The organism is Cryobacterium sp. TMT2-42-4 (genome assembly GCF_004402645.1).
Lineage (GTDB): Bacteria > Actinomycetota > Actinomycetes > Actinomycetales > Microbacteriaceae > Cryobacterium > Cryobacterium sandaracinum.
Genome location: NZ_SOFT01000006.1, coordinates 1 through 57,317, shown reverse-complemented (window position 1 = coordinate 57,317; position 57,317 = coordinate 1). Strand labels below are relative to the sequence as shown.

At 67.6% G+C, this 57,317-nt stretch carries 48 protein-coding genes, 1 tRNA gene, 1 other RNA gene and 1 pseudogene; 18 read left to right on the top strand and 33 right to left on the bottom strand.

Translation table 11 applies throughout. The features are described from left to right. Positions 1 to 246 precede the first annotated feature (246 nt). From E3O18_RS01120 to ffs, 4 genes are all read right to left on the bottom strand, one after another. Entirely contained in the window at positions 247 to 1,461 is a 1,215-nt protein-coding gene (locus tag E3O18_RS01120) for an acetate kinase (RefSeq protein WP_134394925.1), read from the bottom strand. Beyond that, a complete protein-coding gene (gene pta, locus E3O18_RS01115; RefSeq protein WP_134394924.1) occupies positions 1,458 to 3,719 on the bottom strand; it encodes a phosphate acetyltransferase in 2,262 nt (753 codons plus the stop codon). Before pta ends, E3O18_RS01120 begins: the two co-directional genes overlap by 4 nt. A gap of 3 nt (positions 3,720 to 3,722) precedes the next feature. Continuing rightward, complete coding sequence (locus tag E3O18_RS01110) at positions 3,723 to 6,191, bottom strand: phosphoketolase family protein (protein WP_134394923.1); 2,469 nt, start codon at positions 6,189 to 6,191, stop codon at positions 3,723 to 3,725. Between the two features lie 143 nt (positions 6,192 to 6,334). Then, positions 6,335 to 6,431: signal recognition particle sRNA small type (gene ffs, locus E3O18_RS01105), an RNA gene on the bottom strand. Positions 6,432 to 6,582: 151 nt separating this feature from the next. Between ffs and E3O18_RS01100 the strand changes: the two genes are divergently transcribed. Then, positions 6,583 to 6,670 (top strand) — tRNA-Ser (locus E3O18_RS01100). A gap of 474 nt (positions 6,671 to 7,144) precedes the next feature. On the opposite strand, the gene E3O18_RS01095 is transcribed toward E3O18_RS01100, so the two are convergent. From E3O18_RS01095 to E3O18_RS01085, 3 genes are all read right to left on the bottom strand, one after another. Further along, positions 7,145 to 7,387, bottom strand: coding sequence for a ferrous iron transport protein A (locus E3O18_RS01095; RefSeq protein WP_134398493.1), 243 nt, complete (start codon positions 7,385 to 7,387; stop codon positions 7,145 to 7,147). Positions 7,388 to 7,488: 101 nt separating this feature from the next. After that, complete coding sequence (locus tag E3O18_RS01090; RefSeq protein ID WP_241976463.1) at positions 7,489 to 8,187, bottom strand: TrkA family potassium uptake protein; 699 nt, start codon at positions 8,185 to 8,187, stop codon at positions 7,489 to 7,491. After that, positions 8,180 to 9,547 carry a potassium transporter TrkG gene (locus tag E3O18_RS01085; protein WP_347232323.1) on the bottom strand — a complete coding sequence of 456 codons (1,368 nt, stop codon included), beginning with the start codon at positions 9,545 to 9,547 and terminating at the stop codon, positions 8,180 to 8,182. The genes E3O18_RS01090 and E3O18_RS01085 overlap by 8 nt, the downstream gene beginning before the upstream one ends. Before the next feature lie 154 nt (positions 9,548 to 9,701). On the opposite strand from E3O18_RS01085, the gene E3O18_RS01080 reads away from it, so the two are divergent. Together E3O18_RS01080 and E3O18_RS01075 are read left to right on the top strand one after the other, a co-directional pair. Then, positions 9,702 to 10,235 carry a hypothetical protein gene (locus E3O18_RS01080; protein WP_134398491.1) on the top strand — a complete coding sequence of 178 codons (534 nt, stop codon included), beginning with the start codon at positions 9,702 to 9,704 and terminating at the stop codon, positions 10,233 to 10,235. A 160-nt stretch (positions 10,236 to 10,395) separates the two neighbouring features. Next, positions 10,396 to 10,578, top strand: a complete 183-nt coding sequence (locus tag E3O18_RS01075; RefSeq protein WP_134394920.1) for a hypothetical protein — start codon at positions 10,396 to 10,398, stop codon at positions 10,576 to 10,578. 155 nt (positions 10,579 to 10,733) lie between these two features. Here E3O18_RS01075 and E3O18_RS01070 read toward each other — a convergent pair whose 3' ends face one another. From E3O18_RS01070 to E3O18_RS01000, 15 genes and pseudogenes are all read right to left on the bottom strand, one after another. Then, positions 10,734 to 11,537, bottom strand: a complete 804-nt coding sequence (locus tag E3O18_RS01070; protein ID WP_134398489.1) for a GNAT family N-acetyltransferase — start codon at positions 11,535 to 11,537, stop codon at positions 10,734 to 10,736. Between the two features lie 180 nt (positions 11,538 to 11,717). After that, a complete protein-coding gene (locus E3O18_RS01065) occupies positions 11,718 to 13,091 on the bottom strand; it encodes an FAD-binding oxidoreductase (protein WP_134417266.1) in 1,374 nt (457 codons plus the stop codon). A gap of 229 nt (positions 13,092 to 13,320) precedes the next feature. Further along, positions 13,321 to 14,598, bottom strand: coding sequence for a saccharopine dehydrogenase C-terminal domain-containing protein (locus E3O18_RS01060; RefSeq protein ID WP_134398487.1), 1,278 nt, complete (start codon positions 14,596 to 14,598; stop codon positions 13,321 to 13,323). A 259-nt stretch (positions 14,599 to 14,857) separates the two neighbouring features. Next, positions 14,858 to 15,571 carry a phosphatase PAP2 family protein gene (locus tag E3O18_RS01055; RefSeq protein WP_198410546.1) on the bottom strand — a complete coding sequence of 238 codons (714 nt, stop codon included), beginning with the start codon at positions 15,569 to 15,571 and terminating at the stop codon, positions 14,858 to 14,860. Between the two features lie 259 nt (positions 15,572 to 15,830). Further along, on the bottom strand, positions 15,831 to 17,108 hold the full coding sequence (locus E3O18_RS01050; protein WP_241973434.1) for a multidrug effflux MFS transporter: 1,278 nt from the start codon (positions 17,106 to 17,108) through the stop codon (positions 15,831 to 15,833). 236 nt (positions 17,109 to 17,344) lie between these two features. Next, the gene (locus E3O18_RS01045; RefSeq protein WP_134394916.1) at positions 17,345 to 18,517 is read right to left on the bottom strand and encodes an ROK family transcriptional regulator; all 1,173 of its coding nucleotides are present in this window, start codon (positions 18,515 to 18,517) and stop codon (positions 17,345 to 17,347) included. A 66-nt stretch (positions 18,518 to 18,583) separates the two neighbouring features. Then, complete coding sequence (locus E3O18_RS01040; protein ID WP_198410547.1) at positions 18,584 to 19,228, bottom strand: sugar O-acetyltransferase; 645 nt, start codon at positions 19,226 to 19,228, stop codon at positions 18,584 to 18,586. A 70-nt stretch (positions 19,229 to 19,298) separates the two neighbouring features. Then, positions 19,299 to 20,396 (bottom strand): Gfo/Idh/MocA family oxidoreductase, encoded by a 1,098-nt coding sequence (locus tag E3O18_RS01035; protein WP_134417264.1) that lies wholly within the window; start codon positions 20,394 to 20,396, stop codon positions 19,299 to 19,301. After that, a pseudogene (locus tag E3O18_RS01030) lies at positions 20,381 to 21,051 on the bottom strand (ThuA domain-containing protein). Before E3O18_RS01030 ends, E3O18_RS01035 begins: the two are co-directional and overlap by 16 nt. Before the next feature lie 63 nt (positions 21,052 to 21,114). After that, the gene (locus E3O18_RS01025; RefSeq protein ID WP_241976464.1) at positions 21,115 to 22,167 is read right to left on the bottom strand and encodes an NAD-dependent epimerase/dehydratase family protein; all 1,053 of its coding nucleotides are present in this window, start codon (positions 22,165 to 22,167) and stop codon (positions 21,115 to 21,117) included. Positions 22,168 to 22,169: 2 nt separating this feature from the next. After that, positions 22,170 to 23,675, bottom strand: coding sequence for an alpha-N-arabinofuranosidase (locus tag E3O18_RS01020; RefSeq protein ID WP_134417262.1), 1,506 nt, complete (start codon positions 23,673 to 23,675; stop codon positions 22,170 to 22,172). 72 nt (positions 23,676 to 23,747) lie between these two features. Continuing rightward, positions 23,748 to 26,168 carry a glycoside hydrolase family 3 N-terminal domain-containing protein gene (locus E3O18_RS01015; protein WP_134394934.1) on the bottom strand — a complete coding sequence of 807 codons (2,421 nt, stop codon included), beginning with the start codon at positions 26,166 to 26,168 and terminating at the stop codon, positions 23,748 to 23,750. 108 nt (positions 26,169 to 26,276) lie between these two features. Then, a complete protein-coding gene (locus tag E3O18_RS01010; protein ID WP_198410550.1) occupies positions 26,277 to 27,164 on the bottom strand; it encodes a carbohydrate ABC transporter permease in 888 nt (295 codons plus the stop codon). After that, positions 27,164 to 28,192, bottom strand: coding sequence for a sugar ABC transporter permease (locus E3O18_RS01005; protein ID WP_134394911.1), 1,029 nt, complete (start codon positions 28,190 to 28,192; stop codon positions 27,164 to 27,166). Before E3O18_RS01005 ends, E3O18_RS01010 begins: the two co-directional genes overlap by 1 nt. A gap of 9 nt (positions 28,193 to 28,201) precedes the next feature. Next, positions 28,202 to 29,494 carry an extracellular solute-binding protein gene (locus tag E3O18_RS01000; protein ID WP_134394910.1) on the bottom strand — a complete coding sequence of 431 codons (1,293 nt, stop codon included), beginning with the start codon at positions 29,492 to 29,494 and terminating at the stop codon, positions 28,202 to 28,204. 198 nt (positions 29,495 to 29,692) lie between these two features. Here E3O18_RS01000 and E3O18_RS00995 point away from each other — a divergent pair, with 198 nt between their 5' ends. Together E3O18_RS00995 and E3O18_RS00990 are read left to right on the top strand one after the other, a co-directional pair. Then, the gene (locus E3O18_RS00995; RefSeq protein WP_134394909.1) at positions 29,693 to 30,688 is read left to right on the top strand and encodes a LacI family DNA-binding transcriptional regulator; all 996 of its coding nucleotides are present in this window, start codon (positions 29,693 to 29,695) and stop codon (positions 30,686 to 30,688) included. A gap of 68 nt (positions 30,689 to 30,756) precedes the next feature. Beyond that, the gene (locus tag E3O18_RS00990) at positions 30,757 to 32,031 is read left to right on the top strand and encodes an endo-1,4-beta-xylanase (RefSeq protein ID WP_134394908.1); all 1,275 of its coding nucleotides are present in this window, start codon (positions 30,757 to 30,759) and stop codon (positions 32,029 to 32,031) included. 28 nt (positions 32,032 to 32,059) lie between these two features. Here the strand turns inward: E3O18_RS00990 and E3O18_RS00985 are convergent, their stop codons facing one another. The 4 genes from E3O18_RS00985 to E3O18_RS00970 form a co-directional block, all read right to left on the bottom strand. Further along, positions 32,060 to 33,277, bottom strand: coding sequence for an ROK family transcriptional regulator (locus E3O18_RS00985; RefSeq protein ID WP_241976465.1), 1,218 nt, complete (start codon positions 33,275 to 33,277; stop codon positions 32,060 to 32,062). 59 nt (positions 33,278 to 33,336) lie between these two features. Further along, positions 33,337 to 34,524 carry a multiple monosaccharide ABC transporter permease gene (gene mmsB / locus E3O18_RS00980; protein WP_134394907.1) on the bottom strand — a complete coding sequence of 396 codons (1,188 nt, stop codon included), beginning with the start codon at positions 34,522 to 34,524 and terminating at the stop codon, positions 33,337 to 33,339. A gap of 5 nt (positions 34,525 to 34,529) precedes the next feature. Next, positions 34,530 to 36,038 carry a multiple monosaccharide ABC transporter ATP-binding protein gene (mmsA, locus tag E3O18_RS00975; protein ID WP_104169414.1) on the bottom strand — a complete coding sequence of 503 codons (1,509 nt, stop codon included), beginning with the start codon at positions 36,036 to 36,038 and terminating at the stop codon, positions 34,530 to 34,532. 127 nt (positions 36,039 to 36,165) lie between these two features. After that, on the bottom strand, positions 36,166 to 37,284 hold the full coding sequence (locus tag E3O18_RS00970; protein ID WP_134394906.1) for a sugar-binding protein: 1,119 nt from the start codon (positions 37,282 to 37,284) through the stop codon (positions 36,166 to 36,168). 491 nt (positions 37,285 to 37,775) lie between these two features. Here E3O18_RS00970 and xylA point away from each other — a divergent pair, with 491 nt between their 5' ends. The 4 genes from xylA to E3O18_RS00950 all read left to right on the top strand — a co-directional run bounded on the left by xylA (position 37,776) and on the right by E3O18_RS00950 (position 42,147). Beyond that, the gene (gene xylA / locus E3O18_RS00965; RefSeq protein WP_104169416.1) at positions 37,776 to 38,981 is read left to right on the top strand and encodes a xylose isomerase; all 1,206 of its coding nucleotides are present in this window, start codon (positions 37,776 to 37,778) and stop codon (positions 38,979 to 38,981) included. Between the two features lie 285 nt (positions 38,982 to 39,266). Then, the gene (gene xylB, locus E3O18_RS00960; RefSeq protein WP_134417260.1) at positions 39,267 to 40,691 is read left to right on the top strand and encodes a xylulokinase; all 1,425 of its coding nucleotides are present in this window, start codon (positions 39,267 to 39,269) and stop codon (positions 40,689 to 40,691) included. A 187-nt stretch (positions 40,692 to 40,878) separates the two neighbouring features. Beyond that, on the top strand, positions 40,879 to 41,700 hold the full coding sequence (locus tag E3O18_RS00955; RefSeq protein ID WP_166784864.1) for a thioredoxin domain-containing protein: 822 nt from the start codon (positions 40,879 to 40,881) through the stop codon (positions 41,698 to 41,700). A gap of 120 nt (positions 41,701 to 41,820) precedes the next feature. Beyond that, positions 41,821 to 42,147 (top strand): CHY zinc finger protein, encoded by a 327-nt coding sequence (locus E3O18_RS00950; protein ID WP_134394902.1) that lies wholly within the window; start codon positions 41,821 to 41,823, stop codon positions 42,145 to 42,147. 418 nt (positions 42,148 to 42,565) lie between these two features. On the opposite strand, the gene E3O18_RS16260 is transcribed toward E3O18_RS00950, so the two are convergent. Both E3O18_RS16260 and E3O18_RS00935 read right to left on the bottom strand, forming a co-directional pair. Beyond that, positions 42,566 to 43,417, bottom strand: a complete 852-nt coding sequence (locus E3O18_RS16260) for a M23 family metallopeptidase (RefSeq protein WP_198410548.1) — start codon at positions 43,415 to 43,417, stop codon at positions 42,566 to 42,568. Between the two features lie 417 nt (positions 43,418 to 43,834). Next, positions 43,835 to 44,215 (bottom strand): metalloregulator ArsR/SmtB family transcription factor, encoded by a 381-nt coding sequence (locus tag E3O18_RS00935; protein WP_241976467.1) that lies wholly within the window; start codon positions 44,213 to 44,215, stop codon positions 43,835 to 43,837. A gap of 180 nt (positions 44,216 to 44,395) precedes the next feature. Here E3O18_RS00935 and arsB point away from each other — a divergent pair, with 180 nt between their 5' ends. From arsB to E3O18_RS00920, 3 genes are read left to right on the top strand one after another with little or no spacing between them, the layout of a single operon-like run. After that, positions 44,396 to 45,625, top strand: coding sequence for an ACR3 family arsenite efflux transporter (arsB, locus tag E3O18_RS00930; RefSeq protein WP_134417256.1), 1,230 nt, complete (start codon positions 44,396 to 44,398; stop codon positions 45,623 to 45,625). A gap of 55 nt (positions 45,626 to 45,680) precedes the next feature. Continuing rightward, on the top strand, positions 45,681 to 46,091 hold the full coding sequence (locus tag E3O18_RS00925) for an arsenate reductase ArsC (protein ID WP_134394900.1): 411 nt from the start codon (positions 45,681 to 45,683) through the stop codon (positions 46,089 to 46,091). A gap of 12 nt (positions 46,092 to 46,103) precedes the next feature. Continuing rightward, positions 46,104 to 46,778, top strand: a complete 675-nt coding sequence (locus tag E3O18_RS00920) for an arsenate reductase ArsC (RefSeq protein WP_134394899.1) — start codon at positions 46,104 to 46,106, stop codon at positions 46,776 to 46,778. A gap of 73 nt (positions 46,779 to 46,851) precedes the next feature. Here E3O18_RS00920 and E3O18_RS00915 read toward each other — a convergent pair whose 3' ends face one another. Further along, positions 46,852 to 48,978 (bottom strand): hypothetical protein, encoded by a 2,127-nt coding sequence (locus tag E3O18_RS00915; RefSeq protein WP_134394898.1) that lies wholly within the window; start codon positions 48,976 to 48,978, stop codon positions 46,852 to 46,854. Positions 48,979 to 49,086: 108 nt separating this feature from the next. Then, positions 49,087 to 49,497 carry an Hsp20/alpha crystallin family protein gene (locus E3O18_RS00910; RefSeq protein ID WP_134394897.1) on the bottom strand — a complete coding sequence of 137 codons (411 nt, stop codon included), beginning with the start codon at positions 49,495 to 49,497 and terminating at the stop codon, positions 49,087 to 49,089. Between the two features lie 147 nt (positions 49,498 to 49,644). On the opposite strand from E3O18_RS00910, the gene E3O18_RS00905 reads away from it, so the two are divergent. Further along, entirely contained in the window at positions 49,645 to 50,004 is a 360-nt protein-coding gene (locus tag E3O18_RS00905) for a TIGR02611 family protein (protein WP_134394896.1), read from the top strand. Here the strand turns inward: E3O18_RS00905 and E3O18_RS00900 are convergent. Then, on the bottom strand, positions 50,001 to 50,693 hold the full coding sequence (locus tag E3O18_RS00900) for a ScbR family autoregulator-binding transcription factor (protein ID WP_134417254.1): 693 nt from the start codon (positions 50,691 to 50,693) through the stop codon (positions 50,001 to 50,003). The genes E3O18_RS00905 and E3O18_RS00900 overlap by 4 nt on opposite strands. Before the next feature lie 210 nt (positions 50,694 to 50,903). On the opposite strand from E3O18_RS00900, the gene E3O18_RS00895 reads away from it, so the two are divergent. Then, entirely contained in the window at positions 50,904 to 51,131 is a 228-nt protein-coding gene (locus E3O18_RS00895) for a PLDc N-terminal domain-containing protein (protein ID WP_134394894.1), read from the top strand. A 28-nt stretch (positions 51,132 to 51,159) separates the two neighbouring features. Here E3O18_RS00895 and E3O18_RS00890 read toward each other — a convergent pair whose 3' ends face one another. After that, positions 51,160 to 51,630, bottom strand: coding sequence for a universal stress protein (locus E3O18_RS00890; RefSeq protein ID WP_134394893.1), 471 nt, complete (start codon positions 51,628 to 51,630; stop codon positions 51,160 to 51,162). 103 nt (positions 51,631 to 51,733) lie between these two features. Here E3O18_RS00890 and E3O18_RS00885 point away from each other — a divergent pair, with 103 nt between their 5' ends. The 4 genes from E3O18_RS00885 to E3O18_RS00870 all read left to right on the top strand — a co-directional run bounded on the left by E3O18_RS00885 (position 51,734) and on the right by E3O18_RS00870 (position 56,167). Beyond that, a complete protein-coding gene (locus tag E3O18_RS00885) occupies positions 51,734 to 52,624 on the top strand; it encodes a hypothetical protein (protein WP_134394892.1) in 891 nt (296 codons plus the stop codon). 349 nt (positions 52,625 to 52,973) lie between these two features. Continuing rightward, entirely contained in the window at positions 52,974 to 53,816 is an 843-nt protein-coding gene (locus tag E3O18_RS00880) for a hypothetical protein (RefSeq protein ID WP_134417252.1), read from the top strand. Between the two features lie 165 nt (positions 53,817 to 53,981). Continuing rightward, a complete protein-coding gene (locus tag E3O18_RS00875; protein WP_166784522.1) occupies positions 53,982 to 55,499 on the top strand; it encodes an ATP-binding protein in 1,518 nt (505 codons plus the stop codon). Continuing rightward, the gene (locus E3O18_RS00870) at positions 55,493 to 56,167 is read left to right on the top strand and encodes a response regulator transcription factor (RefSeq protein WP_134394889.1); all 675 of its coding nucleotides are present in this window, start codon (positions 55,493 to 55,495) and stop codon (positions 56,165 to 56,167) included. Before E3O18_RS00875 ends, E3O18_RS00870 begins: the two co-directional genes overlap by 7 nt. A 112-nt stretch (positions 56,168 to 56,279) precedes the next feature. Here E3O18_RS00870 and E3O18_RS15985 read toward each other — a convergent pair. Further along, on the bottom strand, positions 56,280 to 57,317 hold a 1,038-nt coding region (locus E3O18_RS15985), incomplete at its 5' end, for a PxKF domain-containing protein (protein ID WP_194086015.1).

The following is a 57,317-nucleotide window of genomic DNA, read 5'->3' as shown; positions in this document are numbered from 1 at the left end:
CCCATGACGAACGTAACCTCGGAGAAAATCGCGACACGCCGCATCCGCAACCCACGGATGCCGCGTGTCGCCAAAAACTCCGAAGTCACGCAACCCCGCACCCCGCACCGCGCACCCCGCACCCCGAGCGCCCCAATCCCCCACACGCCAATCGGCCGCCCCCGAAACCCGGAAACAGCCGATCAACGAAAGCATCAACCCAAGCATCAACGAGACACAGGAGCCGAAACCCCTGCCAGCGAACCCCTACACCGACGGATGCGTGCGCTTGATCGTCCCCAGCGTCTGCCGGGCGATCTCCAGCTCCTCGTTCGTCGGGATGACGAGCACGGTTACCCGGGAGTTGTCCGTGGAGATCACGCGCGGCGCGCGGGACTTGGCTTCGTTACGCACGGGGTCGATTTCGATCCCCATGCCCTCGAGTCCGGCCAGGGCGCCCGCGCGCACGATCGGTGAGTTCTCGCCGACCCCCGCGGTGAAGACGATGACGTCCACGGTTCCGAGCTGCGCGTAGTAGTTGCCGACATAGCCTTTGATGCGGTGGAAGTACACGTCGAGGGCAGCCTGGGCGACCGGGTCGCCCGCGACCGCGGCATCCTCCACGTCGCGCATGTCGCCGTTGCCGGCCAGGGCCAGCATGCCGCCGCGGCGGTTGAGCAGGTCGTCGAGCTCGGCGGTGGTCATCCCGGCCCGGCGGCGCAGGTGGAAGATCACGGCCGGGTCGATGTCGCCCGAGCGGGTGCCCATCACGAGCCCCTGCAGCGGGGTCATACCCATGGAGGTGTCGATCGATTCTCCGCCGTCGACGGCACACACGGATGCCCCGTTGCCCAGGTGCAGCACGATCGTCTTGAGCTCGGCCAGGGGTCGGTCGAGATAGGCCGCCACGGCCTCCGAGACGAACTTGTGCGAGGTGCCGTGGAAGCCGTACTTGCGCACGCGGTACCGCGTCGCGATGTCTTTGTCGATCGCGTAGGTGTACGCGGCCGGCGGCAGCGTCTGGTGGAACGCGGTGTCGAACACGGCGACGTGGGGCACGTTCGGGAAGCTGGCGCGGGCGGCACGGATGCCCTGCACGTTGGCCGGGTTGTGCAGCGGAGCGATCTCGGAGAGGTCCTCGATGTTCAGCTCGACCAGGTGGGTGATCTCGGTCGGCTCGAAGAACCGGTTGCCGCCCTGCACCACGCGGTGGCCGACGGCGATCAGGTTCGCCTCGGACAGCTTCGGACCGTGCTCGGCGAAGGCCTCGATCATCACGGCGAAGCCGGCGGTGTGGTCCATGATCGGCAGGTCGCGCTCGGTGCGGCCGTCCTTCGACGTGCCCGCGGTGTGCCGTGAGTGCCCGATCGGCTCGCCGATGCGCTCGACCAGGCCGCTGGCGAGCTCGGTTTCGGTGTCCATGTCGATCAGTTGGTACTTGAACGAGGACGATCCGGAGTTGACGACCAGGATGGCGGTCATGCGGACACCGCCACTGCGGCCGAAGCGGAAGATGCCGCACCGGAAGCCGAAGCTGCCGGGGCGCCGGACTCGGACGCTGCGAGCGTCGCGGCCTGGATCGCGGTGATGGCTACGGTGTTGACGATGTCCTGCACTAGTGCTCCTCGAGAAAGGTCATTGATGGGTTTGCGCAGGCCCTGGAGGACGGGGCCGATGGCCACTGCTCCGGCGCTCCGCTGCACGGCCTTGTACGTGTTGTTGCCCGTATTCAGGTCGGGGAAGATGAAGACGGTGGCACGGCCGGCAACAGCCGAACCGGGCATCTTCGTGGCGGCGACGGCGGCATCCGCTGCCGCGTCGTACTGGATGGGACCCTCGATCAGGAGGTCGGGGCGACGCTCCCGCACGAGGGCGGTGGCGGCCCGCACCTTGTCCACGTCGGCACCCTGACCGGACTCGCCGGTCGAGTAGCTCAGCATGGCGATGCGCGGCTCGATACCGAACTCGACGGCCGTTTCCGACGCCGAGATGGCGATGTCGGCGAGCTGCTCCGCGGTGGGGTCGGGGTTCACCGCGCAGTCGCCGTAGACGAGCACCTTGTCGGCCAGCGCCATCAGGAACACGCTGGACACGACCGAGACTCCCGGACGCGTCTTGATGATCTGCAGGCTCGGCCGGATGGTGTGCGCCGTGGTGTGCGTCGCCCCGGACACCATGCCGTCCGCCAGCCCGAGCTGCACCATCATGGTGCCGAAGTAGGAGACGTCGGTGACGAGTTCCATGGCCTGCTCGACCGTGACGCCCTTGTGGGCGCGCAGCTTCGCGTACGCCTCCGCGAACTTGCGCCGCAGCACGTCGTCGAAGGGGCTCAGAACCTGCGCCTTGGAGATGTCCAGGCCGAGGCCGATGGCACGCGAGCGCACCTCGAACTCCTCACCGAGAATCGTGATGTCGGCCACATCGCGGGCCAGCAGGGTCGCGGCGGCGCGCAGCACGCGGTCGTCGTCCCCTTCGGGCAGCACGATGCGCTTCTGGTTGGTGCGTGCGCGTTCGAGCAGCATGTACTCGAACATCAGCGGCGTCACCACGTCGGCGCGGCTCACCTTGAGCCGGTCGAGCAGCACGGATGCCTCCACGTGGCCTTCGAAGAGCGCCAGCGCCGTGTCGCGTTTGCGTTGCGAGTCGGCGGCCATCCGTCCGGGCGTGTGCGTGATGCGCAGCGCGGCGTCATAGGAGTTCAGCTCGGTGCTGATGATCGGAACCGAGGCGTCGAGCCCCTCGACGAGCCGCCCGATCTCTTCGGGCAGGGCGAAGCCGCCGACCAGCACGATGCCGGCGATCGACGGGAACGTCGCGGACGAGTTCGCCATCAGAACGGCCAGCAGCACCTGCGGGCGGTCGCTGGGAACCACAACCACGGCGCCTTCGAACAGGCGCGGCAGCACGTTGACCATCGACATGGCCGCCACGACCACGCCGAGCGCCTCCCGGGACAGCAACGCGGGGTCACCCTTGACGAGCGTGCCGTCGGTGGCCTTGAGGATGCTCTTCATGCTCGGAGCCACGAGGAACGAGTCTTCGGGCAACGCCCAGACCGGCACCGCGTTGCGCCCGTTGCCGGGCAACGCGACGGCGTCGATGACGCTCCGCACGGCGTCGATGAGCTCATCGAGCCGAGTCGGATCGGCGCGGTTGACGATCACGCCGAGCAGTGAGACGTGCTCGTCGCGCAGTTCGGCCAGGGTCACGTCGGTCAACTGGCGGATGTCCTCGGCCGTGCGCGGGTCGCTCTGCCCGAGCTGCCGGTCACCCTGGCTGAGCGTGTCGCGCTGGCCGGGACCGACCCGCCCGCCGAGGACCAGCAGCACCGGCACCCCCAGGTTGGCGGCGATGCGCAGGTTGAAGGCGAGCTCGGTGGGACTGCCGACATCCGTGTAATCGGAGCCGATCACGACCACCGCGTCACACTGGGCCTCGACGGCCTTGAAGCGCTGCACGATGCGGCCAAGGGCCGCGTCGGGGTCGAGGTGCACCTCGTCGTAAGTGACGCCGACGCAGTCGTCATAGGTCAGCGGGGGCTGCACGGTGAGCGCAGACGCACTGGACAGGTGCGAGAGCAGCAGCTCGAGCACGTAGTCGGGGTGGTGCGCCGAGCGGGCCACGGGCCGGAACACGCCGACGCGCTGCACCGAACGGAGCAGGGTGTCGAGCACGCCCAGGGCGATGGTGGATTTGCCGGTGTTTCCCTCGGCAGAGGTGATGTAGATACTGTCAGCCACGATTTATACGTTGTCTCCGCCGGTGGAGACACCGGCATTGTCGGGGGTCACGCCGACGCCATCGGCGTCCCAGACCCATTCGGTGACGGCGGGGATGTCTTCCCCGTGGTCGCGGGTGTAATTGCGGGCCCGGAGGCGGGCATCCTGCATCTCCTGGCGAAGCAGGGCGGCGCGGGCGCCGAGTCCGGGAACCCGGTCGATGACGTCCATCACCAGGTGGTACCGGTCGAGGTCGTTGAGCATGACCATGTCGAACGGTGTGGTGGTGGTGCCGTTCTCCTTGTAGCCGCGGGCGTGCAGGTTGCCATGCCCGTTGCGCTTGTAGGTCAGGCGATGGATCAGCCACGGATACCCGTGGTAGGCGAACACGATCGGCTTGTCGGCCGTGAAAATGGCGTCGAACTCGTTGTCGCTGAGGCCGTGCGGGTGGTCCGCCTCGGACTGCAGGCGCATCAGGTCAACGACGTTCACGACGCGCACCGACAGGTCGGGCAGCCATTCCCGGAGGATGGCGGCCGCGGCCAGTACTTCGAGGGTGGGCACCTCGCCGGCGGCGGCCAGCACGACGTCGGGTGAGGTGCCGAACGTCTCGGTTCCGGCCCAGTCGAAGATGCCCAGACCCCGCTTGCAGTGCGCGACGGCCTGGTCCATGGTGAGCCAGTTCGGCGCGGGCTGCTTGCCGGCGACGACCACGTTGACGTAGTCCACGCTGCGCAGGCAGTGGCTGTAGGTGGCGAGCAGCGTGTTGGCGTCGAACGGCAGGTAGACGCGCACGACATCCGCACTCTTGTTCACGACGTGGTCGATGAACCCGGGGTCCTGATGCGAGAACCCGTTGTGATCCTGGCGCCAGACGTGCGAGCTGAGCAGGTAGTTCAGGCTCGAGATGGAGCGGCGCCACGGGATCTCGCGGGTGACCTTGAGCCACTTCGCGTGCTGGTTGAACATCGAGTCGACGATGTGAATGAAGGCCTCGTAGCAGTTGAACAGGCCGTGACGGCCGGTGAGCAGGTAGCCCTCCAGCCAGCCCTGGCACTGGTGTTCGCTGAGCATCTCCATCACGCGGCCGGCGCGGGCGAGGTTCGTGTCACCCTCGTGGAATTCAGCGTTCCACTGCTTGTCGGTGGCCGCGTAGACGGCCGGGGCGAGGCGGTTGGAGGCCGTCTCGTCGGGCCCGAAGATGCGGAAATTGTCGGGGTTGTCACGGATGACGTCGGCCAGCCAGGTGCCGAGAACCTTGGTCGCCTCATCGGTGGTGGCGCCCGGGGAGGGGACATCCACCGCGTACTCCCGGAAGTCGGGCAGCTTCAGTGCCCGGCGCAGCAGCCCGCCGTTGGCGACCGGGTTCGCGCTCATTCGCAGGTCGCCCGCGGGGGCCAGCGACGAAACCTCTGCCACGGGGGCGCCGCTCGCATCGAAGAGTTCGCCCGGCCGGTAGGAGGACAACCACTCTTCGAGCAGTCGGGTGTGCGCCTCGGTGTCGCGGGCGTTGCTCAGCGGCACCTGGTGCGAACGCCAGGAGTCGACGACCTGCACCCCGTCGATGACGGGCGGGCAGGTCCAGCCCTTGGGCGTGCGCAGGATGATCATCGGCCAGCGCGGCCGCTCGGTGTCGCCGGCGAGGGCGCGCGCCTTGATCGCGGCGATCTCGTTGAGCACCTCGTCGAGGGTGAGCGCCATGCGCTGGTGCACGAGGAGGGGATCCTCGCCGTCGAAGCCACCGGCGACGATGTAGGGCTTGTGGCCGTAGCCGCGCATCAGGTCGAGGAGCTCCTCTTCCGGGATGCGGGCGAGCACGGTGGGGTTGGCGATCTTGTACCCGTTGAGGTGCAGGATCGGCAGCACGACGCCATCCTGAAGCGGATCGATGAACTTGTTCGAGTGCCAGCTGGTGGCCAGCGGGCCGGTCTCGGCCTCGCCGTCGCCGACGACCGCGGCGACCAGCAGGTCGGGGTTGTCGAACGCGGCGCCGTAGGCGTGGCTGAGCGCGTAACCAAGCTCGCCGCCCTCGTGGATCGAACCGGGCGTCTCGGGCGACGCGTGACTCGGAATGCCGCCGGGGAACGAGAACTGGCGGAACAGGGCCTTGACGCCCTGCTCGCTCTGGTCGACGCCGGAGTAGATCTCGGAGTACGTGCCGTCGAGGTAGGCGTTGGCCACCATCCCGGGGCCGCCGTGGCCGGGGCCGGTGACGTAGAGGGTGCTGATCGACCGTTCCTGGATGGCCCGGTTCAGGTGTGCGTAAAGGAAATTGAGTCCCGGGGTGGTTCCCCAATGGCCGAGCAGACGAGGCTTAATGTGGTCCCGCGTGAGCGGCTCACGCAATAGCGGGTTGTCGAGCAGGTAGATCTGCCCTACCGACAGGTAGTTGGCGGCCCGCCACCAGGCATCGACGCTGGCGAGCGCTTCAGCGCTGAGCGGATGCGGTGACCGGTCTGGCCAGAGAAAGGGTTTACCGAATGTTTCAGCCATGGTGCCTCCAGGCACTATCGGGGCGGGGGCGTTAACTGCGCCATCTCATCTTACGAGATGAGGCGAAATCGTTATCATTGCTAACGGCCTGCGGCTGTGGCGGGGCTGGGCTGGGCTGGGCTGTTTCTCCGGTGCGCGGGCATGAAAAAGACTCCTCGCGCACCCACCAGAGCCCGGTTACCCTTGCTACGTTTCCGTCCTGGGGGAGTTGGCCGAGATGGCGCCACACGAGGAGCCGACCCTCAGTTTAGACGCAAAGCCGACGAGGCCGAAAACGGGCCGATTCTGGGTCGATTCCGAGCCTGTACCGGGCGGCCGGGGTGAGTGTGCACGGAGGCCGCCGGAAACAGGTAAGATTCTCTAGGTCGTTCCTTGAGGGAACGTTCGGCCAGGAGAATTCGCCTAGTGGCCTATGGCGCACGCTTGGAAAGCGTGTTGGGTGAGAGCCCTCGGGGGTTCGAATCCCCCATTCTCCGCCAAATCGTACTGCAGCACGTGCGCGGGTACCAGTCTCGACGCCCTCGACAATCAACTCTCGGGGGTGCGAATCTTCCGCCCCCGCAGTGCTGCTTCCCTGCTCGGATGGGGCTAACTCAGGAGATTCAAGCCGCACGCGGACATCCACCGCCTGATGCCGGGGCAGAAACCGCAACTGGCCGAGGTTCTCCTGAGTTAGCCACCGACCCGCGTGCACAGCTCCCGCACATTCTGCCGGATGTGGCCAATAGAGGCCTGGAACAGCCCCCCGCCGAGAATTGGCAGGAGTTATGCACGACGCGAGGCTCCGACTGCGCCCGGCATGGGGCCAATTCAGGAGATCCGGGCGGACCGCTCTGCCGTGGCCGCAGACCAGTGCGGAGCAGCCTGCGGCCGCTCACGGATCTCCTGAGTTGGCCACGGGAGTGTCGGGGCAGGTCCGGCGAGCACCGGCGACCACCGGCGAGCATCGGGGACTAGTCGGCGAGCGGATGCCGCGGCGCACGCGGCGCGGGCGGCGGCGGCACCGGCTTCGCGGCCACGACATCGGCGAGCGCGAGGGCGACCAGACCGCGTTTGGTCTCAACCATGCACCCGGTGTCGGAGACGGACCTCAAGTAACCCACGGCATCGGTGACCCCGCCCTCGATGCGGGTGCGCACCACGATTCGGGTTCCGAGGGTGGTACTGGAGACGAATTGGGCGGCGGCGAGGCTCATCCGGCTGAGCCTACTCTTCGAGCCCGAGCCGAGCCCAGCCGCACCCAACCCAGCCCCGCCGCACCCAGCTCCTCGCCGACCGGGAAGGCCGACGGCATCCGCTACCTGAGGCGGCTGAAGGACTCCACCTTGCGCACGTCGCCGGCGATCAAAATGACGTCGTCGGCCTCCAACGTCGTGTCAAGCGTCGTGTAGCTCCAGCCCTTGCCGGGGCGGTTGAATGCCGTGACCGTGACCCCGTGGATGGTGCGCACGCTCGATTTGCCGAGCGGCACGCCGACGATCTCCTGCGGCGGGTTCGTCTTCACGAGGGCGAAGTTCTCGTCGATCTCGATGTAGTCCTGCATCACCCCGCGCACGAGGTGGGCCACCCGTTTGCCCATGTCCTTCTCGGGGTAGATGACGTGCTTGACGCCGATCTGGCGCAGGATTTCACCGTGTGGGTCGCTGACCGCCTTGGCCCAGATATTCGGGATGCCCAGCTTGAGCAACAGGCTCGCGGTGAGGATGTTCGCCTGGATATCGCTGCCGATCGAGACGACCGCGCTGCTGAAGTCCGGCACCGAGAGCTGGCGGAGGGTCTCCTCCTTGGTCGAGTCGGCGCGCACGACGTGGGTGAGCAGGCCGTTGTGCGCCTGCACGATCTCCTCGTCTCCGTCGATGCCGAGCACCTCGCTGCCGCTGGCCATCAGCTCGAGTGCAAGGGCGCTGCCGAAACGGCCCAGACCGATCACGACGATCGCATCCGCTTCGGCCATGCGTGCGGGCTGCTGGTGCCCGAACAGGGAAAACTTAGCCAATGATGGGCCTCTCTTTCGGTAATTCGTACCCGGTGGGGCGGTCCCGCAGGGCGAGCGCCGAGGCGAACCCGATGGGGCCCAGCCGACCGATGAACATGAGCAGCATCAGGATGGTCTGACCGGCCGGGGGCAGACCCGCGGTGATCCCGGTGGAGAGCCCCACCGTACCGAACGCGGAGATCACTTCGAACAGAAGCGCATCGAGGCCGATATCGGTGATCAGCATCAGGGCGACCGTGGAGACCGTGATCACCGCAACCGCCAGGAGCACGATGGTGATCGCCTGACGGTGCACGGCCCGGGAGAGGCGCTTGCCGAAGACGTTCACGGCCACCTCGCCGCGGATTTCGGTCAGCAGGATGAAGAACAGCACAGCGAAGGTGGTGATCTTGATGCCGCCGGCGGTGCCGGCCGGGCCTCCGCCGATCAGCATGAGCACGTCCATGCCGAGCAGGCTCGCGGAATCCATCGCCCCGATGTCGAGGCTGTTGAACCCGGCCGTGCGCGTCTGCACCGACTGGAAGAAGCCCACCAGGAGCTTGCTCGGCCAGTCCAGCGGTCCGAGCGTGCCCGGGTTGTTCCACTCCACGCCGGTGATGAAGACGGTGCCCGCGACCAGAAGTGTGATCGTTCCGGCCAGCACGATGCGGGTGTTCATCGACCACTTCAGCGGGTTCCGGAGGTGCTTGCGCAGCTGCATGATCACCGGGAAGCCCAGGCCGCCGAGGATCACGGCGGCGGCGATGGGCAGGCAGATGAACGGGTCCGTCGCATAGGAGATGAGGTTATCGCTGAACAGGGCGAAGCCCGCGTTGTTGAACGAGGACACGGAGTGGAACACGCCGAGCCAGATGGCCCGGCCCGGCGCTTCGCCGTATCCGATCCAAAACCGCAGGCTCAGCAACACCGCCACGATGCACTCCACGATCAGGGAGATGCGCACGACGCCGAGAACCAGCCCGCGGACATCCTCGAGCCCGAAACTCTTGACCTCGGCGGCCGCCGTCATGCGGGACCGAAGGGACATCTTGCGGATCACGGCGAGCCCGATGACCGAGGCGAACGTCATGATCCCGAAGCCGCCGACCTGGATCAGGGCCAAGATGATGACCTGGCCGAACGGCGACCAGAACAATGCGGTATCGACAACGGTCAGCCCGGTCACGCAAACGGCCGACGTGGCCGTGAAAGCCGCGATCAGGAACGGGGTGCCGCCGGGGCCGGGCGTCGCGATCGGGATCATCAGCAGGACCGTGCCGACCAGGATGGCGGCGGCGAATCCGGCGACCACGACCTGCGCCGGATGCAGTCGGGCGCGCGGACCGCGCGGACCGCTTCTACGGAGAGACAAGGATGGCACCCGCTCACTATACGGTTCGCGGGCATCCGTCGCCTGTTCCGGTTTCGACACGGCACCCCCCCTATCGGTGACTGCCGCACTCACGCAAAATCCGAGATAATCTGTGTACACCGGCGAGGGGGAACCAAGGGTGAGATTCAACGGGGGTGTGCGCATGCACACGCACGCATTGCGGCCGCACGGCCGGTTGCTGGTGCAGTCGGGGCTTTCCGTCCTGGCCCTTGTCGCACCCATCTCCGCCGTGCTCTTCTGGCTCAGCATCCCTAACGGCACCTGGCGTCCGGTTGCCATCGCCCAGGTTGTACTCCTGAGCATCTGCGCACTTGCCTATCTCGCCTACACTCGCACCATCATCCGTGTCGATTCCGAGGGCATCTCGGAACGCGGCTTCATGGGCCTGGTCAAGGACTTCTCGGCGGACGAGATCGGCAACGTCGTGCTGCTCGACCTCTACCGGAGCGGGGCGCTCGACACGCAGCCGCAGCTCTTCGTCACCGGCACCGACGGCCGACTGCTGGTGCGCATGCGCGGGCAGTACTACTCGCGCGGAGCCATGGACACGGTGGTCGATCAGCTCGGCGTACCCGTGGTGCGGGTGCCCGAACCGATGACCCTGCAGGATCTGAACCGGGTGCGCCCCGAACTGCTCTACTGGTTCGAGCGACGCTTCACCCGGCACGGGGAGTAGCGCGGCATCCGTTCTTCGCCGCTCCGCGAATCAGACCACGTGATCGATTACACCTCCGAGGATTTCACAGCCAAGGGGCGGCAGAACGAGGTGACTTTCGATCTCCGGCAATCGCTCCCTGTTTGACTGCCGCCGCGCGTCCACCCCACGCGGAACGCTGGTGCTGTCCTCCGCTGCCGGCGGTCGTCTCCTCGGCCCGATCGGGCACATCCTCGCCGCATCGGCCCTGGGAATCTTTTCGCGGCAGAGCCTCCGCCCGCTCGTGCCGTCGGCCAGCGCCACCGATCTCGATGTGATGCGCGAGCTCATCGACCCGGACACGGTCGCGCCCGGATCGAGATGACCTACCCGCTGAGCCGGACCGCCGCCGCCCTGCCCCACTTCGACGAGGAACGCACCCGAGGCAAAAACCGCCGTCTCGATCTGGGACGGGGTGGCGGCTGGCGCGGAGTGGCGGCGCGCGCAGGGCGCGCAGCGCGCACCGCGGGCGGGCGAGGCTCAGTCAGGGGCCGGTCGGCGGTCGGGGACATCCGGTGTGAAGATGTAATCGTTGTTCTCAGTGAGCTCGGGGCGCATCCCGCGAGACAGGTTGTTCTGAAACAGTGCCCGGGACTCGTCCCGGCGCCGGACGGCCTCGGCCGGGTCGTCGGCGCGCAGCCGCTCGAAGTCCACGTCAAGAGGCAGCGAGTCGCTGCCCGTCCAGACTGGGGGGAGTTCGCCGGCCAGTGCCCGGAGGGTGCGCGGAGAATCGAGGCGCCAGCGCACCTCGAACCGGTCACTCCGGTCGCTGCCGGTGATGACGTCGTCGAGCCGGCCGTAGAAATCCGGCAGGAAGCGCACCACCTCGGCGCCCAGCTTGACCAGGTTGAAGTGCGCGTTGCGGCGGATCAGCGGGTCGAAAGTCCAGCGCATGTCTGCGATGCCGTGCTGCAGGCAGAGTGCCCGCTGGAAGAGTTTGAGCGCGTAGCCGACCCCACTGCCGCGCTGCCACGGCACGACCGCTGCCATGTGCGAGTGCAGGTGGATGCCGTCGGTCCAGCCGAGGAAGCCGAGCGTCGCGCCGACCGGTTTGCCGGCCTTGGTTGCCATCATCACGGTGTTGCCGGCGAAGTCGAGCGCCAGGAGCATCGACCTGTCGGGGCTGTGGCCCACGCCCCAAGTGCGCTCGAACAGGCCGATCACCGCGGCGAGGTCGCGGGGTTCAGCCTGCCGCACGGTCACCCCGGCAGCCGCGGCGGCTGAATCCGCGGCGGCCTCCGCCTGCCGCACGGCGTGCTGCGAAACCCCCGGCTCAACGCTCATGCGTCGAGTAGATCACACCAGGCCCGGTCCCCGGCAGCCGGCCACCGTGGCAATTCGTCGGAGATTTTGCCCGAAAGCCAGATTTTCGGCCCCAAACCGGCTGTTATCGGCAAAACCTCCGTCGAATTCGTTCACGCACCGGGCACACACCGGAGCAGCCGCGCGGCACGAGCGCCCCCGCTAGTGTCCTCGACCCGAGACCACGTCGGCGACGGACGCGATCGGCGACGTCGTCCGCCGCCGGGTCAGCTCGGCGTGGTCGGCCAGCGAGTAGGCGCGGTAGAGCGCGTGCACGGCGAGCCAGCGCAGCGGCTCCGGCTCCCAGTTACGCACCCGGTGGTTCACCCATGGCAGCCGGGTGAGGCCGGTGTCGTTGCCGAGGATCAGGTCGGTCAGCGTGCGCCCGGCCAGGTTCGTCGTGGCCACCCCGGTGCCCACATAGCCACCGGCCCAGGCCAGCCCGGTCGCCGGGTCCAGCCCCACGGTCGCCGCCCAGTCGCGCGGCACGCCGAGCACCCCCGACCAGGCGTGGTCGATCTGCGCGCCAGCCGTCGCCGGGAAGAACCGGGTCAGGATGCCTCGCAGCGCCTCCACCGTGCTCGCCGGGGTCCGCCCGTCGGAATCCGTCTGCGACCCGAACCGGTACGGCACGCCCCTACCGCCGATCGCGATGCGGTCGTCAATGGTGCGCTGCGCGTACATATAGGCGTGCGCCATGTCACCGAGGGTCTCCCGGCCTGCCCAGCCGATGCTCTGCCAGACGTCCGAGCTGAGCGGCGCGGTCGCGATCAGCGACGAGTTCATCGGCAGCCACGCCCGGTGCAGTCCCTTCAGGCCCGCCGTGAACCCCTCCGTCGCACGCACCACGAACTCCGCCTGCACGGCGCCGCGGTCGGTGATCGCCCGGTGCGGCGTGATCTCGCTGACCCGGGTATTCTCGAAGATTTCCACGCCGAGGCCCTCCACCACCCGGGCAAGCCCGGCCGCGAGTTTGGCGGGGTTGATGCGCGCGCAGTGCGGGTGCCACATCGCCCCGGTGGCGCCGGCCACGTCGATACGGGCGCGCGCAGCCGCCGGGGAGAGGAGTTCGACATCCGTCATGTCCCAGGCCTGCTCTGACCGAGCGGATGCCTCCAGCCTTCGTTGCTGCGGCTGGTCGTAGGCCACGGTGAACTCACCGCCCTTGACGATGTCGGCGTCGACGCCCTCGGCCTCGGCGACCCGGATCACCTCGTCCACGGTCTCGTTCATGCCGGTCTGGAACCGGGCCGCCGCGCCCCGGCCGTGCGACTTCACGTACTGCTGACGGCCGCCGGTGACCGAGTTGGTCAGCCAGCCCCCGTTCCGCCCTGACGCTCCGTAGCCGGCGAAGCGCTGCTCCACGATGACGATCCGAAGCGCCGGGGCCGCCTTCTTCAGGTAATAGGCCGTCCACAGCCCGGTATAGCCGGCACCCACGATGCACACATCGGCCGTCGTCGGCCCGGGCAGTGGGTCGCGGTTGGCCGGCCGGCCGAGCTGGTTCCACCAGAAGGAGACATCACCATTGATCATTCCCGCACCGCTTTCGTTCCGACGGATGTTTCGCGCTCAGTCACAGCATCATCTCGCATCCGGCTCGGTCGGGCGGTGATCCCGATCCCGCCCTGCCGGGATTCGCGTCGCGCGGGTGGTGCGCCGTTGCGCGGATGGCACGCCACGCGCGTAGCGGCGCACCACCCGCGCCGCGGCCGCAGCTATGCGCTCGGGCATCCGCCTGGCACGTCGCAGGGTCGAGTGCGCGTCAGGACGCCAGCCGGTCCTCCATCCCCCAGGGCTGGCCGTAACCGCCCTCGGATTCGGGCGCGCTCATCAGGTCGAGGAACGCCTTCGCATCGAAGGCCTCCGGGCCGAGCACGCCGATGCCGGCCCAGGTGCCCGCGGCCAGCAGTTCCAGGGCGATCACCGGGTTCAGGGCGGTCTGCCAGACCACGCACTGGGTGTCGTATTCGCGCATCGTCCACTCGTTGTCTGCGACGTGGTAGAGGTAGACCTCGCGCGGCAGGCCGCCCGGCCCCGTGCCGGTGACCCACACGCCCGCGCAGGTTTTGCCGGTCATCCGCGGGCCGATCGTAGCCGGGTCAGTCAGGCAGGCGGCCACCACATCGCGTGGGGCGACCAGCGCCGGGCCGGAGGCGCTGCGCACCCGCACCGGGTCGACCCGGTCGAGGCCGAGCAGGTGCAGGGTCTTCAACACGCCGATGAATTCCTCGCCGAGGCCGTACTTGAAGGTGACCCGATTCGCGTCGAGCCAGCGCGGCATCAGCACCACCTCCTCGTGCTCCACGTTCACGCATTCGACCCGGCCGATGCCCTCCGGAAAGTCGAACATCTCCGGTTCACTGAACGGCTCGGTGGTGAACCAGCCGCGGTCCTTCTCGAAGATCAGCGGCGGGTTCAGGCACTCCTCGATCGTGGTCCAGATGCTGAACGAGGGCGCGAAGATCTCGTTTCCGACGTCGTCGTGCACGACCAGGTTGGCACCGTCGCGCGTGCCGAGCTCCTCGATCTGCCGGAACAGGTGGTCCGAGGCGTAGCGGGCGAAGACATCCGAGAGTCCCGGCTCGACGCCCATGCCCACCAGGGCGAGGCGGCCGGCGGTCTCCCAGTCGGCGGCCTGCGCGAACTGGTCGTCGCCAAGCATGACCCCGGTCTGGCGGTAGGGGTCCGTGGGGTGCGGTTCGGACAGGCTCACGGCCATGTCGAGGTAGTCGCAGCCGGCGGCGAGCGCCCCGGCGAACACCGTGGGCACGAACTTCGGCTCGACCGCGTTCATCACGTGGGTGGCGCCGTGCCTGAGCGCGACGCCGGCGACCATGTCCGGGTCGCCGGCGTCGATCTGCTCGGCGGAGAACCGGGCTGCCACCGCGTGCCCGTGCTTCAGGCCGATTGCGACGATGGTGCGTTCCGCCCGGGCCCGGTCGTAGTCGCACACGATGACGTGCTCGAAGAACGTGCGCCTGGCGATGATCTTCGCGAACGCGTCGCCGACGCCGCCCGCCCCGACAAGGAGGATTCTCATGCGTCGACGCTACCCCGGGGCATCCGTCGCCGTCAGCCCCGCGCGTCGCCCTTCACCGATTCGACAGAGATTTCGAGGAAAACGCGCGTTTCGGGCTGATGTGGGGCTGTCGTGAGGAAAATCTCCGTCGAATTCGTTAGGGGCGACGGATGCCTCGGCACCGTTTCCGATGCGACTGCCGACACGCCCGTGCGCCCTGCCCGAACCAATTCGACGGAGATTTTGCCCAAAACGCGCGATTTTGCCCCGACTTAGGGCTCTACGCGGAATTTCTCCGTCGAATTCGCAAGGGCGACGGATGCTGCGCCGCCAGTTCGCGCTCCCCCTGGAGCTTCGCGGCGACCGGGGCCCACAGCAGCACGGCGACGGACGCACCGAGCAGCAGCCCGCCGATCGTATCCGTGAGCCAGTGTGCACCCAGATAGGTGCGGCTGACCATCATTAGAACCGTGTAGAGGGCGCCGGCCAGCCAAACCCAGACGCGCGGAAAGAGGATGCCGAGACAGACCGCCATGGTCGCCGCATTGGCGACATGGCCGGACGGAAAGGATCCGAAATCTGACATGACCAGCATGTCTTCCGGCCTCGCCCGACCGAACAGTGATTTGAGTACCTGCACCAGTCCCGAGCTCACGATCGTGGCAACCACGAAGAAGCCGGCCGCCCACGGCCGTTTGAGCAGCAGCAGCGCCACCAGAATCAGCACCGGGATCACGATCACGCCGGCGATTCCGGCACCGAGGTAGTTCATCGTGAGCGAGAGATACTCCCACGCGGGCGCCCGGTGCTCGAGGATCTCGTCCATCCACTCGGCGTCGATCTTCAGCGGGCGGCCGTTGCCGCGCAGCACGATCAGGGCGCCGAGCCCCACGGCCAGCAACAGCGCCGCGGACCCGCTGACCAGAGGCCACCGGCGGGCGATGCGCCGGGTGGCGGGGGTGGCTGCGGTCTCGGGGGCGCGCTCGCTCATCATTTGACCATGCTAGATCGGTGCGAGCGTGCGACTGTTCGGCCTGGCCATTTGCCGCGCATCTCCGGGGGCTTACTCAGGAGATCTGCGAAGCCGGTGGCGACGGATGCCGGAATCACGCGGCATCCGTCGTCACCTCGGCCTCGCCATCGGAAATCTCCTGAGTTAGCCACCGGCGGCAACTGACGCCTAAGGACTGGCCACTGGCCACTGGCCACTGACCGGAGGCTGACGGATGCCGCCACCCGGCGCCCATCCGGCCTCAGTACCCCAGCGCGGGCACTGACCGGGGGCGCACGATGAGCCACAAGGCGAAGATCGACACGATGGCGGTGACGCCCATCACGGCGCCCATCGGAACCGCTGTCCCGACGCCGAGCACGCCGACGACCGGGGAGATCAGTCCGGCGACGCCGAAGTTCGCGGCGCCGAGCAGCGACGCGGCGGTTCCGGCCTCATGCGCGTGCGCGTTCAGGGCGATGACCTGCACGCTGGGGAGGGTGAAACCGCAAGCCGCGATGAAGAACCACAGCGGCACCAGGGTGCCCCAGAGTCCCGCGCCGGCGAGGTCGAGCAGCACGATGGCCGCGGCCGTGATCAGGAGCACCACGGTGGACACCGAGATGATCCACTGCGGGCCGATGTTGAAGCGGTGCATGAGTCGGGAGCTGAGCTGCACACCCATCACGATGCCGAGCGAGTTGACGGCGAAGAGCACGCCGTACTGCTGCGGGCTGAAATCGTAGACCTGCTGGAACAGGAACGACGACGCCGAAAGGTAGGAGAACAGACCCGTGAAGGTCATCGCCCCGATAATCGCGACGCCGACGAAGATCCGGTCGCTGAGCACCGCACGGTAGCGCTGACCGAGGGAACTGTGCCCCTTGGTGTGGCGCTCGGCATCCGGCAGCGTCTCGACGATCCAGAACGCGACGGCCAGGATCACGACCGCACCGTAGGCGGCGAGCACCCAGAAGATGCCGCGCCAGCTCATCACCAGCAGCAGCTGCGAGCCGATGACCGGGGCCAGCACGGGGGCCAGGCCGCTGATCAGCGCAAGGCGGGAAAGCATCTTCACGAGCGGCTTGCCGCCGAACAGGTCGCGCACCATCGCCAGGGCGACGACCGCGCCGGCCGCGGCGCCGAAGCCCTGCAGCAGACGGAAGACCCCGAGCCAGACGATGTCCTGCGAGAGGGCGGCGCCGACACTCGCCAGAATGTGGAAGCCGGTCGCGAGCATCAGCGGCAGGCGGCGCCCGACCTTGTCACTCCACGGGCCGACCACAAGCTGGCCGAACCCGAACCCGATCATGGTGCCGGTGAGGGTCAGCTGGATGGCGGCCGCCGAGACACCGAACTCACCCTCCAGGGTGGGGAACGCGGGCAGGTACAGGTCGATCGTGAACGGGCCGAGAGCGGTGAGCGCACCGAGCACGAGGATGTAGACCAGGCGCTGGCCGCGGGAGAGAGCGTCGCCGGGATGCTTCGCGGCCGACCTCAGGTCGGCGGCGGTGATGACGGTGATGGCGGCGGTAGTCACGTGGTGTTGATCCTCGTATCGATGGGGCCGGCCCGATGGGGCGCAGGCGTGCTGGTCTGAAAAGGTGTTCGAGGCACCGCATCACGGGCGTCAGTACCAGCAGCGGAATACGGAACCGCTCTTGGAGACAAGGCAGCCACGCCGGCGCCTATTCCCCCATGCGGGGAACACCGCGGAAGTTGCAGATATCGGCCCGATCGTGCACCGGGCGCCCGCCGCTTCGGCGCCCTCGGCGTTCAGCCCACGGCGGGCAATCCGCTCGGGTCGTCGAGCAGCTGCTCGAAGGCAAGCTCGGCAGCGCCGATCATCAGCAGGTTCGAGCCGAGTTCGGCCGCGCTGACCCGCACGAGGTCGAAGGAGGAGCTCAGGGTCATCGAGGCCACGGCCAGCCTCAGGCGCTCCGGGTCGACCGAGAACAGGGCCGCCAGGAATCCGCCGAGCACGACCAGCTGCGGGTTCAGGATGTTGATCGCCCCGGCCAGGGCCACCGCCAGGAAGTCGACCTGACGGTTGACCTCGGCCCGCACGGCGGGCGCGTCGGAGGCGAGCAGTGCCTGCTCGAGTTCGTCGGCATCCGCGCCGGCCAGGCCGAGGGGTTCGAGGAGTTCCTCGCGGGTGACCTCGGCTTCGAGGGTTCCGGCGATCCCGGCCGTGTCCGTTCGGGCGCTGTCGCTGACCCGGATGTGGCCGAACTCCCCCGCGTAGCCGGCGATGCCGTCCACCACGGTGCCGCCGATGATCATGCCGCCGCCGATGCCGCTGGCGCCGCCGTTGAGGTAGATCAGGTCGGTGAAGCCCTTCCCCGCACCGAAATGGTGCTCGGCCATCGCGCCGAGGATCGCATCGTTGGCGGCGGCCACGGGATAGCCCGTGGCCTGCTCGAGCATGTCCTTGAACGGCTCGTCCACCCAGCCGAGGTGGGGGGCCTGGCGCACCAGGCCGTCGGGGGCGCGCACGAGTCCCGGAACAGCGACGCCGATTCCGACCACGCGGAAGCGGGTCTCGAGTTCGCCTCGCATCCCCTCGATCACGGCGGCGGAGATGTTCACGGCCTCGCTGGCGGTCGGCGGCCGTTCGGTCGGGTAACGGATGCGGCGGTGCACGGTGCCGTCGAGCCCGACGATCCCGATCGTGACGGCGTCGATCTCGGGGTTCACCGCGAGGGCGACCACCCGTTCGGCGCAGAAGACGACCGGACTGGGCCGGCCCACCTGGTTGGTGGATTCCGGGTCGCGCTCCCCGACGAGCCCGAGCGACTCGAGTTCGGCGACGAGAGCGGCGATGGTCGACCGGTTCAGGCCGGTCCGACGCGTCAGCGCCGCGCGCGGCGTCGGTCCGTCCCTGTGCACCAGGCGGAGGACGACCGACAGGTTGTGCCGTCGCACGTCGTCGTTGTTGGTTCCCTGCATCAGTGCCTTCCCATCAGGTAATCAATCCAAGGCTACCGCCGCCCGGCTGTGCCCGTTCCGGACGTGCTACAGCGACGGGCCGGTCGGTGACGACTGGCCCTCGGCCGCGGTCTCACCCTCGTCGAGCGTGCGGACGACGCGAGCCGGGTTGCCGACGGCGATCACTCCCGGCGGCACATCGCGGGTGACGACGGAGCCGGCGCCGATCACGCTGCCGGCACCGATCGTGACGCCGGGGCAGACCACGACGTTGCCGCCGAGCCACACATCGTCGCCGATGTTGATCGGCGACACCCTCTCGTAGCCGGCCCGTCGCTCGTCGATGTCGAGGGCGTGGACCGGTGTGTACAGTCGAACGCTCGGGCCGATCAGGACGTTCCGCCCGATCGTGATCTCCCCGCCGCCGAGGGCCAGGAGGTCGGCATTGATGAAGGTGTGGGCACCCACGTGCAGCCTTGAACCGTAGTCCAGGTACAGGGGCGGCCGGAAGTCCAGGCCCTCTCCGGCCGTGCCGAGCATGCCGACGAACAGCTCCTGGGCTGCGTCCCGGTCCTCATCGAAGAGAGCGGTGATGCGCCGGCAGGTGCGTTGGGTGGCGATCGTCATCTCGGCGAGCTCTGGGCCGGAGCGGTATCGGTACCAGTCCCCGGCGACCATCTTGTCGTACTCCGTGGGCTCGGGATCCGGCAACGGGCTATTTGTTTGAAGCATAAACATAATCCTATTCCCTAGTCGGCCTGTGACCCTGCAGCACTGCGACCGGCCCTGCGGGACCTTCCTGCTACCAGCGGCTCGGCAGGGCGCCCTCGGGCACGATGGCCGGCCGTTCCACGGTGCTGGTCAGTTCCATGACAGAGCGATCATGGGCGGCGCGCAGGATGGCGTCCATGATCTCCAACACGTGGAAGGCCAATTCTGCGGAGGCCCGGTGCGGGCGATCGGTTTCAATGGCCCTCGCCATGTCGGCCAGGCCGTAGCCGCGCCCGGCATCCGCATACCCGGCCTCGGGCTCCACCTCGCGCCAACGACGGTCGTCACTCGTGTAGAGCTCAGTCGCATCGCTGAAACGGTTCGGGTCAGGCACCGCGATCGTTCCGAGAGTGCCGTAGATCTCGATGCGCGGCAACCGGGCCGCCCACACATCGAAGCTCATCATGACCGTCGAGGTGACGCCCGATGCATGCTCCAGCAAAGCGGAAACGTGTGTGTCGATCTCGACCCTGAGGCTCGTTCCCTCGAGCGGCCCGGTCGCCACCGTGCGCTCCCGCCCCGAGCGTCCGACGCTGCCCGATACGCGCACGACCGGTCCGAGCAGCGTGACGAGGGCGCTCAGGGAGTACGGGCCCATGTCGAACAGCGGCCCGCCACCCTCCGAATAGTAGAACTGCGGGGCAGGGTGCCAGAGTTCGTGCCCCGGCGCCGTCCAGAAAGCGGATGCCGCCACCGGCGTTCCGATGCGGCCGTCATCGAGCAGCGCACGGGCAGTCTGCACCCCCGTACCCAGCACAGTGTCCGGAGCGGACCCCACCCGCAGACCGCGTTCGACGGCCAACCTGAGAACAGGTGTCGCCTCGTCCGGATTCAATGCGAGGGGCTTCTCCCCGTAAACGTGTTTACCGGCTGCCAGCGCGCGCAGCGCCACCTCGGCGTGGGCTGCCGGAATGGTGAGATTCAGCACCGCGTCCACGTCGGGCGAGGCGATCAGCTCGTCGACGGTCAGTGCCGGCACACCCTGCTCCGCCGCCACGGCGGCCGCGCGAGAAGCATCCAGATCGGCGACCGCCACGAGCTTGAGTCCGGGGAGCTTGGGAAACTCGGCGAAATACTGCTCGCTGATCTTTCCGACGCCGACTACTCCTATTCTCAACGGGCTGCCCATAGCAGCCCCCTTTCGATCATGGTGCGCACGCTGGCGTTCTGCAGAATGTCGACCCGATGCCCGGGGGTGGACACGAAGATGCGCCCCTGTCCCCACTGCCGGGTCCAGATGGCCGGCGAGGTGACCGGGCGGTGCCACGGGTCCCAGGGGCGAACAGCCTGCGTGGTCGTGGCCAGCACATCGTTGTAGTCGTCGTGGAGCACCCAGTACTGCTCGCTGACCAGATCGAAATCGTCGATGCCCCGGGTGATCGGGTGATCCGCGGCGGCGGGAAGCATGTCGATGCGGTGGGGAACGTAGTTGTCAGATTGTTCCCCGGTGTGGTCGGTGGATTCCTTGCCGGGGTGAGCCGCGAATTGACCACCGATGAGTTGCAGGTAGTCAACGTTGGTGCGGTACGAATCGGCGATGCCGCCGTGCCAGCCGCCGACCCCGCGCCGCTTTCGATGGCCGCCTTCAGCCCCGTGAATTCGTCCTTTTCGATCGAGGCCATGGTGTTGGCCTGCAGGACGAGATCGATCAGGGCCATGTACTCGGAATCGGCATACGGCGCCGGTGAGCCTTCGATGCGCACCGTGAAACCGTTCTCCTCCAGAAACGGAATGAACAGATTCGTCGTCTCGATGGGCTGGTGGCCGTCCCATCCGCCACGCACGACGAGTGCGTGACGGGGCGGATGCCTAAGGTGGTGCGGTGGTCATGAATAACCCTTCGAAACTCAAATAGGGACGTGAATGTCAGGCGCGAGCCGTTCGAAGATCGTCCGCGCTTCGTGATACCCCAGCGCCATGCGGTCGATCACGGCTTCGGCAGTCGGATCCCCTGCCGCTTCAGCCGGATGCCCGCTTCGCCAGCGCGCCATCTCCACGACCGTTTCGACGAACGTCCGGCTGGGCGCATATCCCGGAACATACCGGCGAATCTTGGAAGTATCGAAGATCGCACTGTGGCCCAGGTCTCCGACGAACAATTCGGACCAGCCCCAATCGGGTGCAGCAACGGGGAAGAACTCCGACGGAACATGGACGAGTTTCGCCGGCACGCCCAGCGAGGCACCGACGAGCGAGTAGATCTGATCCCAGGTGTAGACGTCATCTGACGTGATGTGGAACGCCTCGCCGATCGCCCGCTGATTCCCGAGCAGCCCCACCAGGCCCTGCGCCAGGTCGGCCGCGTGGGTCAGAGTCCACAACGACGTGCCATCACCGTGGACGACGATTTCGGCTCCACGCTCGATTCGATCGAAGACCGTCCAACCGCCGGCGAGAGGTGGGTTCGCCTCGTCGTAGGTGTGAGACGGTCGCACGATGGTGACCGGGAACCCGTCATCCACATGCGCACGCATCAGGGTGTCCTCGGCGGCGATCTTCTCCCGCGCGTACCGCAGAAAGCCATTCTGACGCAGGTTCGATTCCACGATCGGAACCTGAAGGATCGGCTTGCGATACATCGACGCGGTGCTGATGTGGACGTAGTGGCGGGTGCGATCGCGGAATATCTCGATCGCCTGTGCCGCGTCGGCGGCGTTGAAACAGAGAAAATTGACGACAACGTCGAACCGCAAGTCGCCGAGCGCCGCAGTGACGGAATCACGATCCGTGATGTCACCGGTCAACCAGGTGACCGAGCCGGGCAGCTGTCGCCCCCTGGCGTTGTGTCCACGGTTGAGCACGAACACCTGCATACCCTGGGCGACAGACAAATGAACGGACGACGAGCTGATCGTGCCGGTACCACCGATGTACAGAACTTTTCGCGGCGTGGCAGTCATCGTCATCGCAGGGCAATCGCTGACCAGGAGACCGGAGGCAGCGTCACGGTGATCACGCCGTCGGTGAGCACGGCGTGGGTGAGCGACTTCAATGCCACCCGCGTCTGATCTGCCAGCGTGTTCTGCGCGTAGACATCGGAATCGTGCACGCTGACAGCCTCGTCGATGACGGATGCGCCCAGATCGGCCACTTCGATGGTCACGTCCAACGACTCGGTTTGGCTGCGGTTCACCAGAAACACCGCAGACACTCGGCTCTCCGGGTCGTGGGTCGCCACCGAATCCACCAGAGGCGCGGCGCCGTAGACGGCCGTCTCATAGGTGCCGACGTCGATTCGCGGTCGCAACACCTCGCCGCGAGCTAGCCGCGATGTCACCGAGAACGGGAAGAATGTCGTCTGACGCCAGGACGCCCCACCCGGCTCCGTCATGATGGGCGCGATCACATTCACCAGCTGGGCCAGTGACGCCGACCCCACCCGGTCGTGATTCTTCAACAGGGTGATCAGCAGATTGCCCAGCACCACGGCATCCGCCACCGAATAGGTGTCCTCCAGCTGACGCGGTGCCACGCACCACTGCTCATTGACCTCCTCTGACGCCCGGTGCTCGTCGAGGTACCAGATGTTCCACTCGTCGAACGAGATCTTGATCGTCTTCTTGCTGTGCAATTTGTTCTTCACGTGATCGGCCGTCGAGACGACGGTGTCGATGAAGTACTGCATGTCCAGCGACGACGCGAGATACGATCCCAAATCCCCTTTGCGCTCCTGGTAGTACGCGTGGGCGGATATGTAGTCGACGTGCTCATAGCTGTGCTCGAGGACGGTGCGCTCCCAATCGCCGAACGTCGGCATCGACGAACCCGAGGACCCGCAGACGACCAGCTCCAGATTCTTGTCGGCGGCCTTCAACGCCTGCGCCGTTCGAGCGGCCAGCTTGCCGTAATCATCGGCCGACATGTAGCCGGTCTGCCACGGACCATCCATCTCATTGCCCAGGCACCACATCCGAATGTCGTGAGGTGCGGCCGTGCCGTTGGCAATGCGTTGGTCGCTGAGCGCCGTGCCAGACGGGTGATTGGCATACTCCAGCAGATCGAGAGCGTTTTCGATGCCCCGCGTGCCGAGATTCACCGCCATCATCAATTCGGAGCCCGTCAGATCACACCACCGCGCGAACTCGTCCAGGCCGACCTGATTGGTCTCGAGTGAATGCCACGCCAGGTCGCGGCGCACCGGGCGTTGCTCCTTGGGACCGACCCCGTCTTCCCAGCGATAACCGGAGACAAAATTGCCGCCGGGATAGCGGATGGTCGACGAGCCCAATTCCCTGACCAGGTCGACGACATCCAGCCGAAAACCGTCCTCGTCGGCCGTCGCGTGTCCCGGCTCGTAGATGCCGTCGTAGACACACCGACCCAGATGTTCCACGAAGGAGCCGAAGATACGACGGTTGACGGGGGCAACGACCGCCGTGCGGTCGATGGCAATGCACGCGTTTGTCACTGGTGCGTATTCCTTTGGTTCTTGATGTGCAGGGAAGCGGGAGGGAGGCTGTTCGGCTCAGGTGTGGCGCGTTCAGGCGGACACCTGTTCCCGGACCAGCGCGTCCTGTCGAACGGCCACCGTGCGGAGATCCGCCGCGGTGATTTCATGGACGTCGCCGGTGATCGAAACGATTGCGCGGGCGGTCGACACACCGGGTATCCGTCTCACCGGTATGAGCTTCTCGCTGACGATGGCACTGATGGCGGCCTCCTCGGCAGGCACGCCGCCTGAGACGGCCACGTGGGAGGCGAACCACACCTCGACGTTGCCGGGCTCGACGATCTTGACCATGCGTCGGTCGCTGAAGGCGAATCGGCTCGCCGGCACCGAGAAGGTCAGTCGGCGGGACTCGCCCGCATCGAGTTCGACCCGGGAATAGCCGAGCAGTTGCGCCACCGGCCGGGCTACCGTGCCGTGCACGTCGTGGCCGTAGAGCTGCACGATGTCGGTTCCGCGAACGGCGCCCGTGTTGGTCACCGTCACCGTGGCGGTGAAGCCGCCAGTGGCAGGCGCGGCGGGATCGACTACGTAGTCGGAGTAGTCGAAGGAGGTGTAGGACAGACCGAACCCGAAGGGGAACACCGGTGTCGAATCGGTGGCGGTGACGTCGGACGGCCCGCCGAGAACCGGGTGCAGGTACGAATACGGCTGTGCACCGGCCGACCGCGGCATGGAGACGGGAAGGCGTCCTGATGGATTGACCCGGCCCGTGAGGATGTCGGCAATCGCGAGGCCGCCGCCCTCTCCGGGAAAGAATGCCAGGAGTACGGCAGCCGGGGCTGCGCTCCCGCCCTCGACGGCCCAACCGATCGCGTACGGCCGCCCGGTCAACAGCACCATGATGACGGGCGTTCCGGTCGCGATCACGGCCTTGACGAGTCGGCGTTGCAGACCTGGCAGCTCAAGAGATTCGGAGTCATTGCCCTCGCCGACGGTGCCGCGACCGAAGAGGCCCGCTTGGTCGCCCACGACGACAATAGCCAGTTCACTCGCCGACGCAGCGTCCACGGCGGCGGCGAAGCCGGACTCGTCGTCGCCTTCGACGGCGCACCCCTCGGCGTACACGAACGCCGGCATGGCGAGACCGGCCGTGTGGAAGGCACCGGGGAGCGACTCGAGTACCGTCGGGATCTCGAAGCCGAGCGGGAGATCGGGATAGCCGGCGAGAACATGGTTCGCGAAGGAGTAGCACCCCTGAAGCGCCGTGGCACGGTGAGCGTTGGGGCCGATGACCGCCACCGTCGAGAGCGGCCGCGCCCTTCGCTCCAGCGGCAGCACCCCGTCATTCGACAACAGCACGATGGATTCCTCGGCCAGTCGGCGGGCCAGCTCCCGGTGGCGCGGCGAGTCGAGGTCGATGTCCGTCGGCGGCTCATCCTCGTAGGCGTCCTCGTCGAGAAGCCCCAGCTCCTCCTTCTGCGCGAGAGCGCGCAAGACCGCACGGTCGACATAGGCCTCGTCGAACAGACCGGCGCGGATGCGGTCGGCCAGGGGCTGCAGGTAGGCGTCGCCGGTGGGCAGTTCGATGTCGATGCCCGCTTCCAGCGCGAGCGCCGCCGCCTCGCCCCGGTCGGCCGCGACGGCGTGCATGACTTCGAGGAACGCCACAGCGAAGTAGTCGGCGACGACGACACCGTCGAAGCCGAGTTTCTGCCGCAGGACACCGGTCAGGTAGTCGGCGTTGGCGGCCATCGGGATTCCGTCGATGTCGGTGTATGAGTTCATCACTGACTTCGCACCGCCGTCGAGGATCGCCATCTCGAACGGTGGCAGGAAGACATCGGCGATCTCCCTCGGACCCGCGTGCACCGGTGCGTGGTTGCGTCCGGCGCGCGACGCGGAGTATCCGAGAAAGTGTTTCAGCGTCGCGTGCACCCCTGCGCCCTGGAGCCCGCGCACGTAGGCCGTGCCGACGGTGGCGACCAGATAGGGGTCCTCGCCGATGCACTCATCCACCCGGCCCCAGCGCGGGTCCCGGATGACGTCGAGCACCGGGGCGAGCCCCTGGTGGATGCCCAGCTGCTTCATCGAGTCGCCGATGACGCCGGCCATCTCCTCGACCAGCGCCGGGTCGAAGGAGGCTCCCCACGCGAGCGGAGTCGGGAACGCGGCCGCCTTCCAGGCGGCGAGTCCGGTCAGGCACTCTTCGTGCACGAGCGCGGGGATTCCGAGGCGCGTCTCCCGCTTGAGGCGGCGCTGCTCGCCCCACAGCCACGCGGCGCGTTCCGCCGGATCCACCGGCCGCGTGCCGTAGACACGGGTGTAGTGCCCGAGGCCGTGGCGGGTCACCTCGGACAGGTCGCCAGGAGCCTTCTGACCTGCCGCCATCTCGCCCTGCATGGGCGCGACGACGCCGCTCTGATCGAGCCAGTAGCCGACAATCTGGGCGAGCTTCTCCTCGAGGGTCATTCGGGCATGGAGCGCCAGTACGCGCTCCGAGACCTCCGGCATGGCTGAGATGGCATGGGTCACGGGTTCAACACTTTCCTTCAGAGGATCAGATATGCAGTTGGGACAGCGCGCGGTGCGACGCCTCACGGCCGCGCACCGCGTGAACGCCTATCCCTTGACGGCGCCGGTCAATCCGCCGACGATGCGGCGCTCGAACAGCGTGAAGAAGATGAGCGCCGGAATCATCGACAGGGAGGTGAAGGCCAGAACCTGTGCCGTGTCCACCGAATACTGCGACGCGAATGCCTGCACGCCCAGTGGCAGCGTGTACATCGCCTGATCGCTCAGGATGAACAGCGGCAGCAGGTAGCTGTTCCAGCTGGCGACGAAGGCCAGGATGCCGGTGGTCACCACGCCAGGAACCGACAACGGCACCACCATGCGGAAGAAGAACCCGAGTCGGCTCGCCCCGTCGATCGACGCGGCTTCCTCGATCTCCTTGGGAATCGCCTTGAGGAACGGCACCAGGATGATAACGGTCACCGGCAGGCCGAAGGCGATCTGCGGCAGGATCACGCCCGCCAGGCTGTTCATCAGGCCCAGTTGCTTGACCAGGATGTAGAGCGGCGTGATCGCAACGGTCATCGGGAACATGAGTCCGGCTGCGAACAGGGCATACATCAGCCCGCGCCCGTGGAAGTCATAGCGGGCCAGGACGAAGCTCACCATCACCCCGAGCACGACGACACCGATCGTCGTGAAGCCGCTGACGATTGCCGAGTTGCCGATCTGCTGCCAGAAAGTCGGAGCGGTCAGGACGTCGAGATAGTTGTCGAAGCGCCACGGACCCGGGAGCCCGGCAGGCGACGAGGTGATCTGGGAATTGTCGCGGAAGCCCCCGACGATGATGTAGAGGACCGGCCCGAGGCACAGGGCGATGAACAGGAATGCGATGAAGTACGTGACGGGGCTGCCCCACTTGTCACGACCTTTCGAGCCATGCTGAACCCGTGGGGCCTCCGTGCGTGAGGCCCTCTCACTGGTCAGAACCGACATCATTTCTTCCCCTCTGTGAGCGCGCCGGCCGTGTCACGTCGCAAGACGAAGCGCTGGTAGGTCAGCGCGATGACAAGCGAGATCAGGAACATGACAACCGCGACGGCGCTGCCGTAGCCGAAGTTGCCCGAGGTGCGCCCGTTCGCGACCATGTAGGTCGCCATGGTCGAGGTACCCGCCGTCGAAGCGACGTACTGGCCCCAGATGATGAAGACAAGGTCGAACAATTGAAGTGACCCGATGATGGACAGGAACGCCCAGGTGCGCAGGGTCGGGCCGAGCAGCGGCAGCGTGATGCTGCGCTGCACCTGCCAGTAACTCGCGCCGTCGATCGACGCCGCCTCGAAGAGCTCCTCCGGGATTCCCTGAAGCCCGGCGAGGAAGAGGATGACGGCGAAGCCGATGTACTTCCAGGAGATGATCAGCATCAGCGACCAGATGGCGATCTTGGGATCTGAGAGCCAGTCGGCCTGGAACGCGCCCAGACCGACACTCTCCAGCAGGTCGTTCACCGCGCCATTGGTCTGGAGCATCAGACCCCAGCCGATGCCGACGATGACCTCGGAGATGATGTACGGAACGAAAATCAGAACGCGGATGAGGGAGCGTCCCCGGATCTTCTGGTTGATGAGCAGAGCCAGAATGAGTGCGATCGGCAGCTGGATGACCAGCGACAGCACGAGGATGATGCCGTTGTGCATCAGCACCTCGTGGAACGCGCTGTCCGCGAAGATGATCACGTAGTTGCCCCAGCCGACGAAATCGGTTGCCGGCCCGTAACCCTTCCAACGGAAGAAGCCGTAGTAGGCGGCCAGAATGACCGGGAGGATCACGAAGCCGACGAAGACGAGGATCGCCGGTCCGGAGAGGACCGCTATCTCCAGGCGCTTCCGCCAGTCTGCAGTTCTTCGGGTGGGGCGCGTCCCGGCCGGGGACGATGCACGAGGTGCACCGTCCCCAGCTTTCTGCGTGCCCGGCAGCGGCCGCGCGTCGGTCAACGACGCAGCGCCTGCGGACTCTTTTCTCATGGTTGCGAGCTAACCCTTAGCCGCTGCCGCGTTGACGCCCGCGACGAGGTCCGCTGCGCCGCTCTTGCCGGCCAGCATGTCGACGACGCCGGTGTTCAGCGCGTTGCCGACGTTCTGGCCGAACAGGGTGTCCAGCCAGACGGTCACGTACGGTGCCTCGTTGTAGGCCTCCAGGATGGACTTCAATGCATCATCGGTCACGACGTCCTGAGCCTCCGTATTGGCCGGAAGCGTGTGGAACGCGTTCGCGTACCCTTCCTGCTGCTCCTTCTGCATGAAGAAGTTGAGGAAGTCGGTGCACTCCTCCTGCGGCGCCTGAGCCGAGCAGGTGAAGCCGTCCACGCCGCCCATCATCGCGCCGGCCGCACCTTCGCCGCCGTCGATCTCCGGGAAGGGGAACCAGCCGAGGTCAGCCAGCGGCTTCTCGTCGGGGGTCAGCGATGCGATCACGCCGGGGTTCCACGCACCCATGAGTTCCATGGCCGCCTGGTGGTTCGCCAGAAGGCCGGCCGAACTGCCTGCTCCCTGCTGTGCGGACGTGGTGAGGAAGCCATCGTTGAACGGCTCGGTCTCAATGAACTCTTCCATCTGCTCGCTCGCGTTCAGCCAGCAGGCGTCGTCGAACGTCTTGGACTCGGCTGCCTTGTCCATGGCGTCCTGCGAGCAGGCCCGCTGAGCGAAGAAGTAGTACCAGTGCGCGGCGGGCCAGGCGTCCTTGGCACCCACGGCGATCGGCGCGATACCGGCGGCCTTGAGCTTGTCCACCGCGGTGCCCAGCTCGGCCATCGTCGCCGGCACGGTGTCGATGCCGGCCTCCGCGAAGAGGTCCTTGCTGTAGTAGATGCCGCCAGGAAGCACTGCGGTCGGCATTCCGTAGATCTTGCCCTCGACCGCGAAGGCACTGAGCACGCCCTCGGGCACCGCCGCACTCGTAGCCTCGTCGATGAAGTCTGTGATGTCCATGGCCTGTCCGGCCGCCACGACATCCACCAGCTTGCCGCCGCCCCGTGCCATGAAGATGTCCGGTGCATCGCCGGAGTTCAGCGCGGTCTGAAGCTTTCCGTCCATCTCCTCGTTCTGGATGGACTGCATTTCGATTGTGACCTTCGGGTTGGCCGCCTCGAACTCGGCGACCGTCTTCTCCCAGTAGGCCTTGCCTTCTCCTGTCGTTGAGTTCTGCCAGAAGGTCAGGGCGACCGTGTCGCTCGAACCGCTGTCGCCGCCACTGGCGCACCCGGAAGCGAGCATGGCGGTGCTCACGGCCAGCGCGAGAATTCCCGCGGTTCGGTTTTTCCTCTTCATTGTGGAAGCTCCTTGGTAGTCATCGGTGACACACGACATTCGTCCGCCACACCCAGAGCTTCCCAGCACGGCATCCATCTTGTCAATCGATATCGATAACGATTTCTAACGGGGTGATTCGGCTCTTGATCTGTTGCCCGGCGCTGTACTGTGAGTAGTGTGACCCTTGATGTCAACCCATCCCCCCCGCTTGGGCGAGTGACGATCGCCGACGTCGCGCGCCAAGCCGGCGTTTCGGTGCCGACGGTGTCGAAGGTCGTCAATCTGCGTTACGGCGTCGCTCCGGCGACCTTCAAGCGAGTGACGGAAGTCGTCGCCGCACTCGGCTATGAGCCCTCGCTTGTGGCTTCGAGTCTGCGTCGACAGCGCAGCAATGTGATCGGCATCCTCGTCTCTGAATTCGAGTCGTTCTCGGTCGAGCTGCTCAAAGGCATATCCACCGCTGCCACCGGGACCGGTTATGAGTTGCTCGCGTATTCGGCCCTCGCGCCGGGCGGCATCAGCGCGGGCTGGGAACGCCGATCCCTCTCGCGCCTGGCCGGCACGCTCATCGACGGCGCCATCATCGTCACGCCCACGTTGCTCATGCCGACGACTTCGATCCCCGTCGTCGCGATCGACCCGCACACGGGGCCGGGCGGACCCGCGACAATCGACTCGGACAACATCGGCGGCGCCCGGGTGGCGACCCGGCACCTCATCGAACTGGGACACCGCCGCATCGCACATATCCGAGGGCGCAGCGACCTGGCTTCGGCCCAGTTGCGTGAGGCCGGTTACCGTGAATCGCTCGAGAACGCCGGCATCCCATTCGACCCGACCCTCGTTCGCGACGGTGGATACCAGGCCGCCCTGACGGCCGACGCGGCTCGTGAACTGCTGACGCGGCCGGATCGACCGACCGCGGTGTTCGCCGCAAACGACATGTCCGCGCTCGGCGTCCTGAAAGTCGCCCGCGAACTCGGACTGCGGGTGCCGGAAGACGTTTCCGTCATCGGATTCGACGACATCCCCGAGGCCGCGAGCTCGACACCGCCGTTGACGACCATGGCCCAGCCACTGCACGACCTGGGGGCACAGGCCCTGCAGATGCTGGTGAAGCTGCTCGACGGGGAAGACGTCCCTCACCATGTCCAACTCCCTGCCAAGCTCGTGGTCCGGGCGAGCACCGGCCCCGTGCCGGTCGAATCCTGACTTCCCATTCGCCCAGCACCCCGATTCGTCGGCTGGATCAACACTCCAGTCTGGAAAGTGACTCTGCAATGATGCCCTCCGCGGCCCTCTCCTCCGCCTCGGCACCCGCCCATCGGCTCTGTACCACCGTCGTGACCGTGACGGATGCGTCCGGTGAGGTCCTGCCAAACACGGAGATCGTCGTCGCCCAGCTGGACCACGCCTTCGGCTTCGGCAACATCGGCTTCGATTTCCTCGGCCTCGCGAACGGCGAGCCTGACGAGATCGGCACCGAGAGCCTCGCCACGCTCTACGCTGACGTCTTCAACACGGCAACGCTGCCGTTCTATTGGGGCCGCTTCGAGCCCACCCGCGGCGCACCGGACACGGCCCGGCTGCAACAGGCCGCAAGGTGGTTCCGCGGCCGCGGCGTGAAGCTCAAGGGTCATCCGCTCGTCTGGCACACCGTGCAGCCCGATTGGCTGCTCGGCCTGCCCGTCGACGAGGTCGAACGGCTGCAGCGCGAACGCATCCGCCGCGACGTCGCCGACTTTGAGGGGCTCGTCGACACCTGGGACGCCATCAACGAAGCCGTCATCATGCCGGTATTCGAAAACGGGGACAACGGCATCACCCCGCTGGCTCGCGCCAGGGGGCGCATCCCGATGATCCGCCTGGCGTTCGAAGAGGCCCGCGCGGTGAATCCTCGCGCCACGCTGCTGCTCAATGACTTCGATCTCTCGAGCGCCTTCGAGTGCCTCATCGAAGGGGTCCTCGAGTCCGGCGTCGAGATCGATGCCCTCGGGCTGCAAACCCACATGCACCAGGGGTACTGGGGTGAGGACGCCATGCTCGGGATGGTCGACCGGTTCGCCCGATACGGCCTGCCGTTGCACCTGACCGAGTCATCTCTCGTTTCCGGCGACCTCATGCCGGCCGACATCGTGGACCTGAACGACTACCGCGTCTCGGAGTGGCCGTCGACTCCGGAAGGAGAGGCCCGCCAGGCGGACGACCTCGAGCGACACTACCGCTCACTCATGGCGCATCCCTCGGTCGAGGCCGTCACCTACTGGGGCATCACCGACGCAGGCGCCTGGCTCGGCGCACCGATCGGGCTGGTGCGCGCCGACGGCACTCCGAAGCCGTCCTACGACGCGTTGCGCGGGCTCGTGAAGGGCGAATGGTGGCTTGCACCGACGACCGCGCTCACCGACGCGCGGGGCAGGGTCTCGGTCGAAGGATTCGCCGGCGAATACCAGCTCGGCACCAGCGCCAGGTTCGCCGCGAGTGAACAGTCAACCCGATTCACGCTGAGTCCTGAGGATCGGCACACTCGCGTCACCCTCCCATCGATCACCTGACCCGGCAGACGCGAAGTCCGGTCACGCGTCAGACACCGATGCGTCCGCGCACAAACCCGGCAGGGTCGTCGAGCAGCCCGGCGAAGGCCAGCTCGGCCGCCCCGACAATCATCAGCCGGGAGCGCAGCTGCGCCCGTTCGAGTAGCACGGCGTGCCCGAGGCTTCCGATTGAGCTCACGCTCACCGCCTCGGCCAGGCGCTCTCGGCCCACCGACAGCAGCGAACCGAGAAAGCCGCCGAGCACCACCATCTTCGGGTCGAACATGTTCACGAAGTCTGAGATCGCCACCGAGAGAAAGTCGATCTGCCTCATTACCTCCCGGAGCACCTGAGGGTCGCGCGAGACGCCGAGGGCGACGTCGAGGTCGTCCAGATCCGCGCGCGGCAGGCCCAGCACCCGGAGCAGGCGCGACATGCTCACCTCGGTCTCCAGGCATCCGATGCGGCCGCAGTGGCATCGCACCCCGTTCGAGTTGACCAGTGTGTGTCCAAGCTCACCCGCGTAGCCACTCGTACCGCGCAACGGGCTGCCGCCGATGATGAGGCCGCCCCCGATGCCGCTCGCACTGCCGTTGAGGTAGACGAGGTCCTTCGCGCCACGGGCCGCTCCGAACAGACTCTCGGCGATGGCGGCCAGGCTTGCGTCGTTGCCGGCGTACACCGGGAAGTGCAGCACCCTGGCGAGGGTGCTGGTGAGGGCGCAGTCCCGCCAGCCGAGGTGCGGCGCGATCAGCACGCGGCCGTCGACCGTGTCGACCAGGCCGGGAACGGCCACGCCGACCCCGGCGATGCGATAGTTCTGCTCGATCTCGCCGCGCATACCGTCGACGATGGCCTTGACCGCGTTCACGGTTTCGGACACGGTGGGAATACGGGCCGTGTCGAAGCGGATGCGGCGAATCACCTCGCCGCCGAGCCCCACCAGCCCCACCGTGATCGCATCGACATCGGGGCTCACGGCGATCGCGGCGATCTTCGGGCTCGGAAACACCTGCAGGCTCGGGCGCCCCACCCGGCCGGGCACATCTTCGGGCTCGCCCTCGAACGCCATTCCGAGCTCGACCAGTTCGGCCACGAGCGCCGAAATGGTGGACCGATTCAGGCCGGTGCGTCTGGTCAGTTCAGCCCGAGAGCATCCGCTCGAATGATGAATCATCGTGAGAATCATCGACAGATTGAACCGGCGCAACTGGTCGTTGCTCGAACCACCCCGTGCGGAGAGGGTGGTCGTGGTCAGCCGGGTCACGACACACCACCTCTACGGTTGGAAGACACCTGACAGGGCCCTGCAAGCGCGGGGCGAAGCTAGCGGCCGCCGCGGCTCTTGTTGAAGATGTCGAACGCGACCGCGAGCAGGAGCACGACGCCCTTGATGGTCATCTGCCAGGCCGCGTCGACCGTGAGGATGGACAGGCCCATGTTGAGCACGCCCATCACCAACGCGCCGATGACGGCGCCGATGACCGTGCCGACGCCACCCGTCACGGCCGCGCCACCGATGAAGACGGCCGCGATGGCATCGAGCTCGTAGTTCTGGCCGGCCGAGGCGACGGCGCCCCCGGCCCGAGCCGTGGAGACCACGCCGGCCAGGCCGGCGAGCACTCCCATGTTGACGAAGATGAAGAAGTTGACCCAGCGGGTCTTGACGCCGCTCATCTTGGCGGCGAACAGGTTGCCACCCATCGCGTACACGTGGCGGCCGAACACGGTCTGGTTGAGCAGAAAGGTGTAGCCGAGAATGAGGGCGGCTAGCACGATCAGGATGAGCGGTGTGCCGCTGTAGCCGGAGAGCAACCAGGCGAAGGCGATGATGGCCACGCCGGCGATGCCGCTCTTGATCCACAGGGTGGCGATCGGCTCGCGGGGCAGGTCGAGCTTGCGCAGGGTGGCGCGGGTACGCAGCTGCTGCACGATCAGGGCGAGCGCGGTGAGCACACCGAGGGCGATGGTGAGCACGTCCCGGCCGCCGACCTCGCCAAGCCAGGCGGGCAGCCAGCCCGCACCGATGGCGGTGAACTCGGACGGCAGGCCGCCAATGGTGCCGCCGGTGAGCAGCACCAGGGTGAGCCCGCGGAAGATCAGCATGCCGGCCAGGGTGACGATGAACGCCGGGATGCCGACGAAGGCCACCCAGTAGCCCTGCCACGCGCCGACGACGGCGCCGACCACCAGGGCGAGAATGACGGCGGCCCACCAGGAGAAGCCCCAGGAATTCATACTGATCGCGGCGACGGCACCGACCATGGCCACCACGGACCCGGCCGAGAGGTCGATGTGGCCCGCGATGATGACGATCACCATGCCGATGGCGAGGATCAGAACATAGGCGTTCTGCTGGATCAGGTTGTTGACGTTGCCGGGCAGAAGCAGGCGACCGTCGGTGAGAATCTGAAACAGCATGATGATGATCACGAGTGCGGCGAGGATTCCATACTGTCTGAGGCTGACCGCAAACTTGGGTTTTGTGCGCTTCATAGGGGTGGTGGTGCTCATCGGGGTCAGTCCTTTCCCGCGGTCATGTAGTGCATGAGTGTTTCCTGGGAGGCTTCCGCCGCGGTGACTTCACCGGTGAGCTTGCCCTCGGAGATGACGTAGATCCGGTCGGAGAGCCCGATGAGTTCGGGCAGCTCCGAGGAGATCACCACAACGGCTTTGCCCTGGGCGGCGAGCTCGTTGATGATTCCGTAGATCTCATACTTGGCGCCCACGTCGATGCCGCGGGTCGGTTCGTCGAGAATGAGAATGTCGGGGCCGGCGAAGATCCACTTCGAGAGCACGACCTTCTGCTGGTTGCCGCCGGAGAGCTTGCCGGTGATCGATGTGACGCTCGGCGCCTTGATGTTCATCTTCTCGCGATAGGAGTTGGCGACCTTGTATTCGCGGTGCCGGTCGATGACACCCCACTTGGCGAGTTTGCCGAGGGCCGCCGCCGAAACGTTCACCGTGATGTCACCGATGAGGTTGAGGCCGTAGAGCTTCCGGTCTTCGGTGGCGTAGGCGAAGCCGTGGCGGATTGCCTCGTCGACGGTGCGCATCTGAATCTCGTCGCCGTTCTTGAAGACGCTGCCGGTGATCTTGGTACCGTACGAGCGGCCGAAGATGCTCATGGCCAGTTCGGTTCGGCCGGCGCCCATCAGCCCGGCGAACCCGACGATCTCGCCGGCGCGCACGCTGAAGGACGCCCCGTCGACGACCTTGCGCGCGGTGTCGACCGGGTGGTACACGGTCCAGTCTTCGACGCGCAGCAGTTCGGCGCCGATCTTGGGTTCACGCGGCGGAAACAGGTTGTTGAGTTCCCGGCCGACCATCGAACGGATGATGCGCGCCTCGGTGGCGTCCGGTCCGTCCATCGAGATGGTTTCGATGGTCTTGCCGTCCCGGATGACGGTGACCTTGTCGGCGATCCGTTTGATCTCTTTGAGCTTGTGGCTGATGATGATGCAGGTGATGCCCTGCCCGCGCAGGTGTTCGATCAGGCCGAGCAGGTGCGCCGAGTCCTCATCGTTGAGGGCGGCGGTCGGCTCATCGAGGATGAGCAGTTTCACCTGTTTGGAGAGCGCCTTGGCGATCTCCACGAGCTGCTGCTTGCCGACGCCGAGTTCGAGCACCCGGGTGGCCGGGCTTTCAGCGAGGCCGACCCGGCTGAGCAGCAGGGACGCTTCGCGGTTGGTCTTGTTCCAGTCGATGATGCCGCGGTTGGAATTCTCGTTTCCGAGGAAGATGTTCTCGGCGATCGACAGGTAGGGGCTGAGGGCCAGTTCCTGGTGGATGATGACGATGCCGTCGGCTTCGCTGTCATTGATCGTCTTGTAGGAGACCGGCTTGTTCTCGAACTCGATGGTGCCCTCGAAACTGCCGGCGGGATACACACCGCTGAGCACCTTCATGAGCGTGGACTTGCCGGCGCCGTTCTCGCCGCAGATCGCGTGCACCTCCCCGCGAACGACGTCGATGGACACCCCGTCGAGTGCCTTCACTCCGCTGAAATCCTTCACAATGTTGTGCATCCTGAGGATGGTCGTGTGCTCCAAGGGCAGCCTCCTGATCGATAGCGCGTGTGTAGATCTGCCGGCCCCGGTGAGGGCCGAGGTGGTCGGCCCCGCTCGCGCGGGGCCGACCGGGGTGTGGGACCGGTTACAGTCCCACGTCGGATGCCTTGATGAAGCCGGAGTCGATCAGCTTGACCTGGATGTCCTCCTTGACGACGACCTCGGGGTCGAGCAGGAACGACGGCACGATCTTCTTGCCGTTGTCGTAGGTCTCGGTGTCGTTGACGGTCACTTCTTCGTCCGCGGCGATCTGCAGAACCATGTTGTAGACCTGCTCGCCGAGCGTGCGGGTGTCCTTCCACACGCTCATGGACTGCTCGTCTTTGAGAATCGCCTTGATGTTGGCCTTGTCGGCGTCCTGCCCGCTGATGATCGGGTAGTCCTCACCGGGTGCGTAGCCCGCCGACTTCAGGGACGCCAGGATGCCGATGGCGAGGCTGTCATTGGGCGAGAGCACAACGTCGACCTTCTCGGATCCGGAGTAGAAGGACGACAGGCGGTTGTCCATCTCGGCCTGGGAGAGGGTGGAAGCCCAGCCTTGGATGCCGATCGAGGCCCAGTCCGCGTTGGACTCGGGCGAGCGACCGCTGGGAACGACGAGCTGACCGTTCTCGACGTAGGGCAGCAGAACGTCCCAGGCGCCGGAGAAGAAGAATTTCGCGTTGTTGTCGTCGGGGCTGCCGGCGAAGGGCTCGAGGTTGAACGGGCCGGCGCCGTCGGCCAGGCCGAGCTGGTCGACGATGTACTCCCCCTGCAGGGTACCGACCTCGTAGTTGTCGAAGGTCGCGTAGTAATCGACGTTCTCGGTGCCGACGATCAGGCGGTCGTAGGCGATGACCGTGGCGTCCTGCGTCTTGGCCTCTTCCAGCGCCGGGCCCAGCAGGAGGCCGTCGATGGCAGCGACGACGAGGATGTTGGCCCCGCCGGCAATCTGGTTCTGGATCTGGCTGATCTGCTGGTCGGTCTTGTTGTCGGCGTACTGCAGGTCGGCGGTGCAGCCGGCCTTTTCGAGCAGCGTCTTGAGCTGCTCACCATCGTTGATCCAGCGCTCAAGGGCGCGGGTCGGCATGGAAATGCCGACGTTGCAGTCGGCAATGGCCTCCACGCCGTCGCCGGCCGGTGCGCCCGTGCCGGAACATGCCGCGAGCGACAAGGCCACGGCTCCAGTCGCCGCTACGGCGATGATCCTCTTGGTCAGGGACATTGGTGCTTTCCTCTCTGAATGCTGCCAGGCGCAGGGGCGGAGATTCCGACTCCTGCTGCAACGAGGTGCACTCCGACCGACCATTTTGCGTAACGCGAAACGGGGACGGACGGTTACCTCGTTGTAAAGCGTGATGCGATGTGGACTCACACGGTCAGGTGTGAAATCCGGTGCAGGGCCAAGCTGTTCGGACCACTCTGCGGGTGAGCCTCCACTCAGTCGCGGACGACTTTGTTCGTGACCAAAACATATCCAATTGGAGAGCCAATTGCCAATTTTTGTCCCGAGATTCCGCTATTTCTGCGCAATCAAGGTGGATTCACTATCCACGCCATACCCTTGTGCCCGGATCGAGCGCCGCAACACAGGCTAATAGTTCCCGCCGGAGGCAAATTCGGATCATTTCCGGCAAACCGTCCCGTTCTGGTCACGATTGATATATGTTTGGGTAATCAACAAATCATCGACGCAGCTGAATCGGAAGTAGTGAAATGACATTGAGTGATGTGAGCCTGACCCCCACCCGCGACGACAAGTTCTCCTTCGGGCTCTGGACCGTCGGCTACAACGGCAGCGACCCGTTCGGCGGCCCCACCCGGCCGCCACTCGACGTCGTCGACGCGGTCGAGAACCTCGCCCGTCTCGGCGCATACGGCCTGACCTTCCACGATGACGACCTGTTCGCCTTCGGCTCCACGGATGCCGAGCGCCAGTCCCAGATCGACCGGGTCAAGCAGGTCTGCGCCGACACCGGCCTGATCATCCCGATGATCACCACCAACCTGTTCAGCGCCCCGGTCTTCAAGGACGGCGGCTTCACCTCGAACGACCGCAGCGTGCGCCGCTTCGCGCTGCGCAAGGTGTTGCGCAACATCGACCTCGCCGCCGAGCTCGGCGCGAAGACGTTCGTAATGTGGGGCGGCCGCGAGGGCGCCGAGTACGACTCGGCCAAGGACATCCGTGCGGCCCTGAATCGCTACCGCGAGGCCGTCAACCTGCTCGGCGACTACGTCACCGATAAGGGCTACGACATCCGTTTCGCGATCGAGCCGAAGCCGAACGAACCGCGTGGCGACATCCTGCTGCCCACGGTCGGTCACGCGATGGCGTTCATCACTACTCTCGACCGGCCCGAGCTGGTCGGCGTGAACCCCGAGGTCGGCCACGAGCAGATGGCCGGGCTCAACTTCGCCGCCGGCATCGCCCAGGCGCTGTACCAGGGCAAGCTGTTCCACATCGACCTGAACGGCCAGCGCGGCATCAAGTACGACCAGGACCTGGTCTTCGGCCACGGCGACCTGCACAACGCGTTCGCGCTCGTCGACCTGCTCGAGAACGGCGGCCTGAACGGCGGCCCGTCCTACGAAGGCCCCCGCCACTTCGACTACAAGCCCAGCCGCACCGAGGACATCACCGGCGTGTGGGACTCGGCCGCCGCGAACATGCGCACCTACCTGCTGCTCAAGGAGCGCACCCAGGCCTTCCGCGCCGACCCCGAGGTGCAGCAGATGCTCGAAGCGGCACGCGTGCCGGAGCTCTCCGCGCCCACCCTGGCAGCCGGCGAAAGCTACGACGACCTGCTCGCCGACCGCGCCTCCTACGAGGACTTCGACACGGATGCCTACTTCGGCGGCAAGGGCTTCGGCTTCGTACGGCTGCAGCAGCTGGCGCTGGAGCACCTGCTCGGCGCCCGCTAACCGGGATCCCGATGCACAGGGCCGGCCACGGTGGCCGGCCCTGTGCCGGGCTCCGGCTGGCCCCATGGCTCACTCAGGAGTCCGTTCCTGTAGCTGACGCGGGAGATCCTCCGGATGCGGCGGCCGGGCCCGCGGTACCCAGGCCCGCGGCATCCGTTTCTCCTGAGTTGCCCACTCCTCGCACCCCCTCGTTGCACCCCCTCCTCACGCCCAATCTCCACGCCCAATCTCCACGCCCACGCCCCACGCCCCACGACGCACGACCCCCGAGCGGAGAATGAAGCCATGACACTGGTTGCCGGAATAGATTCCTCGACCCAGAGCTGCAAGATCGTGATCAGGGATGCCGACACCGGCGCCCTGGTGCGCAGCGGTCGTGCGTCGCATCCGAACGGTATCGAGGTCGACCCCGAGCGCTGGTGGGAGGCGCTGCACGCCGCCCTCGCCGACGCCGGCGGGCTCGCGGATGTCGCCGCGATCTCCGTCGCCGCCCAGCAGCACGGCATGGTCGCGCTCGACGCCGAAGGCCGCGTGATCCGCCCGGCACTGCTCTGGAACGACACCCGCAGCGCCGGTGCCGCGTCCGACCTGATCGCCGAGATCGGCGCCGAAGAGTACGCCCGGCGCACGGGCCTCGTGCCGGTGGCCTCGTTCACCGCCACGAAGCTGCGCTGGCTCCGCGACGCCGAACCTCTCAACGCCGCCCGCGTCGCCGCGGTCGCCCTCCCCCACGACTGGCTCACCTGGCGGCTGCGCGGCTACGGCCCGGCCGACGCGAGCCCCCTCGGGCCGGAACTGGACGAGCTGACCACCGACCGTTCCGACGCGAGCGGGACCGGCTACTGGTCACCCACCACGGGCACCTACGACCTCGACCTCTTCGAACGCGCCCTCGGGCACCGCGCCATCCTCCCCCGCGTACTCGGCCCCGGCGACACCGCCGGCACCACGGCCCCTCTGTCGGATTCGTTCCCAGCGGGAATCGTGATCGGCGTCGGCGCGGGCGACAACGCCGGCGCCGCACTGGGACTCGGCGCGGGCGACGGGGACGTCATCGTCTCCATCGGCACCAGCGGCACGGTCTTCGCCGTCACCAATCAGCCGACGGCGGATGCCACGGGCACCGTCGCCGGCTTCGCCGACGCCAGCGGACTGTCCCTGCCTCTCGTGGCCACGCTCAACGCCGCCCGGGTGCTCGACGCGGTGCGGCTGCTCCTCGGGGTTGAGCACGACGAGCTCGGGAGCCTCGCGCTCAGCGCGGAACCCGGCGCCCAAGGGCTCGTCCTCCAGCCCTACTTCGAAGGCGAACGCACGCCCAACCTGCCGGACGCGACGGCCAGCCTCTTCGGACTCACCCTCACCTCGAGCACCCGGCCCAACCTCGCACGCGCAGCCATCGAGGGGATGCTCTGCGGCCTCGCCGACGGCCTCGACGCCGTACGGGCGCAGGGGGTGGTGGCCGACCGGGTGCTGCTGATCGGCGGCGCCGCGCAGAGCCCGGTCGTCGCGGCCATCGCGGCGCAGGTCTTCGACTGCCCGGTCGTGGTTCCGACCCCGGGCGAGTACGTTGCCGACGGCGCCGCCGTCCAGGCCGCGTGGGCGCTGACCGGCAGCCGCCCGGTTTGGCCGATATCCCTCGCCGCCGCGCCGGAACCGGACTGCCGCCCGCTCATCCGGGCCCAGTACGAAGTCCACCGCGCCCAGGCCTGAGCCGGCTCCGCCCACGGCGCCCGAAGCTGGGGCTCCGCGCTCACAGCCCCCTCACAGCCCCGCTGCACCTCCTCCGGAGACGGACCCTCTAACCTTGGAACTACCTGCCAGTCGCAACGAAACGGTGCATTAGTTCATGAGTAATGTCTACGGCAAGCCTGTCCCCCCCAAGAAGGATCGCCGCGAGATGGCGCGTGAAAGCGCCCGCCAGCTCCGCGAGGAGCAGCAGAAAAAGGAGAAGCGCAACCGCTGGCTTCTGCGCGGCGGCATCGGCGCCGGCCTGATCGCGGCTGCTGTGGTCGTGGCCCTCGTCGTGGTCGGCAGCCAGGGACCTGCGGCGCCGGGCCCGCTCAACATGGCCAGCGACGGCGTGCTGCTCGGCGGCGACGGCACCAACATCGTCCCGGTCGAGACCGTCTCCGTTGCCGCCGACGAGGACCCCATCGCCACCGACCCGACAGCCCTCGGCGACACCGCCAACATCGTGGTCTACGCGGACTACCTCTGCCCCTTCTGCGGCCAGTTCGAAACCACGAACGGCGAGCAGATCGCCGGCTGGGTCGCCGCGGGCACCGCCACGCTCGAGCTGCACCCGATCTCGATCCTCGATCCGGTTTCGGCCGGTAGCAAGTACCCGACCCGGGCCGCCGCCACCGTCGCGTGCGTCGCCAACTATGAGCCAGAGAACGTGCTCGCCCTGAACGCGGCCCTGTTCGCAAACCAGCCGGCGGAGAACACCGAGGGCCTGACCAACGAAGACCTGGTCAGCCTGGCCACGAGTGCGGGCGTCACCGACGAGAAGGTCGCCACCTGCATCACGGAGAACACCTTCGCCGACTGGGTCGGCACCGCCACTCAGCGCGCCCTCGACGGCCCGCTCCCCAACGCCGACATCGAGCAGGTCAAGGGCACGCCCACCGTGCTCGTCAACGGCGTCTCCTACCCCGGCGCCCTCGACGACCCGGCCGCCTTCGAGGCCTTCGTCACAGCGCAGGCCACCGCCGAGTAGCGGCTGGGGTTCGGGGCACCGCGAGGCGCCCCGAACCCCATTCCCGACGCCGCGTCCTCACCCCCGACACCGCCCCACCCCCACGTGCGGTCGCGATCGCCTCTCGCACGAAGGACCACCATGCAGATCCACGGACAGACCGTCGACGCTCAGACCCGCTGCGTGCACTACCGTTCCGACCTCGACATCGTGGCGATCAGGTTTTTCTGCTGCGGGCGCTTCTACCCGTGCTACCAGTGCCACGCCGCCGGTGAAACCCATGCCGCCCGGCTCTGGCCGGCCGCTCTCTGGGCCGAGCAGGCCATCCTCTGCGGAGTCTGCCGCGGCACACTCTCGATCGCCGACTACCGGGCAACCACCGCGTGCCCTGCATGCGGCGCCGCCTTCAATGACGGATGCCGCGCTCACGCCCATCTTTACTTCGACCTCCCGGCAACGCCGGCCTGAGCCGCTGCCGCACGAGCCCACAACCCACGGCAGCCCCCACCACCACCGCAACCGCCGCCGCCGCCGCCGCCCACTTCGGCATCCAGGATCCCGGGTGGGAACCAATTCGACGGAGATTTTGCTGCCCGAAGGCCGGTTTCGACGATTTCGGGGGTGAATCGGCAAAATCTCCGTCGAATTCGTTCAGGGTTGATGCCGCGGGCCACGCAGCACAATGTCGCGAGGGGCGCGACGCCGAGCGCGGCATCCGCAAAACTGAACCGGAGAGGCGGCCTGAGCCGGGCACTTGCCGGCCTGAGCCGGGCCTTCCACCGGCGCCCACCCGCGCACAGGCTCCCGCCGGCACGCAGCGACCCCCGCGCAGACCGCGCAGACCGCGCAGACCGCGCACCCTGAGGAACTTGCGCGACCCTCGCGACTACATCGGGCCGGCGCGCTGCGACAGCCAGGCGTACGGATCCGTCGGGGTGATCCCGTCGATCAGGATCTCGAAATGCAGGTGCGGGCCGGTGCTCTGGCCGGTGCTGCCCACGTTGCCCAGGTGCGTGCCCACGCCCACGGACTCTCCCGCGGAGACCTGCAGCGAGCCGGCCTGGAAGTGCGCATAGACACTGCTTACGAGCTGTCCGTCGATGGTGTGGTCAACGATCGCGTAGACGCCGAAGCCGCCGTTGTCCGTGGCGGAGACCTCACGCACGACGCCGTCCGCAACCGCCAGAGCAGGTGCACCCTCGCCGGGAAGCATATCGAGCCCCTTGTGGAACGTCGAGCAGCCCCCGCAGGGGGCATCGCGCGGACCATAGGGACCGGAGAGGCGAACCGAGCCCGGGAAGGGCCACTGCACGGCCGCATTAGCGGCGGCCGGAGCGGCCGCATCGGCGGCGGTCGGAACCGCAGCAGGGGCGGCAGGCACGGGCTCGGGCTTCGGCGCGTCGGTGACCGTGAAACCGTCGCGCTGCACGGTGGCGGTGGCCGCCGCACTCGGCATCAGGCTCTGAAGCGTCGCTTCGGCGGCGGAGGCATCAGAGGCGGCGGCAGCACGCGCGGTGGGATCGGGCGCGGCGGCATTCGCTGAGGCGTCCGCTGAGGCAACCGCGGAGGCCCGCACCGATGCTTCCACGGCGGCCGGCGGCCGCCAGCTGTAGACGTCGAGTTCCGAGGCCTGCGCGGGAATGCCGAGGATCACCGTGAGCAGTCCGGCGAAAAGCATCGCGAAGCCGCCGGCGGCGGCCTGACGCGGGATCAGGGTGAATCTGGTGGTTCTGGGCAACCTGGTGAGCCTAGGCGTCTGCATAGGCACCTTCCGCCGAAACGCGGCAGTCAGGGAACAGAGGAAAATTGGGCATGGTGAAAGCTCTCGTCGGCGCGGTTACGCGGTTCGGGTGAGGGGGAGCCGGAACCTCACTCAGACGGAGAATGCGCTCACGGCGCAGATCAAATCCCACGGGGAACGACGCTCCCTCAGAGGAAGTGTCCAGGTGCGCCGCACGACGTGGGGCTTCGCGCACAAGGTGTGAGGATATCTCGATATCCTGAAAAAGCAATGGGATTGCGCAGATCGGTGACGGATGTTCCGGCCGGCTGCCCAGGATCGACGCCACGCGCGATCGCCCAAAAGCTCAGCCTTACAGCCTAGCCCGCACGTGCAGCACCGCAAACTCAGCACAGCAAACTCGGAGCCGCGAATTCAGAGCCCGAGCACCCGATCCGCCAGCGTCCCAAGCGCTCCCGGCACGAGCCGGTAGTACGCCCAGGTGCCACGCTTGTCGCGGGTCAGGATACCGGCGTCCACCAGCACTTTGAGGTGGTGTGACACGGTGGGCTGACTGAGCCCGAGGGGTTCGGTCAGGTCGCAGACGCAGGCCTCCATATCGTCGTGCGCGGCCACCAGCGAGACCAGACGCAACCGGGCCGGGTCGGCCACGGCCTTCAGCAGCCGGGCGAGCCGCTCCGCCTCATCGGCGCCGATCGCCTCGCGCGCGGCAGGCGCGCAGCAGGCAGCAGCGGCCGCGGCGGCGGCATCCGTCGCGCCATCTGCGACATCCGAAACACCCGCGGCATTCGTCACGAAATCCCCGGCGACCGCAGCGGTCGACGCCTCAGGCACGGCACGGGTCTCGGTGAACGACATCTGAACAGTATCTCCCATAAATTGACATCCATCGATGCATTGGGGAAGACTCCCTATCGACATCCCTGATTTTATGACCCACCCGCCGATTTTCGTCTTACCTGCTCACGGAGCCACATGCCCTTCCCCGAATCGACCACCGCCCGGCCCACCGCCCCGCCCACCGTGCAGCCGGCTGGCGCGCACAACACCATCGCCCCGGCGCGGCTCGGGGCCGTCGATCGTCTCCTGCCGGTCTGGATCCTCGCGGCAATGGCCCTGGGCCTGCTACTGGCGGTCGTCGCACCCGGCGTCGGCGACCTGCTCGCTGCATTCACGATCGGCTCGGTCAGCGTGCCCATCGCGATCGGGCTGCTCGTGATGATGTACCCGGTGCTGGCCAAGGTTCGCTACACGGATGCCCGCGCAGTCGCCCGCGACCGCCGCCTCCTGGTCTCTTCGCTGGTGCTGAACTGGCTGCTGGGGCCCGCCCTGATGTTCGCCCTTGCCTGGATCTTCCTGCCGGACCTGCCCGAGTACCGCACCGGCCTGATCATCGTGGGCCTTGCCCGCTGCATCGCCATGGTGCTGATCTGGAACGATCTGGCCTGCGGCGACCGCGAGGCCGCCGCCTTCCTGGTGGCCCTCAACTCCGTCTTCCAGGTCATCGCGTTCGCCGCGCTGGGCTGGTTCTACCTCCAGGTGCTCCCCGCCTGGCTCGGCCTGTCCACCACGAGCGCGGAGTTCTCGATCTGGGCGATCACCGTCAGCGTGCTCGTCTTCCTCGGCATTCCCCTGCTGGCCGGCTACCTGTCCCGCCGGGTCGGCGAGGCCACCCGCGGCCGCGACTGGTACGAGAGCCGCTTCCTGCCGAAAATCAGCCCGTTCGCCCTCTACGGGCTGCTGTTCACGATCGTGCTGCTCTTCGCCCTGCAGGGCCGCCAGGTGATCGACCGCCCGTTCGACGTGGCCCTGATCGCCCTGCCGCTGCTGGTCTACTTCGCAGTGATGTTCGCCGCCGGATTCGCCACCGGCAAGCTCACCGGGCTCTCCTACGAGCGCACCACGACCCTGGCGTTCACCGCAGCCGGCAACAACTTCGAGCTGGCGATCGCGGTGGCCATCGGCACCTTCGGCGCCACCAGCGGCCAGGCCCTGGCAGGCATCGTGGGCCCCCTGATCGAGGTGCCGGCGCTCGTCGCTCTTGTCTATGTGGCGCTGTGGCTGCGACCGCGGCTTTTCCCGGGCGCCGGGGCACCGGCATCCGTCGCAGCCGACACCGCCGTAACCGACACCGACAACACCGCCGACGCCGACGCCGACGCCGCCGCCGCCGCCGACGCCGACCCGCTTCCCGACCCGGTCTGATCTCTGCATACCGCCCCGCCGTCCACCCCCGAAAATCAAGAAGGAACCACCGATCATGACCGCAAAGCCCACCGTTCTCTTCGTCTGTGTGCACAACGCGGGCCGCTCTCAGATGGCCGCCGGCTACATGACCGCCCTGTCCGAGGGCCGTGTCGAGGTGCTCTCTGCCGGCTCCGCGCCGAAGGACCAGATCAACCCGATCGCGATCGAGGCCATGGCGGAGGAGGGCATCGACATCGCGAACAACGTGCCCAAGATCCTCACCACCGAGGCCGTCCAGGAGTCGGACGTCGTCATCACCATGGGCTGCGGCGACACCTGCCCGATCTTCCCCGGCAAGCGCTACGAGGACTGGGAACTCGCCGACCCGGCCGGCCAGGGCATCGAGTCCGTGCGTCCGATCCGCGACGAGATCAAGGCCCGCATCCAGGCCCTGCTCGCCGAGATCCTCCCCGCCCAGGTCTAGGTCCGACCCGCCATGAGCGATCTGAGCGTGCGCCGGTCACTGCCCGGACTGGCCTTCCCCGAGGAGTCGTTGCGACGGCTGGCCGCGCACCTCACCGACCGGTTCTCGGGCGTGTTCGGCGCCGAGACGATCGAACGGTACGTGCTCGAGTCGTACACGTCGCTCCTGCGCACCTCGACGGTCACGGCGTTCCTCGTGACCAACACGGGGCGCTACGCCACCGACCGCCTGACCGCTCTGGCCCAGGCAAAGGGCGCGATCGCCAAGGACGTCCCCGAGGTCCTGTTCGTCTGCGAGCAGAACGCGGGGCGGTCCCAGATGGCGGCGGTGCTGACCCAGGCCCTGTCTGGCGGTCGGGTGCACGTGCGTTCGGCCGGTTCGGCTCCGGCCAGGGGACTGAACCCCACGGTGATGGCGGTGATGACCGAACTCGGCCTCAACCTGGACGAGGAGTTCCCGAAACCGCTGACGGATGACGTCGTGCAGGCCGCCGACGTCGTCGTCACCATGGGCTGCGGCGACGCCTGCCCGGTCTATCCGGGCAAGCTCTACCAGGACTGGGAACTGGCCGACCCGGCCGGTCAGCCGACCCCGGAGGTGCGTCGCATCCGGGACCAGATCCGGCACCAGGTCGAGGCCATGCTCACGACCCTCGGAGTCGACCCGCAGCCGCTGCCGCTCCCCTAGCCACTGCCCCTGCCACCCCACCGCCACCGCCATCGCACGTGGGCGCGCGCGGGCAGGCCCGAGGGCGCCGGCCCTACTTGCGCACCAGCTTCGCCACCGTGAACCCGCCGGCGACGACCGTCACGGCCCCCGTCTTCGGAGCCTTCTTGTCAACGGATGCGACGGGCGTGCCGGTCGCATCGAACGCCTGCTGCGCCAGCCGGTAGCCGCGCGGCACGACCACCGTGCGCACGCTCGACTCGGTCGCCGCGCTGACGTACACCGTGGACTCCCCCGCCGAACCGGTCACCGTGATCGTCGAGATCAGCGGTTGGATCAGCAGCGCGTCTACGGATGCCGCCCCATCGGCCATGCCGACGACCGCGGTGTCCGCCCCGGGCAGGGCCTGCTGGAGCGTGAGCGGGAACAGGCGTCCCGGGGCATCCGTGATGCCCTGCGCGCCCGCGCCGCCGTTGCTCGTGCTGCCCAGCGTCGACGTCGCGGACGACCAGGCCGTCGACCCGGAGTCGGCCTCGCCCTGGTTCACGATCGGGAACACGTTGCGAGCCTGGTCGGTGGCGGGAACCGGGATGCTCAGCGAGTCGCCCGTACCCAGCGCCACGTAGGCGCCGCCGGAGAGGTTGGCCTCGCCGGTCCAGGACGACGGCGGCGTGACCACGGACCCGCCGCCCGTGATGGTGCCGGACTCGGCCTCGACGACGCTCAGCCCCACGGTGGAGACGGTCGCGTCGATGCCGAGGGCCTTGACCTTCAGCGACGGATTCGCGTCCAGGGTCAGCATGGTCATCAGGGCGTGGATGGTGGATTCCGCGCCGGAGTTGGGGTTGATCCGGCCGTCGGTTTCGATGCCGTCGATGGCCGTACCGGTTGCCGGGTTATAGGCCGGGGCGCCGTTCGGGTTGGCGCCGAAGAACCAGGCGGCGGTCACGGCGGCGAGGTCGAGCAGCCCCGGGGCGTTCGCGGCCGCGGCGGTGGCGACGAGCCCCTGCACGCGGGAGTCGACGCCGTAGGCGATCTGCGCCTCACCCGGGGTGGGGCTCCAGGCGTTGTCCGGTCCGCCGGCGGCCAGCAGCTGCGGGGTGAACTGGGCGGCGTCCTTGACGGCGGCGCCGAGCAGGTCGGAGCGTCCGAGCACCGTGGACGCGGTGGCGACGGCGGCCGGGGCCAGTCCGCCCCAAGCGTGCCAGAGGGTCTGCGACTTGTTCCACGGCATGATCGCGCCGAAAGGCCACTCGGTGGCGGAGCCGGAGGACATCGCGGCGACACCCTCGGTGAGCCGGGTCAGCGCGGTGCGGGCGGTGTCGTCGTCCGGGACGGCCGTGACGTAGGCGGCGAGGCCGAGCGCGGCCTCGGCGGAGGCATCCGCCCCGCCCGCGATGAGCCAGGCCGGCACATTCACGCCGTCGGCCACGTCGAAGGTGCCGTATTTTGCGAGCGACTGACGCTCGAGGGAGTCGAGCGAGAGGTGCAGGCGGTCCTGCAGGAACGCGGCGAAGTCGGGGTCGGCAGCCTGGAACGCGGCGTAGCCCTCGCCGAGGGCCCACATGGTGCGGGCCACCCAATAGGACTCGGCCGAGTCGCTCGGGTCGGGCAGTTCCACCGGGGTGGCGCTGGGGGTCAGGGTGCCGTCGGCCTGCTGCCAGAGCACCACGTTCCCCGCGTTCGGGCCGGTCGCGGTCTGCAGGTAGGTGAGGGAGCGCAGCGTCTGCACGGCGTGCTCGCGGCTGGTCTCATCACCGGTCTGCTGCCAGTGGCGCAGGTAGACGACCGCGGTGCGGGCGATGTCGTCGGCGTTGTAGGCGCCCTGGCTCCAGTGCCCGGTCGCGGGGTCGAGCGACCCGCCGCCGACCCGGCCGTAACTGCCGTCCGCCTTCTTGTCGGCGTAGGTCCACGGCGCCTGCGCGGTGGGCTGCTGGTCGATTTCGTAGGTGGTGTGCCCGTCGACCGCGGTCAGCGGCACGGTGTCGAGCAGGAATGTGAGGTGGGACAGGTTGGTCAGCGGCGCGGACGCCGCGGGGGCGGGCCGGGTGGCGACGGCTCCGGCCGGTGCACCGGATGCGGCGGATGCGCCGGATGGCGGTGCCGCGGCGGCCGCGGCGGTGCCGGCTCCGAGTAGGAGCAGCGAGACCGCGGCGGTGAGGGCCACGGCTTTCAGAGATCGCGGGCGGGGGGACTGTGAGCGAACAGCGTTGTACGTCATTTCTTCTCTCCTGGTTCAGACTGAACCGGTTTGGTACAGCCAACTAAACCGGTTAAGGCGACGTGAGTCAAGAGAATTGGCACATTGCGTCCCCCATTCGGGGCCGGCTCAGCTTCGCGCGATCGGCACCTTCTTCGGTTCCTCGGCACCCTCGGGCACCGGCACGCGCACCTCGAGCACGCCGTCCCGGTAGGACGCCGTCACATCCTCTTCCTTGATTCCGCGGGGCAGCGCGATGTCGCGCGTGAACGAGCCGTACCGGAACTCGGTCCGGTAGCCGTCCTTGTCCTTGTGCTCGGTCTTTTCCTGCCGCTCGGCCTGGATGTGCAGCACGCCGTCGCTGACCGACACATCGACATCCTTTTCCGGGTCGATTCCGGGCAATTCCGCCCTCACAACCAAGTTGCCGCCGTCGCGGAATTCCTCCACCCGCAGGGCCGGAGCGTCCCAGTCGCCCTCGAAAAAGCGCCGCACCGGCTCCGGCATTTCGAAACGCTCGCGTTTTGCAAGTGCAGCCATGATTCGTCTCCTCCGTGATACCGAATGTTGATCCAGATGCCGCACACAGTACCCCCGGGGCCGGAGTCACGCTCCGGTCAGAGGCGGCGACAGCGGCGACGGATGCCCGCGCAGCAGGTTCCCAGCGACCCCGCTTAACCTGAACGAATGACCGTCATCCTCCAGCGCGAAATCGACGAAGGACGCAGCTCCGCCCACCCGATCCGGCGCTTCCTGCGCCGGAGCCGCGCCTGGGTGGATCAGCACCCTCGGCTGCGTTGGCTCTACCGCACTGTGGTCGGCGTACTCGGCTCCACGGTGGCCGTCATCGGGCTCATCCTGGTGCCCCTGCCGGGGCCCGGCTGGCTCGTCGTCTTCCTCGGCATCGCGATCCTGGGCACGGAATTCCCCACCGCGCACCGCATCTCGGTGGCCCTCAAGCGCATCCTGACTACGGTCTGGGCGTGGTGGCGCTCCCGGCGGGCGCGCGCGTCCGCCGGAGGGTCGACCGCTTCGGCTGGGTCCTAGGCCCGATCCGCTACCCCGCCCGCGGCGCCCGGGCCCGCGGCGCAGTTCGCCCGCACCTGGGCCGGCAGTGCGGTCAGCTTCGCCCGCCGCTCGTCCGTAAGCCCGGCCGGCAGCAGGCCCGGCAGGAGCAGCTCCCACATCTCCTCCACGCGCTGGAAGAGGTCCGCCCGCCCGGTGAGCACCTGGGAGACGGTCTGCACGCCCGTGAAGGCGGGGCTGATGAAGTGCGCGGCGGCCTCTACGTTCAGATCGGCCGAAACGTCGCCTTCATTGATCGCGCGTCGCAGCACCTTCCCGCAGACATCGATCCAGTCATGGAACGGACCGACCACCGGCACCGAGAAATTGGAGGCCTCCATGGTGAGACGGATGCCGGCACTCACCACCGGCTCGTCCCGCACCTGCGCCGCCAGCTCAAAGGTCATCAGGATGAGGGCTTGCAACCCGGGCATCGTGCCGTCCAGCAGCCTCTGACCCAAGCCGATCGAGGCCTCGTGCTGCGCCTCGATCACGGCGAGCGCGAGCGCCTCCTTGGACGCGAAATGAAAATAGAGTGCGCCCTTGCTCACCCCGGCGGCGACTTCCAGTCCGGCCAGGGTCGTACTGCCGTACCCGTGCTCCCGGAAGGCGACCGCCGCACCTCGGATGATCGCGGCCCGCGTTCCGATCGCCCGTTGTTGCTGCGCCATTCCACTCCTCGGTTATTCCGGCTTCCAGCGTAGCGACTGCCCGAACCGGGTCGCACACGGCCCCACGCATCCGTTGTATCGTCTCTGCCTCAATCGGCCCCACTCCGCCTCAATTGGCCCCACAGAAGATACCGTTTGGTATGGTTTAGGGACGAGACGCTGTGACAGGGGAAAAATAGCGTCTCAGGGGGTTCAACAGGGGAGGTCGCAATGATCGACAGTGCAAGCATGGTGCAGATGGCAGCACTCGGACTCGGCGGTCTCGCCGTTCTGGGCAGCGCGGCGCTGATCGCCGCCGCCCTGATACAGATCAGCCGGGCCATCCACCTTCGGCAGGCAGCGCGGGCGAGCTGGGTGCTGGCCGTCGTCTGCGCGCCGGTCTTCGGGGCGGTCGCCTGGTTCGCGGTCGGCAACCGGATCGACGCCGACCAGAGCTGACTGGAGCCGACCGCCGCCAGCGGTCGGCTCAGGTGTTCGGGCGCACGACCAGGACCGGGCACTTGGCGTGCCGCACGCACTGCTCGCTCACGGAACCCAGCAGCATGCCGCTAAGGCCGCCGCGACCTCGGGAGCCGACCACGAGCATCCGTGCGCCTCGGGACACGTCGATCAGGGACTTCAACGGACTGGCGTAGATGGCCCGGTAGGTGACCTTCACGTCGGGATGCTTGGCCACCTCGGCCATCACGGCCTCGCCGAGCTCAACGCGCACCGCGTCGGCATACTCCTCGATCGACGAGACATAGCCGAATTCCCAGTTGGCCGGGCGCGGCGCCGTGTCGATGGACCACGCGCGCACCAGCACGACCGGGGCGTGCAGCTGCTCGGCGAGGTCGAGCGCCACGGTCACGGCGTGATCGGCGTGACCCGATCCGTCGTGTCCGACGACGATGCTGTCGCTGGAAACGGGAGTCTGTTCTGGCTGTGTGTCAGGCATGACCCCAAACTACTCCGGGGGCCCGGGTCGCGACGCGCGCGCTGCTGCGTGTCGGCCGTCGACTCCCAGCCCCTTCCCGCAGTGCCCCGGTAAGGTCTCCCCTATGACGTACCCGGGCACGCCGCGTCGACGACTGACCGCACTGGCGATGGTCGTCACTCTGGCCGTGCTGGGCGGTGGCCTGGCGCTGGCCGCGTCGGTGCACACCGCCGACGAAGCCGCCGCGCCTACCGGATTCGCCCCCGGTGCGATCATCAGCGACTACAACTTCTACAACGCCGACTCTCTGAACGAGGGCGAGATCCAGTCGTTCCTGAGGGAGCGCTCCTGCATCCCCCGCGACGGCTCTCCGTGCCTGGCCGACTACGAGGAGAACACGATCTCCCAGCCGGCCCACGGCGAGGGGCACTGCACCACATACCCCGGGGGCCGCAACGAGTCGGCCGCCCGCATCATCGCGAAGGTATCCGCGGCCTGCTCCATCAGCCCGAAGGTGCTGCTCGTGCTGCTGCAGAAGGAGCAGTCCCTGCTCACCCGGCCGAGCGCATCCGGTTATCTGCGCGCCACCGGCTACGGCTGCCCCGACACGGCCGACTGCGACACGGCGTACTTCGGCTTATTCAACCAGGTTTACCGTGCCGCCTGGCAGTTCCGGCAATACACCCAGGAGCCCGAGCGCGCCTACAAGATCGGAACCGTGCGCGTGGGTTTCAATCCGGATGCGAGTTGCGGGGCGTCCTCCATCACCATCGAGAACCAGGCCACCGCGAACCTCTACAACTACACGCCGTACCAGCCCAATTCCGCCGCGCTGGCACGCCCGGGCACCGACGGCGACGGATGCTCGACGCACGGCAACCTGAACTTCTGGCGGTTCTACAACCAGTGGTTCGGTGCGTCGGAGGCCGTGGGCTATCCCACGGCGTTCAACTCGTGCCTGAACCTCGTCGGCGGCCAGCCCTGCCGCAAGCACGGGCTGTTGCCGACGCCCTGAGCGGTCCCGACGGTTCGCGTTTCCGTGCTGGCTTCTCCGCCGGTTTCTCCGCGCAGAGCGTAATCGCCCCGAGGCCCCGGGGCTCCGCCGAGTCCGGTCGCCCGGCCGGGCGAACACCCGTGACCTGGCACTCTCAACTCCTGGTCAGGCGGCATTCCTGGCCTGAATGTGCGCGCACCGGACGGCGACGGGGCCCGGTGACACACCCGACCGGAACGGCTGGGCAGCCAACCCGATTCCCAGCCCGCACGGACCGGCCCCCCACTCCCGGTACCTAAACTCCTCCGATGACTACGAACGATCGATCGGGTTTTTCGCCGACCGGCCGCCGCAATCGAAAGGATCCACTTTGAACAAGCACACGATCTCCCCGACAGCCGACACCTCCCGCACCAAGCGCGTCGCCCTCGGCGCCGCCTCCGTGCTGACCGCCGGGGCCCTTCTCGGCGTCGGCGCGCAGGGCGCCACCGCCGCCCCTCTCAGCGCCGAGCCCACAACGAGTTTCAGCGCGAGTGCCGGCACGAGCGGGGATTCCGGCGCCACGGCGCACGGCGAATTCCTGGCGTCGCTTTCGGCCGAACTTCGCGCAGACCTTTCCCACGGGCAGAGCGGCAATGTGAAGGCCCAGAAGGTGGCCACCACCCTCTCCGAGCACGCCGAGCTGTTCGACACCCTGCCGGCGAACCTGCAGGCTGACCTGACCGCGCTCACGGACGCTACCGGGGCGACCGACCGGGCCGCCGCCGCCGCCACCGTGCGCACCACCGCGCTGGCCGGCGGCTACGGCGAGGAGGTCACGAAGATCGCCGAGGCCGTGCGGGACAACCCGGAGCACCCGTTGGCCGCCGCCGTGGAGGCCGCCCTGGGCAGTGACCTCGGCACCGCGCCGGGCACCGCGGACACCGACCCGACCGCGGACGCCGGATCCTCGGTGACGGAACTGGCCCTCAAGCTGGCGGACAACCCCGCGCTCCTCGACGAGCTGCCGGCCGACCTGCAGGCCGACCTGGCCGAGCTGAAGAACGCGCCCGCCGCCGAGCAGGAGGCCGCCGCGCAGAAGCTCGAAGGATCCGCCCTCAGCGGCGACTACGGCAGCGTGGTCCAGAAGATCGCCGAGCGGGTCCAGGCGCACGTGGCTGCCGAGGCTGACGCCGGTGCCGACGCCGACGCGGACATTCACCCCGGAAACTAGCACCGCCGCAGCAGAACGGATGCCCGGACGCGCAGTGCGCGTTCGGGCATCCGTCTGCCTTATCCCCCACTCGGGGACTGGCCGCCCGGAGGCGGCGCGGCTATGCTCGCCTCACCCGAGCGGCTGACCCGACAGCTCCGGCAACGCGTTCCCAAGGCAATTCTCATGGGCACCACAGGACCCCGAAGTTTTCGCTTCCCCGCGGTTTTCGCTGCCCCGCCGCTGTCCCCGGCCGGGCATCCGCAGGCCGACTCCCGCGGCGCAGAGCCTGACCGGCGGATGCACGCGCTCGGGGCGTGGGCGGGTCGCTCACGACTCACCATCGCCGCCTGGCTCGTCGGGCTGGCCGTCACCAGCGCCCTGCTGTGGAGCCCCGCCGTGGTCTTCGGGTTCCGCAATCCCTCGGCTCACCTCGTCCTCGACTCGGTCGACGCCTGCGTGGCGTTGCTGGTGGCGTCCCTCGTGTTCGGTCGGTTCCTGCGGCACGGGCGGCTGCAGGATCTGCTGCTCTTCCAGGGTCTCGTGCTGCTGGCCGCGGCGGGCCTGGGCCTGACCTACCTGACCGAGGTGCTCGGCGGAATCCGCGCGGGAACGCTCGACATCTGGCTTCCGCTGGCCATCCGAGTCGTGGGCGCCCTGCTGATCCTGGCCGCCGCCCTGGCGCACACGCGACCGGCGAAACGGATGCTCCGGCGCCGACTGCTGGCGCTGGCCCCCCTCCCCCTGGTGGCCGCGGTCTACCTCGCCCTCTGGACCGGCCGGGACCGGCTCCCCGTGGCGTTCGACCCGGGTTCCGCCCCGGTGTCCGCGGAGAACGCGCTCCTGACGGGCCATCCCGTGCTGCTCCTCGCCCAGGGCGCGGCGGCCGTGAGTTTCTTCATCGCCTCGGTGGCCTTTGCGTCACAGTCGGCCAAACGGGACGACGAACTGCTCCGCTGGCTCGGCCCGGCCTGTGCGCTCGGGGCGTTCGCCCGCCTGAACTACGTGCTCTTCCCATCCCTGTACACGGACTGGCTCTACACCGGGGATCTTCTCCGCACCGGCTGCTACCTGCTGCTGCTGGTCGGCGCGGCGCGGGAAATCCGCACCTACTGGCGGGCGCAGGTCACCGCGGCGGTGCTCGATGATCGGCGGCGGCTCGCCCGCGAGCTGCACGACGGAGTGATCCAGGAGCTCGCCTATATCCGCGCGGAAAGCCACGCCATTCCCGTGGATGTCGCATCCGGTATCCGTATCGTCAACGCCTGTGATCGCGCACTCGACGAGGCGCGGGCGGCCGTGCAGGCGCTCGGACGCACGAGCGATGAGCCGCTGAGTTTCACCGTTCACCGGGCGGCCACGGAGCTGGCCGCGAGGTACGGAATCGACCTGCGGGTCGACCTCGATGAGGCCATCACCGTCGATTCGGAGCAGCAGCACGCGCTGATGCGCATCACCCGGGAGGCGGTGTCCAACGCGGTGCACCACGGCAAAGCCATGGGGGTGCACATCCGGCTCAGCGAGGCCGGGGGCCGTCGGCGCCTCGCGATTGCGGACGACGGGGTGGGGTTCGATGTGCCGGCCGGCACCGACACCACCGGTTACGGCCTGGTCAGCATGCAGGCTCGGGCGCGGGCGCTTCCGGGCACGTTCAAGGTGGAGGCACGACCCGCGGGCGGAAGCGTGGTGACGGTCCAGTGGTAGACGGCACCGGCATCCGCGTCGTCATCGCCGACGACCATGCCCCGATACGATCGCTGATCCGCCAGGCCCTCGAGGCCGGTGGTTGCGAGATCTGCGGCGAGGGGGCAAGCGCAGCGGATGCGATCCGGCTCGCCCTCGATCACCGCCCCGACGTGGTGCTGCTCGATATCAACATGCCGGGGAACGGGATCCACGCAGCCCGGGAGATCGGCCGAAGCCTGCCGGAGACGCCCATCGTGATGCTCACGATGTCGAAGGACGACGACGACCTCTTCGATTCCCTGCGCGCGGGCGCCTCGGGCTACTTGCTCAAGGACACCGATCCCGGCGCCCTGCCGGGTGCCCTGCGGGCCGTGCTGGCGGGCGAGGCGGCCATGGCGCCGGAGCTCGTGCTGCGGGTGCTCGGCGAGTTCCGGGCGCCCGCGCGGCGCCGCTTCCTGCGCCGCTCCGTGGCCGCGGGCAAGCTCAGCGCGCGGGAGTGGGAGGTGATGGAGTTGCTCGCGGAGGGAAACTCCACCAAGGCGGTAGCCGCCCGGTTGTTCGTGTCGCCGACGACGGTGCGGGTGCACGTCTCGGCTGTGCTCCGCAAGCTCGCCCTCACGGACCGCGAGAGCGCCTTCGAGCTGCTCCGTGACGAACGCGGCGAGCGGGGCTCACCTCGGTCGTAGTGCCTGGCGGTCCGCGGTGGCCGGCACAATTCCCGTGTCTGGGGGCGCAGGACGGAAGGCCCCGAGTTCCGCTCGGGGCCTTCCGTGTTCCGCTTGCGCTTGCGCTCGGTGCTTACTTCAGCATGAAGTTGGCACTGATCGTGGAACCGTCCTGGGCGGTCATGGTGACCACGGCGCAGGTACCCGGCTTCTTGGGGGTCTGCCAGTTCTGGATGAACTGCCCCGACGTCGAGTCATACCGCAGGCTCGTGCCGCCCGTGGTGGTGAGTTCGATCGCATCCGTCACCGCGGACGAACCGGGGCAGGTCACGGCCGTGGCGGTGAAGCTCTTGACGGCCGAGACGCTGGTGAGTTCGGCACCGGAGAAGATCTCGAACTTCAGTGGGACGGAGCTGCCGCCCTTCACCGTGTTCCAGACGTTGGCTCCCATATCGACTGGGGCGTAGAAGCCCTTCAGGGTCCAGGCCAGCACCGTGTACGCGCTCCTCGACGTGCTCGTATTGCCGGCCGTGTCGGTGGCGGTCGCCAGGTACGAGTGATCCCCGACTGTGGTGCCGCCGCCGGTCACGACGCAGGAGGCAATTCCGGACAGGGCGTCGGTCGCGTAACAGTTGGGCGCGGCCGGGTTGCTTCCGTACTGGTAACTGCCGGTGGGGCCGCCCAGGAGAGCAACGGTGGGTGCGGTCGTGTCGATGTCGATCCCCGACACGCTCGCGGTCGCGGTGTTGCCGGCCCGGTCGGTCGCGGCGCCCGTCACTGACTGGCCCGCCCCCTCGACCAGGGTCACGTCGCCCGCACAGGTGGCGATGCCGGATCCCGCATCACGGCAGGTGAAGTCGACGACGACGTCCGCCGCGTACCAGCCGGCGGCGTTGGGAGCGGCCGGGTCGAGGGTGGACGAGATGGTCGGGTCGACGGAGTCGATGTTGATCCCGGTCGTCGTCACGGTCGTCGTGTTGCCGGCCTTGTCGGTCACGGTACCCGTCACCGACCGGTTTGCGCCGTCGTGCAGGGTTGTGTCGCCTGGGCACGTGGCGATTCCGGACCCTCCCACGTCCTCACACGTGAAGTGGACGATGACGCCCGCGTCCGTTGTGTACCAGCCGTCGTTGCCCTCGGGGGCGACCGGGTTGAGCGTGTACGAAATGGT

Excerpts from the sequence above, each read along its gene's own strand:
- E3O18_RS00920 (WP_134394899.1), top strand. The coding sequence starts at position 46,104 with ATGAGCGATCTGAGCGTGCGCCGGTCACTGCCCGGACTGGCCTTCCCC.
- E3O18_RS00905 (WP_134394896.1), top strand. The coding sequence starts at position 49,645 with ATGACCGTCATCCTCCAGCGCGAAATCGACGAAGGACGCAGCTCCGCC.
- arsB (WP_134417256.1), top strand. The coding sequence starts at position 44,396 with ATGCCCTTCCCCGAATCGACCACCGCCCGGCCCACCGCCCCGCCCACC.
- E3O18_RS01025 (WP_241976464.1), bottom strand. The coding sequence starts at position 22,167 with ATGACTGCCACGCCGCGAAAAGTTCTGTACATCGGTGGTACCGGCACG.
- E3O18_RS01055 (WP_198410546.1), bottom strand. The coding sequence starts at position 15,571 with ATGATGAGCGAGCGCGCCCCCGAGACCGCAGCCACCCCCGCCACCCGG.
- E3O18_RS00925 (WP_134394900.1), top strand. The coding sequence starts at position 45,681 with ATGACCGCAAAGCCCACCGTTCTCTTCGTCTGTGTGCACAACGCGGGC.
- E3O18_RS00895 (WP_134394894.1), top strand. The coding sequence starts at position 50,904 with ATGATCGACAGTGCAAGCATGGTGCAGATGGCAGCACTCGGACTCGGC.
- xylB (WP_134417260.1), top strand. The coding sequence starts at position 39,267 with ATGACACTGGTTGCCGGAATAGATTCCTCGACCCAGAGCTGCAAGATC.
- mmsB (WP_134394907.1), bottom strand. The coding sequence starts at position 34,524 with ATGAGCACCACCACCCCTATGAAGCGCACAAAACCCAAGTTTGCGGTC.
- E3O18_RS00950 (WP_134394902.1), top strand. The coding sequence starts at position 41,821 with ATGCAGATCCACGGACAGACCGTCGACGCTCAGACCCGCTGCGTGCAC.
- E3O18_RS01070 (WP_134398489.1), bottom strand. The coding sequence starts at position 11,537 with ATGAGCGTTGAGCCGGGGGTTTCGCAGCACGCCGTGCGGCAGGCGGAG.
- E3O18_RS00910 (WP_134394897.1), bottom strand. The coding sequence starts at position 49,497 with ATGGCTGCACTTGCAAAACGCGAGCGTTTCGAAATGCCGGAGCCGGTG.
- E3O18_RS01015 (WP_134394934.1), bottom strand. The coding sequence starts at position 26,168 with ATGCCGGAGGTCTCGGAGCGCGTACTGGCGCTCCATGCCCGAATGACC.
- E3O18_RS00955 (WP_166784864.1), top strand. The coding sequence starts at position 40,879 with ATGGCGCGTGAAAGCGCCCGCCAGCTCCGCGAGGAGCAGCAGAAAAAG.
- E3O18_RS01060 (WP_134398487.1), bottom strand. The coding sequence starts at position 14,598 with ATGAGAATCCTCCTTGTCGGGGCGGGCGGCGTCGGCGACGCGTTCGCG.
- E3O18_RS01110 (WP_134394923.1), bottom strand. The coding sequence starts at position 6,191 with ATGGCTGAAACATTCGGTAAACCCTTTCTCTGGCCAGACCGGTCACCG.
- E3O18_RS01010 (WP_198410550.1), bottom strand. The coding sequence starts at position 27,164 with ATGTCGGTTCTGACCAGTGAGAGGGCCTCACGCACGGAGGCCCCACGG.
- E3O18_RS00890 (WP_134394893.1), bottom strand. The coding sequence starts at position 51,630 with ATGCCTGACACACAGCCAGAACAGACTCCCGTTTCCAGCGACAGCATC.
- xylA (WP_104169416.1), top strand. The coding sequence starts at position 37,776 with ATGACATTGAGTGATGTGAGCCTGACCCCCACCCGCGACGACAAGTTC.
- E3O18_RS00900 (WP_134417254.1), bottom strand. The coding sequence starts at position 50,693 with ATGGCGCAGCAACAACGGGCGATCGGAACGCGGGCCGCGATCATCCGA.
- E3O18_RS01035 (WP_134417264.1), bottom strand. The coding sequence starts at position 20,396 with ATGGGCAGCCCGTTGAGAATAGGAGTAGTCGGCGTCGGAAAGATCAGC.
- E3O18_RS01005 (WP_134394911.1), bottom strand. The coding sequence starts at position 28,192 with ATGAGAAAAGAGTCCGCAGGCGCTGCGTCGTTGACCGACGCGCGGCCG.
- E3O18_RS01000 (WP_134394910.1), bottom strand. The coding sequence starts at position 29,494 with ATGAAGAGGAAAAACCGAACCGCGGGAATTCTCGCGCTGGCCGTGAGC.
- E3O18_RS00970 (WP_134394906.1), bottom strand. The coding sequence starts at position 37,284 with ATGTCCCTGACCAAGAGGATCATCGCCGTAGCGGCGACTGGAGCCGTG.
- E3O18_RS00875 (WP_166784522.1), top strand. The coding sequence starts at position 53,982 with ATGGGCACCACAGGACCCCGAAGTTTTCGCTTCCCCGCGGTTTTCGCT.
- E3O18_RS01080 (WP_134398491.1), top strand. The coding sequence starts at position 9,702 with ATGCACACGCACGCATTGCGGCCGCACGGCCGGTTGCTGGTGCAGTCG.
- E3O18_RS01095 (WP_134398493.1), bottom strand. The coding sequence starts at position 7,387 with ATGAGCCTCGCCGCCGCCCAATTCGTCTCCAGTACCACCCTCGGAACC.
- E3O18_RS01045 (WP_134394916.1), bottom strand. The coding sequence starts at position 18,517 with ATGCAGGGAACCAACAACGACGACGTGCGACGGCACAACCTGTCGGTC.
- E3O18_RS01040 (WP_198410547.1), bottom strand. The coding sequence starts at position 19,228 with ATGCTTCAAACAAATAGCCCGTTGCCGGATCCCGAGCCCACGGAGTAC.
- E3O18_RS01120 (WP_134394925.1), bottom strand. The coding sequence starts at position 1,461 with ATGACCGCCATCCTGGTCGTCAACTCCGGATCGTCCTCGTTCAAGTAC.
- E3O18_RS00990 (WP_134394908.1), top strand. The coding sequence starts at position 30,757 with ATGATGCCCTCCGCGGCCCTCTCCTCCGCCTCGGCACCCGCCCATCGG.
- E3O18_RS00915 (WP_134394898.1), bottom strand. The coding sequence starts at position 48,978 with ATGACGTACAACGCTGTTCGCTCACAGTCCCCCCGCCCGCGATCTCTG.
- E3O18_RS00885 (WP_134394892.1), top strand. The coding sequence starts at position 51,734 with ATGACGTACCCGGGCACGCCGCGTCGACGACTGACCGCACTGGCGATG.
- E3O18_RS01065 (WP_134417266.1), bottom strand. The coding sequence starts at position 13,091 with ATGATCAATGGTGATGTCTCCTTCTGGTGGAACCAGCTCGGCCGGCCG.
- mmsA (WP_104169414.1), bottom strand. The coding sequence starts at position 36,038 with ATGCACAACATTGTGAAGGATTTCAGCGGAGTGAAGGCACTCGACGGG.